59 protein-coding genes are annotated in these 54108 nt (G+C 57.4%); 41 read left to right on the forward strand and 18 right to left on the reverse strand.

Annotated features, from left to right (window positions below):
- The first annotated feature begins 51 nt into the window (after positions 1-51).
- The 11 genes from MDG893_RS14175 (at position 52) to MDG893_RS14225 (ending at position 11332) form a co-directional block, all read left to right on the forward strand.
- On the forward strand, positions 52-1659 hold the full coding sequence (locus MDG893_RS14175; RefSeq protein WP_007154496.1) for a carboxyl transferase domain-containing protein: 1608 nt from the start codon (positions 52-54) through the stop codon (positions 1657-1659).
- A gap of 14 nt (positions 1660-1673) precedes the next feature.
- The gene (locus MDG893_RS14180) at positions 1674-2480 is read left to right on the forward strand and encodes an enoyl-CoA hydratase-related protein (RefSeq protein ID WP_007154497.1); all 807 of its coding nucleotides are present in this window, start codon (positions 1674-1676) and stop codon (positions 2478-2480) included.
- A gap of 2 nt (positions 2481-2482) precedes the next feature.
- Positions 2483-4486: an acetyl/propionyl/methylcrotonyl-CoA carboxylase subunit alpha gene (locus tag MDG893_RS14185; RefSeq protein ID WP_007154498.1), complete on the forward strand. Its 2004-nt coding sequence runs from the start codon at positions 2483-2485 to the stop codon at positions 4484-4486.
- Positions 4486-5394 (forward strand): hydroxymethylglutaryl-CoA lyase, encoded by a 909-nt coding sequence (locus MDG893_RS14190; protein ID WP_007154499.1) that lies wholly within the window; start codon positions 4486-4488, stop codon positions 5392-5394. The genes MDG893_RS14185 and MDG893_RS14190 overlap by 1 nt, the downstream gene beginning before the upstream one ends.
- Positions 5391-5969, forward strand: coding sequence for a peroxidase-related enzyme (locus tag MDG893_RS14195; protein WP_007154500.1), 579 nt, complete (start codon positions 5391-5393; stop codon positions 5967-5969). The genes MDG893_RS14190 and MDG893_RS14195 overlap by 4 nt, the downstream gene beginning before the upstream one ends.
- Positions 5970-6033: 64 nt before the next feature.
- The gene (locus tag MDG893_RS14200; RefSeq protein WP_244264435.1) at positions 6034-7716 is read left to right on the forward strand and encodes an AMP-binding protein; all 1683 of its coding nucleotides are present in this window, start codon (positions 6034-6036) and stop codon (positions 7714-7716) included.
- Positions 7717-7899: 183 nt separating this feature from the next.
- Complete coding sequence (locus tag MDG893_RS14205) at positions 7900-8439, forward strand: hypothetical protein (protein ID WP_157132849.1); 540 nt, start codon at positions 7900-7902, stop codon at positions 8437-8439.
- Positions 8440-8510: 71 nt separating this feature from the next.
- A complete protein-coding gene (locus MDG893_RS20520; RefSeq protein ID WP_007154503.1) occupies positions 8511-9149 on the forward strand; it encodes an HNH endonuclease in 639 nt (212 codons plus the stop codon).
- A gap of 104 nt (positions 9150-9253) precedes the next feature.
- On the forward strand, positions 9254-10012 hold the full coding sequence (locus tag MDG893_RS14215) for a hypothetical protein (RefSeq protein ID WP_007154504.1): 759 nt from the start codon (positions 9254-9256) through the stop codon (positions 10010-10012).
- A gap of 98 nt (positions 10013-10110) precedes the next feature.
- Positions 10111-10956: a hypothetical protein gene (locus MDG893_RS14220; RefSeq protein ID WP_007154505.1), complete on the forward strand. Its 846-nt coding sequence runs from the start codon at positions 10111-10113 to the stop codon at positions 10954-10956.
- A 61-nt stretch (positions 10957-11017) separates the two neighbouring features.
- Positions 11018-11332 (forward strand): HigA family addiction module antitoxin, encoded by a 315-nt coding sequence (locus tag MDG893_RS14225; RefSeq protein ID WP_007154506.1) that lies wholly within the window; start codon positions 11018-11020, stop codon positions 11330-11332.
- Between the two features lie 66 nt (positions 11333-11398).
- Here MDG893_RS14225 and MDG893_RS14230 read toward each other — a convergent pair whose 3' ends face one another.
- Positions 11399-11653, reverse strand: coding sequence for a Txe/YoeB family addiction module toxin (locus tag MDG893_RS14230; RefSeq protein ID WP_007154507.1), 255 nt, complete (start codon positions 11651-11653; stop codon positions 11399-11401).
- Positions 11650-11901, reverse strand: a complete 252-nt coding sequence (locus MDG893_RS14235; protein ID WP_007154508.1) for a type II toxin-antitoxin system Phd/YefM family antitoxin — start codon at positions 11899-11901, stop codon at positions 11650-11652. The genes MDG893_RS14230 and MDG893_RS14235 overlap by 4 nt, the downstream gene beginning before the upstream one ends.
- 108 nt (positions 11902-12009) lie before the next feature.
- Here MDG893_RS14235 and MDG893_RS14240 point away from each other — a divergent pair, with 108 nt between their 5' ends.
- The 6 genes from MDG893_RS14240 (at position 12010) to MDG893_RS14265 (ending at position 14931) form a co-directional block, all read left to right on the forward strand.
- On the forward strand, positions 12010-12339 hold the full coding sequence (locus tag MDG893_RS14240; RefSeq protein ID WP_007154509.1) for a DHCW motif cupin fold protein: 330 nt from the start codon (positions 12010-12012) through the stop codon (positions 12337-12339).
- Between the two features lie 60 nt (positions 12340-12399).
- On the forward strand, positions 12400-12915 hold the full coding sequence (locus MDG893_RS14245; protein WP_007154510.1) for a GNAT family N-acetyltransferase: 516 nt from the start codon (positions 12400-12402) through the stop codon (positions 12913-12915).
- A gap of 55 nt (positions 12916-12970) precedes the next feature.
- Complete coding sequence (locus MDG893_RS14250; protein WP_007154511.1) at positions 12971-13339, forward strand: glyoxalase superfamily protein; 369 nt, start codon at positions 12971-12973, stop codon at positions 13337-13339.
- 147 nt (positions 13340-13486) lie between these two features.
- Positions 13487-13885 carry a YciI family protein gene (locus MDG893_RS14255; protein ID WP_050776510.1) on the forward strand — a complete coding sequence of 133 codons (399 nt, stop codon included), beginning with the start codon at positions 13487-13489 and terminating at the stop codon, positions 13883-13885.
- 254 nt (positions 13886-14139) lie between these two features.
- The gene (locus MDG893_RS14260; RefSeq protein WP_007154514.1) at positions 14140-14457 is read left to right on the forward strand and encodes an antibiotic biosynthesis monooxygenase family protein; all 318 of its coding nucleotides are present in this window, start codon (positions 14140-14142) and stop codon (positions 14455-14457) included.
- An 87-nt stretch (positions 14458-14544) separates the two neighbouring features.
- Positions 14545-14931: a VOC family protein gene (locus tag MDG893_RS14265; protein ID WP_007154515.1), complete on the forward strand. Its 387-nt coding sequence runs from the start codon at positions 14545-14547 to the stop codon at positions 14929-14931.
- A 44-nt stretch (positions 14932-14975) separates the two neighbouring features.
- Here the strand turns inward: MDG893_RS14265 and MDG893_RS14270 are convergent, their stop codons facing one another.
- The gene (locus MDG893_RS14270; RefSeq protein WP_007154516.1) at positions 14976-15908 is read right to left on the reverse strand and encodes an AraC family transcriptional regulator; all 933 of its coding nucleotides are present in this window, start codon (positions 15906-15908) and stop codon (positions 14976-14978) included.
- A gap of 196 nt (positions 15909-16104) precedes the next feature.
- Here MDG893_RS14270 and MDG893_RS14275 point away from each other — a divergent pair, with 196 nt between their 5' ends.
- The 6 genes from MDG893_RS14275 to MDG893_RS14300 all read left to right on the forward strand — a co-directional run bounded on the left by MDG893_RS14275 (position 16105) and on the right by MDG893_RS14300 (position 20302).
- Positions 16105-17190 (forward strand): aldo/keto reductase, encoded by a 1086-nt coding sequence (locus tag MDG893_RS14275; RefSeq protein WP_007154517.1) that lies wholly within the window; start codon positions 16105-16107, stop codon positions 17188-17190.
- A gap of 157 nt (positions 17191-17347) precedes the next feature.
- Positions 17348-17995: a DUF2959 domain-containing protein gene (locus tag MDG893_RS14280; RefSeq protein ID WP_007154518.1), complete on the forward strand. Its 648-nt coding sequence runs from the start codon at positions 17348-17350 to the stop codon at positions 17993-17995.
- A gap of 9 nt (positions 17996-18004) precedes the next feature.
- On the forward strand, positions 18005-18619 hold the full coding sequence (locus MDG893_RS14285) for a class I SAM-dependent methyltransferase (RefSeq protein ID WP_007154519.1): 615 nt from the start codon (positions 18005-18007) through the stop codon (positions 18617-18619).
- A gap of 42 nt (positions 18620-18661) precedes the next feature.
- On the forward strand, positions 18662-18874 hold the full coding sequence (locus tag MDG893_RS14290) for a hypothetical protein (RefSeq protein ID WP_007154520.1): 213 nt from the start codon (positions 18662-18664) through the stop codon (positions 18872-18874).
- A gap of 96 nt (positions 18875-18970) precedes the next feature.
- Positions 18971-19792, forward strand: coding sequence for a YciI family protein (locus MDG893_RS14295; RefSeq protein WP_007154521.1), 822 nt, complete (start codon positions 18971-18973; stop codon positions 19790-19792).
- A 24-nt stretch (positions 19793-19816) separates the two neighbouring features.
- Positions 19817-20302 carry a VOC family protein gene (locus tag MDG893_RS14300; RefSeq protein ID WP_007154522.1) on the forward strand — a complete coding sequence of 162 codons (486 nt, stop codon included), beginning with the start codon at positions 19817-19819 and terminating at the stop codon, positions 20300-20302.
- Between the two features lie 14 nt (positions 20303-20316).
- On the opposite strand, the gene MDG893_RS14305 is transcribed toward MDG893_RS14300, so the two are convergent.
- On the reverse strand, positions 20317-21207 hold the full coding sequence (locus tag MDG893_RS14305; protein ID WP_007154523.1) for a LysR family transcriptional regulator: 891 nt from the start codon (positions 21205-21207) through the stop codon (positions 20317-20319).
- 117 nt (positions 21208-21324) lie between these two features.
- Between MDG893_RS14305 and MDG893_RS14310 the strand changes: the two genes are divergently transcribed.
- The 6 genes from MDG893_RS14310 to MDG893_RS14335 all read left to right on the forward strand — a co-directional run bounded on the left by MDG893_RS14310 (position 21325) and on the right by MDG893_RS14335 (position 26855).
- Positions 21325-21762, forward strand: coding sequence for a DoxX family protein (locus MDG893_RS14310; RefSeq protein WP_007154524.1), 438 nt, complete (start codon positions 21325-21327; stop codon positions 21760-21762).
- A gap of 16 nt (positions 21763-21778) precedes the next feature.
- Positions 21779-22552 (forward strand): DODA-type extradiol aromatic ring-opening family dioxygenase, encoded by a 774-nt coding sequence (locus MDG893_RS14315; protein WP_007154525.1) that lies wholly within the window; start codon positions 21779-21781, stop codon positions 22550-22552.
- A 174-nt stretch (positions 22553-22726) separates the two neighbouring features.
- Entirely contained in the window at positions 22727-23101 is a 375-nt protein-coding gene (locus tag MDG893_RS14320; RefSeq protein ID WP_279625880.1) for a DUF2946 domain-containing protein, read from the forward strand.
- A gap of 39 nt (positions 23102-23140) precedes the next feature.
- Positions 23141-24538 carry a PepSY-associated TM helix domain-containing protein gene (locus tag MDG893_RS14325; RefSeq protein ID WP_007154526.1) on the forward strand — a complete coding sequence of 466 codons (1398 nt, stop codon included), beginning with the start codon at positions 23141-23143 and terminating at the stop codon, positions 24536-24538.
- 56 nt (positions 24539-24594) lie between these two features.
- Positions 24595-25233, forward strand: a complete 639-nt coding sequence (locus MDG893_RS14330) for a TetR/AcrR family transcriptional regulator (protein ID WP_007154527.1) — start codon at positions 24595-24597, stop codon at positions 25231-25233.
- Positions 25230-26855 carry a phytoene desaturase family protein gene (locus MDG893_RS14335; protein WP_007154528.1) on the forward strand — a complete coding sequence of 542 codons (1626 nt, stop codon included), beginning with the start codon at positions 25230-25232 and terminating at the stop codon, positions 26853-26855. Before MDG893_RS14330 ends, MDG893_RS14335 begins: the two co-directional genes overlap by 4 nt.
- A 4-nt stretch (positions 26856-26859) precedes the next feature.
- Here the strand turns inward: MDG893_RS14335 and MDG893_RS14340 are convergent, their stop codons facing one another.
- Complete coding sequence (locus MDG893_RS14340) at positions 26860-27816, reverse strand: helix-turn-helix transcriptional regulator (RefSeq protein WP_007154529.1); 957 nt, start codon at positions 27814-27816, stop codon at positions 26860-26862.
- Between the two features lie 150 nt (positions 27817-27966).
- Between MDG893_RS14340 and MDG893_RS14345 the strand changes: the two genes are divergently transcribed.
- Positions 27967-28602: a glutathione S-transferase family protein gene (locus MDG893_RS14345; protein ID WP_007154530.1), complete on the forward strand. Its 636-nt coding sequence runs from the start codon at positions 27967-27969 to the stop codon at positions 28600-28602.
- 3 nt (positions 28603-28605) lie between these two features.
- On the opposite strand, the gene MDG893_RS14350 is transcribed toward MDG893_RS14345, so the two are convergent.
- Positions 28606-29523 (reverse strand): LysR substrate-binding domain-containing protein, encoded by a 918-nt coding sequence (locus tag MDG893_RS14350; protein ID WP_007154531.1) that lies wholly within the window; start codon positions 29521-29523, stop codon positions 28606-28608.
- 122 nt (positions 29524-29645) lie between these two features.
- On the opposite strand from MDG893_RS14350, the gene MDG893_RS14355 reads away from it, so the two are divergent.
- Together MDG893_RS14355 and MDG893_RS14360 are read left to right on the forward strand one after the other, a co-directional pair.
- Positions 29646-30353 (forward strand): FMN-dependent NADH-azoreductase, encoded by a 708-nt coding sequence (locus MDG893_RS14355; protein ID WP_007154532.1) that lies wholly within the window; start codon positions 29646-29648, stop codon positions 30351-30353.
- Positions 30354-30538: 185 nt separating this feature from the next.
- Positions 30539-31264 carry a glycosyltransferase gene (locus MDG893_RS14360; protein WP_007154533.1) on the forward strand — a complete coding sequence of 242 codons (726 nt, stop codon included), beginning with the start codon at positions 30539-30541 and terminating at the stop codon, positions 31262-31264.
- A 42-nt stretch (positions 31265-31306) separates the two neighbouring features.
- Here the strand turns inward: MDG893_RS14360 and MDG893_RS14365 are convergent, their stop codons facing one another.
- From MDG893_RS14365 to MDG893_RS14380, 4 genes are all read right to left on the reverse strand, one after another.
- Complete coding sequence (locus MDG893_RS14365) at positions 31307-31642, reverse strand: hypothetical protein (protein ID WP_157132850.1); 336 nt, start codon at positions 31640-31642, stop codon at positions 31307-31309.
- Between the two features lie 18 nt (positions 31643-31660).
- Positions 31661-32371 (reverse strand): hypothetical protein, encoded by a 711-nt coding sequence (locus tag MDG893_RS14370; RefSeq protein ID WP_167319398.1) that lies wholly within the window; start codon positions 32369-32371, stop codon positions 31661-31663.
- A 65-nt stretch (positions 32372-32436) separates the two neighbouring features.
- Entirely contained in the window at positions 32437-33465 is a 1029-nt protein-coding gene (locus MDG893_RS21085) for a hypothetical protein (RefSeq protein WP_167319399.1), read from the reverse strand.
- On the reverse strand, positions 33431-34762 hold the full coding sequence (locus MDG893_RS14380; RefSeq protein WP_007154537.1) for a hypothetical protein: 1332 nt from the start codon (positions 34760-34762) through the stop codon (positions 33431-33433). Before MDG893_RS14380 ends, MDG893_RS21085 begins: the two co-directional genes overlap by 35 nt.
- 141 nt (positions 34763-34903) lie before the next feature.
- Here MDG893_RS14380 and MDG893_RS14385 point away from each other — a divergent pair, with 141 nt between their 5' ends.
- Complete coding sequence (locus tag MDG893_RS14385; protein WP_007154538.1) at positions 34904-35698, forward strand: type IV toxin-antitoxin system AbiEi family antitoxin domain-containing protein; 795 nt, start codon at positions 34904-34906, stop codon at positions 35696-35698.
- Positions 35691-36605, forward strand: coding sequence for a nucleotidyl transferase AbiEii/AbiGii toxin family protein (locus MDG893_RS14390; RefSeq protein ID WP_040474641.1), 915 nt, complete (start codon positions 35691-35693; stop codon positions 36603-36605). The genes MDG893_RS14385 and MDG893_RS14390 overlap by 8 nt, the downstream gene beginning before the upstream one ends.
- Before the next feature lie 285 nt (positions 36606-36890).
- On the opposite strand, the gene MDG893_RS14395 is transcribed toward MDG893_RS14390, so the two are convergent.
- Positions 36891-38174, reverse strand: coding sequence for an NAD(P)/FAD-dependent oxidoreductase (locus tag MDG893_RS14395; protein WP_007154541.1), 1284 nt, complete (start codon positions 38172-38174; stop codon positions 36891-36893).
- A gap of 260 nt (positions 38175-38434) precedes the next feature.
- On the opposite strand from MDG893_RS14395, the gene MDG893_RS14400 reads away from it, so the two are divergent.
- Positions 38435-39898, forward strand: a complete 1464-nt coding sequence (locus tag MDG893_RS14400) for an aldehyde dehydrogenase (RefSeq protein WP_007154542.1) — start codon at positions 38435-38437, stop codon at positions 39896-39898.
- A 52-nt stretch (positions 39899-39950) separates the two neighbouring features.
- Here the strand turns inward: MDG893_RS14400 and MDG893_RS14405 are convergent, their stop codons facing one another.
- Together MDG893_RS14405 and MDG893_RS14410 are read right to left on the reverse strand one after the other, a co-directional pair.
- On the reverse strand, positions 39951-41315 hold the full coding sequence (locus MDG893_RS14405) for a glutamine synthetase family protein (RefSeq protein WP_007154543.1): 1365 nt from the start codon (positions 41313-41315) through the stop codon (positions 39951-39953).
- A gap of 119 nt (positions 41316-41434) precedes the next feature.
- Positions 41435-42499 (reverse strand): endonuclease/exonuclease/phosphatase family protein, encoded by a 1065-nt coding sequence (locus MDG893_RS14410; protein ID WP_007154544.1) that lies wholly within the window; start codon positions 42497-42499, stop codon positions 41435-41437.
- 223 nt (positions 42500-42722) lie between these two features.
- Here MDG893_RS14410 and MDG893_RS14415 point away from each other — a divergent pair, with 223 nt between their 5' ends.
- From MDG893_RS14415 to MDG893_RS14440, 6 genes are read left to right on the forward strand one after another with little or no spacing between them, the layout of a single operon-like run.
- Complete coding sequence (locus tag MDG893_RS14415) at positions 42723-43829, forward strand: polyamine ABC transporter substrate-binding protein (protein WP_007154545.1); 1107 nt, start codon at positions 42723-42725, stop codon at positions 43827-43829.
- Between the two features lie 3 nt (positions 43830-43832).
- Positions 43833-44951, forward strand: coding sequence for a polyamine ABC transporter ATP-binding protein (gene potA, locus MDG893_RS14420; protein ID WP_007154546.1), 1119 nt, complete (start codon positions 43833-43835; stop codon positions 44949-44951).
- 34 nt (positions 44952-44985) lie between these two features.
- Positions 44986-45885 carry an ABC transporter permease subunit gene (locus MDG893_RS14425; protein ID WP_007154547.1) on the forward strand — a complete coding sequence of 300 codons (900 nt, stop codon included), beginning with the start codon at positions 44986-44988 and terminating at the stop codon, positions 45883-45885.
- On the forward strand, positions 45878-46696 hold the full coding sequence (locus MDG893_RS14430) for an ABC transporter permease subunit (RefSeq protein ID WP_007154548.1): 819 nt from the start codon (positions 45878-45880) through the stop codon (positions 46694-46696). Before MDG893_RS14425 ends, MDG893_RS14430 begins: the two co-directional genes overlap by 8 nt.
- Before the next feature lie 3 nt (positions 46697-46699).
- Positions 46700-48661: a hypothetical protein gene (locus MDG893_RS14435; RefSeq protein ID WP_007154549.1), complete on the forward strand. Its 1962-nt coding sequence runs from the start codon at positions 46700-46702 to the stop codon at positions 48659-48661.
- Complete coding sequence (locus MDG893_RS14440; RefSeq protein WP_007154550.1) at positions 48658-49173, forward strand: hypothetical protein; 516 nt, start codon at positions 48658-48660, stop codon at positions 49171-49173. The genes MDG893_RS14435 and MDG893_RS14440 overlap by 4 nt, the downstream gene beginning before the upstream one ends.
- Positions 49174-49240: 67 nt before the next feature.
- Here MDG893_RS14440 and MDG893_RS14445 read toward each other — a convergent pair whose 3' ends face one another.
- From MDG893_RS14445 to MDG893_RS14465, 5 genes are all read right to left on the reverse strand, one after another.
- On the reverse strand, positions 49241-50236 hold the full coding sequence (locus MDG893_RS14445) for a branched-chain amino acid ABC transporter permease (protein WP_007154551.1): 996 nt from the start codon (positions 50234-50236) through the stop codon (positions 49241-49243).
- Positions 50237-50238: 2 nt separating this feature from the next.
- The gene (locus MDG893_RS14450) at positions 50239-51126 is read right to left on the reverse strand and encodes a branched-chain amino acid ABC transporter permease (RefSeq protein WP_007154552.1); all 888 of its coding nucleotides are present in this window, start codon (positions 51124-51126) and stop codon (positions 50239-50241) included.
- A 112-nt stretch (positions 51127-51238) separates the two neighbouring features.
- Entirely contained in the window at positions 51239-52453 is a 1215-nt protein-coding gene (locus tag MDG893_RS14455; RefSeq protein ID WP_007154553.1) for an ABC transporter substrate-binding protein, read from the reverse strand.
- Between the two features lie 92 nt (positions 52454-52545).
- Positions 52546-53268 (reverse strand): ABC transporter ATP-binding protein, encoded by a 723-nt coding sequence (locus MDG893_RS14460; RefSeq protein ID WP_007154554.1) that lies wholly within the window; start codon positions 53266-53268, stop codon positions 52546-52548.
- Entirely contained in the window at positions 53265-54041 is a 777-nt protein-coding gene (locus tag MDG893_RS14465; RefSeq protein ID WP_007154555.1) for an ABC transporter ATP-binding protein, read from the reverse strand. The genes MDG893_RS14460 and MDG893_RS14465 overlap by 4 nt, the downstream gene beginning before the upstream one ends.
- Positions 54042-54108 lie beyond the last annotated feature (67 nt).

Here is a 54108-nt window from a genome sequence, read left to right on the forward strand (position 1 = left end):
GCCATGCCACCAGACCCGACGCACGGACTCAGACACACGGACTAAAATGCTATGACGGTACTCCAAAGCAAAGTTAACCCACGGTCCGAAGAATTCCAGGCCAACCAGGAATCTATGGCAAAGGCCGTGGCAGACCTGCGGGACAAAGTGACCACCATTCAGCAAGGCGGCGGTCCCTCCTATCAGGAACGCCACATTGCCCGCGGCAAACTGCTCCCTAGGGAGCGCATCAACCGCCTGCTGGACGACGGCAGCCCCTTCCTGGAAGTGGGCCAGTTCGCCGCCTATAACGTCTACGATGAAGAAGTCCCCGCTGCGGGCGTGGTCGCCGGCGTAGGCCGCGTCTCCGGCACCGAATGCATGATCATCGCCAACGACGCCACCGTTAAAGGCGGCAGCTACTACCCGCTGACCGTCAAAAAACATCTGCGTGCCCAGGAAATCGCCCTGCAGAACCGCCTGCCCTGCATCTATCTGGTGGACTCCGGCGGCGCCAACCTGCCCCGGCAGGACGACGTCTTCCCGGACCGCGACCACTTCGGTCGCATCTTCTATAACCAGGCCCGAATGTCCGCCGACGACATCCCCCAGATCGCCGTCGTCATGGGCCTGTGCACCGCCGGCGGTGCCTACGTACCCGCCATGGCTGATGAATCCATCATCGTGCGCAATCAGGGCACCATCTTCCTGGCCGGCCCGCCGCTGGTGAAAGCCGCCACCGGTGAAGTGGTCAGCGCCGAAGACCTCGGCGGCGCCGACGTGCACTGCAAAATCTCCGGCGTGGCCGACCACTACGCCGAGAACGACGCCCACGCCCTGGAAATCGCCCGCAGTTGCATCTCCAACCTTAACCGTCGCAAACCCGCCGACGTGGAGATCCGCAAACCCAAAGCGCCGCTGTTCAATGCCGAAGAAATCTACGGCATCGTCGGCACCGACCTGCGCAAACAGTTCGACGTGCGCGACGTCATCGCCCGCATCGTCGACGGCTCCGAATTCGACGAGTTCAAGCGCTACTACGGCCAGACCCTGGTGACCGGCTTTGCCCATATCCACGGTTACCCGGTGGGCATCATCGCCAACAACGGCATCCTGTTCAGCGAGTCCGCCCAGAAAGGCGCGCACTTCATTGAACTGTGCTGCCAGCGCAACATCCCACTGCTGTTCCTGCAGAACATCACCGGCTTCATGGTCGGGCAAAAACACGAATCCGAAGGCATCGCCAAGCACGGCGCCAAAATGGTCATGGCCGTGGCCTGTGCCGAAGTGCCCAAGATCACCGTACTGATTGGCGGCAGCTTTGGTGCTGGCAACTACGGCATGTGCGGCCGCGCCTACAGCCCCGACTTCCTGTGGATGTGGCCCAACGCCCGCATCTCCGTGATGGGCGGCGAACAGGCCGCCGGCGTGCTCGCCACCGTCAAACGCGAAGGCATGGAGCGCAAAGGCCAGGAGTGGAGTGCCGATGAAGAGGCCGAGTTCAAGAAGCCCATCGTCGACTCCTACGAACACCAGGGCCACCCCTACTACGCCAGTGCCCGCCTGTGGGACGACGGCGTGATCGACCCGGCCCAGACCCGGGAAGTGGTTGCCCTCAGCCTGTCCGCCACCCTTAACCGCCCGGCCAAGCCAACACGCTTCGGCGTGTTCCGGATGTAATCGGGGAGACCGACATGACAGACAACGAATCCGCAGTCCTGCTCAGACAACGGTCTGAAGGCATTGCCGAGGTGGTTCTCAACCGCCCGGACAAGCGCAACGCCTTCGACGACGTAATCATCCAGCAGCTGATCACCGCACTGGAGAGCGTCGACGCCGACGACAACACCAACATCGTCATCCTGCGCTCCGAGGGCAAACACTTCTCGGCCGGGGCCGATCTTGGCTGGATGCGCCGCATGGCGGACAACACCCGTCAGGAAAACCTCGACGACTCGCGGGAACTGGCGCGGCTGATGAACGTGCTTAACCACCTTTCCAAGCCGGTGATCGGCCTGGTTCAGGGTGCTGCTTTCGGCGGCGCCGTCGGCCTCGCGGCCTGCTGTGACATCGTCATCGCCACGGAAAAATCCAGTTTCTGCCTGAGCGAAGTCAAACTTGGCCTGATACCGGCCGTGATCAGCCCTTACGTGGTACGCGCCATCGGCGAGCGCCAGGCCCGCCGTTACTTCCTGTCCGCCGAAGTGTTTACCGCAACGCAGGCGCAGGAATACGGCCTGGTGCACATGGTCTGTGACGATGTTGAGGCCATGGACGCACGCTGCAACGAGATGCTGCAGCAACTGGCCATCAACGGCCCAGAAGCCATGAAAGCGGCGAAAGACCTGGTGTTTGCCGTCAGCCACAAGCCGATCAGCGCCGAGGTGATCGACGATACCGCACAACGCATTGCCGACATCCGGGTGGGTGCCGAAGGGCAGGAAGGGCTCAGCGCCTTCCTGAACAAACGCAAGGCCAACTGGGTTCCGGAGGAAGAATAACCATGTTCAGCAAAATCCTGATCGCCAACCGGGGCGAAATCGCCTGCCGGATCATACAGACCGCCCACCGCATGGGCATTCGCGTGGTCGCCGTCTACTCCGACGCCGACGCCGACGCGCGCCATGTCGCCATGGCGGACGAAGCCTTCAACATCGGCCCCGCCGCCAGTTCCGAGAGCTACCTGAAAGCCGACAAGATCATTGAAGTGGCGAAAGAAAGCGGCGCCCAGGCCGTTCATCCGGGTTACGGATTTCTCTCCGAGAACACCCAGTTCGCCGAAGCCTGCGAAGCCAACAACATCGTGTTCATTGGCCCGCCCTCCTCGGCTATTGCCGCGATGGGCTCCAAGTCCGCCGCCAAGGCCATCATGGAAACAGCCGGCGTGCCCCTGGTGCCGGGTTACCATGGTGACGACCAGTCCCCGGAGACCCTGCGCAAGGAAGCCGAGAAATGCGGTTTCCCACTGCTGCTGAAAGCCGTCGCCGGCGGCGGCGGTAAAGGCATGCGCGTGGTCGAGCGCATGGAAGACTTTGACGACGCCCTGGCCGCCGCCAAGCGGGAATCGAAGAACGCCTTCGGCAACCCGGACATGCTCATCGAACGCTACCTGACCCAGCCACGGCACGTGGAAATCCAGGTGTTCTGTGACAAGAGCGGCAAGGGCGTGTACCTGGCCGAGCGGGACTGCTCCGTGCAGCGCCGCCACCAGAAAGTACTGGAAGAAGCCCCGGCCCCGGGCCTGAGCGACGAAACCCGCAAATCCATGGGCGAAGCCGCGGTCAAAGCCGCCCAGGCCATTGATTACGTCGGTGCCGGCACCGTGGAATTCCTCTACGACGTGGACGGCTCCTTCTTCTTTATGGAGATGAACACCCGCCTGCAGGTGGAGCACCCGGTCACCGAAATGGTCACCGGCCAGGATCTGGTGGAATGGCAGTTGAAAGTCGCCTGGGGCGATGCACTGCCGCTGGAACAGGCCCAGGTAAAAACCCGTGGCCACGCCCTGGAAGCGCGCATCTACGCCGAAGACCCGGACCAGGACTTCCTGCCCGCCACCGGCAACCTGCGCTACCTGAGCACGCCCGATGAAAGCGCCCACGTACGGGTAGACACCGGCGTCACCGAAGGCGACGACATCAGCATCCACTACGACCCGATGATCGCCAAACTGATCGTCTGGGACGAAACCCGGGACCAGGCCATCAACCGCATGGTGCAGGCCCTGGAGCACTACCGCATCGCCGGCGTGAAAACCAACATCCGTTTCCTCCACGCCCTGGCCGACGCCCAGCCGTTCCGGGAAGCGGATCTGACCACCGGCTTTATCGAAGACCACCGCGAACTGCTGTTCCCGAAATCCCGGCTGGACACCCACAAGGCCCTGGTACTGGCTGCCGGCTTTGTGTTGGAACAGCGCAAGTCCCGGGAAGTCATCAGCACCGATCCCTGGTCGCCGTTCGGCCGCCAGAACAGCTGGCGCATGAACTCGGAATACGCCCAGCCCCTGCAACTGCAGGTGGGTGAGGATATCCACGAACTCAAAGTGCTGGAACGGGACGACCGCTATCAGGTATTCGTGGGCGACAGCGTCTACAACCTGACGGCGAAGCTGGACGACGACTACCTGCAGGCGGTCATCAACGGCCACCGCATCAGCGTTCACGGCAACCTGCACAACGATCAACTGGTGCTCTTCTACGAAGGCGACACCTTCCAGTGCATCCTCTACCGCGAAACCTACGGCTTCGAGGAAATGGCCGGTGAAGGCAGCCTGGCCGCGCCCATGAACGGCGCCATCGTGGCGGTACAGACCAAGGTGGGCGACACCGTGACCGCCGGCCAGAGCCTGGTGATCATGGAAGCCATGAAGATGGAGCACGCCATCAAGGCCCCGGCCGACGGCGTGGTGACCGATATCTTCTTCGCCGAAGGCGACCAGGTGTCCGAAGGCGCCGAACTGATCGCCATTGAGGTGAACGCGGACGCAGACGAGGAGGCAAGCTAATGGCCTTTCCCAACCACGTGCGGCTGGTGGAAATGAGCCCCCGGGACGGCCTTCAGAACGAACCCGGCCCGGTGATCGACACCGCCATCAAAACCGGCCTGATCGACCGGCTGGCCGACTGTGGCCTCAACCACATCGAATCCGCCAGCTTCGTGTCGCCGAAATGGGTGCCACAAATGGGCGACGCCGCCGAGGTGATGGCGGGCATCAAGCGTAAAGCCGGTGTGCGCTATTCCGTGCTCACCCCCAACCTCAGGGGCTTCGAAAACGCCCTGGCGGCCGGGGTGGACGAAGTCGCCGTGTTCGGGGCTGCGTCGGAATCCTTCAGCCAGAAAAACATCAACTGCTCCATCGCCGAAAGCCTCGAACGCTTCCTGCCGGTGATGGAAGCCGCCAAACAGCACCACATCCCGGTACGGGGCTACGTCTCCACCGTGCTCGGCTGCCCCTACGAGGGCGACATCGCCCCCGAACAGGTCGCCAAAGTCGCCAAGGCCCTGGCCGAACTCGGCTGCTACGAAATCTCCCTGGGCGACACCATCGGCGTGGGCACCCCGCTGAAAGCCAAACGCATGCTCGAAGCCGTTGCCGCCGAAGTGCCGATTGAGAAACTGGCCGCCCATTTCCATGACACCTACGGCCAGGCACTGGCCAATCTGTACGCGGTTCTGGAAGAAGGCATCTCGGTGATTGATGCTTCCGTCGCCGGCCTCGGTGGCTGTCCCTACGCCAAGGGCGCCTCCGGCAACGTCGCCACCGAAGACGTGCTATACCTTCTGAACGGATTGGGCATCGAGACCGGCGTCGATCTGGACAAATTAGTGGCAACCGGCGAATGGATCAGCGAACAGTTAAAACGCCACAACGGCTCAAAAGTCGGCCAGGCTCTCGGAGGAAATTGCGCATGAACCAGAACAACAACGTCGTCGCCCTGGATCTTCCGATCCCCGAGATCAAGGACATGCCGGAAGACACCCAGAAGTACTTCCAGATCTGCCAGGAAAAACTCGGCATGATCCCCAATGTGCTGACCGCGTACAGCCAGAACCTGAAGCAGCTCGAAGGCTTTACCCGCCTCTACAACGAGCTGATGCTCGGCGAAGGCGAACTCAGCAAACTGGAACGCGAGATGGTCGCTGTTGTCGTGTCCTCCGAGAACAAGTGCTTCTACTGCCTGGTGGCCCACGGTGCTGCCGTGCGGGTACTGAGTGGCGACCCAGTGCTGGGCGAACACATGGTGATGAACTACCGCAGCGCCAAACTCGACAAGCGCCAGCGCGCCATGCTCGATTTCGCCTCGCACCTGACCCGCTCCCCGGCCACCGTTACCGAAGAACACACCCAGGCCCTGCGGGACGCAGGCCTCAGCGACAGTGCCATCTGGGACCTGAGTAACCTGATCGGTTTCTACAACATGTCCAACCGGGTGGCCATCGCCAGCGATATGCAACCGAACCCTGAGTATCACAACCAGAGCCGCTAGCAGGCTGATTCAAACCTGCAGCTCGCCCTCGACGACAACAACAATGGAGGCAGACACCATGAGCATGACTCTTCCCAGCTACACCAGCGGTACCTCCGAAGTACCCCTGCTGGGCATGACCATCGGCGCAATGCTCGACCGCACCGCCGAGAAATACCCGGATACCGAAGCCCTGGTCGCCCTGCACCAGGACATCCGCTGGACCTACAAAGAGTTCGTGGAAAAGGTCAACGAAGCCGCCCGCGCCTTCATCGCCATCGGCGTCAAACGCGGCGACCGCGTGGGCATCTGGTCCCCCAACCGCTACGAGTGGACCGTCACCCAGTTCGCCACCGCCAAAGTGGGCGCCATTCTGGTCAACATCAACCCGGCCTACGGCGTGCATGAGCTGGACTACGCCATGAACCTGTCCGGTATCTCCGTACTGGTGACGGCAGACAGCTTCAAGGCCTCTGACTACCGTAAAATGGTCTACGACCTGGCCCCGGAGCTGAAAGCCGCCACCCCCGGCAAGCTAAAGGCCCAGAAAGTGCCCGAGCTGCGCGCCGTGGTGAACCTGGACAAAGACAAGCACGACGGCATGTGGACCTGGGCCGAGTTCATCGGCTTCGCCGGCGACGTCAGCCAGGAAGAACTGGACAAGGTACAGGACCAATTGCAATTCGATGACCCCATCAATATCCAGTTCACCTCCGGCACCACCGGCAACCCCAAGGGCGCCACCCTTACCCACCACAACATCCTCAACAACGGATACTTTGTGGCGGAGAGCCAGTTGCTCACCGAGAAAGACCGCCTGGTGATTCCCGTGCCCCTGTACCACTGCTTCGGCATGGTGATGGGCAACCTGGGCTGCATCACCCACGGTTCCACCATGATCTACCCGGGGGAAGGCTTCGAGCCCAAATCCGTACTGCAGGCCGTGCACCAGGAAAAAGCCACCGCCCTGTACGGCGTGCCCACCATGTTCATCGCCGAACTGGCCGAGCCGGAGTTTGAAACCTACGACCTCTCCACCCTGCGCACCGGCATCATGGCCGGCTCCATCTGCCCGGCGGAGGTGATGAAAAAGGTCAACGGCAAGATGAACATGAAGGAAGTGCAGATCGCCTACGGCATGACCGAAACCAGCCCGGTTTCCACCCAGACCAGCTCCCTCGACCCCTTCGAGAAACAGGTCACCACCGTGGGCCGCACCCAGCCCCACCTGGAAACCAAAATCGTCGACCCCGGCAACGGCAACGTCGTCCCACGCGGCGAAATCGGCGAACTGTGCACCCGTGGCTACAGCGTGATGCTGAAGTACTGGAACAACGAAGAGAAAACCAGTGAGGCCATCGACGGCGCCGGCTGGATGCACACCGGTGACCTGGCCACCATGGACGAAGACGGCTACATTCAGATCGTCGGCCGCATAAAAGACATGGTCATTCGCGGCGGCGAAAACATCTACCCGAAAGAAATCGAAGAATTCCTCTACACCCACCCCGCCATCGAGGAAGTGCAGGTGACCGGCATCCCCGATGACAAATACGGCGAAGAACTCATCGCCTGGGTGAAGCTGAACCCGGATGCGGACCCGGTGACCGGCGACGAGCTGCGGGAATTCTGCAAGGGCAAGATTGCCCACTTCAAAATCCCCAGGAACTACAAGTTTGTGGATGAATTCCCGATGACGGTTACCGGGAAGATCCAGAAGTTCAAGATGCGGGAGATTTCTATTGAGGAGATGGGGTTGAAGAAGTAACGCCCCTCCTCCAGTCCGTTCCTGCCTCAGACCCCAGCCATGTGCTGGGGTTTGTGCTTTGTGTACTCTGCGTATACGCTTTTAGAGAAATTGGAATCATGAAGCGGTCAAATATCCGCGACCACGGAGATGTCAGCCTAACTGCTGTTAACAGAACCAATAACTTTTGATAGGGAGTAATAGGTGAAAGCAAGGAAAGCAAAAAAGGAAATGCAGGCACTGTTTGAGCAAGGATTCAACAGAGAAGAAATTTTTGAGAGATTTATTGGCAGGGATTTGCCCGAAAAACGTGTGGCGTCATTGGTTGCTTCCTTAAAAGACGACACTCTGTGTCAACTTTACAGCGGCAGGAATAATTTCCTCATTTCAGTAATGTTCGTGCATTCAATTGCGGCTGCTTTTATTGGATACATTGCTGGTTCAGATATGGAAGGCCAGGCGCCGTTGTGGCTGGCTGGTATTGCAGCGTTGATACCTTTGCTGTTCATGTTTGGATTCTACAAATATAACTTAGGGGCATATCTCGCCTTCGTTTTTCTTTCATTGACTCAAATGCCGCGGAGCTTTGAGGGTTTCAATGATGCCCCGGTTGTCGTTGCCTCGGGGCTACTGATTACTATTGGTACTGTTGTACTCGTTTGGCACGTAAAGTCCAAGCTATACCCTTATTTTGGAGTATTTGGTGCCAAGCAACAGGGTGGAAGATTCGACTTTTCCAGCTGACAAGACACGGAAGGCAGGCGCGTGAGACGCGCCGCTTCGTTCAGCGCTATGTTTTTAAGTAGGGGTGATCTATGCCTGACCTCTGTGCTCTTTGTGGCGAAAATCCTGCGACAACACGAGACCATATTCCGCCTCAAGGAATCTACCCAAAACCTAGGGATAACGACATTAATTTCAACATCGTCCCTGCCTGTTCGTCATGCAACAACGGCGCGGCTGTTGAAGATGAGCAGTTTAAGGTTTTCATTGGCATTTCAACCGGGGAGTTTCATGATCAGCCCGAAACTGTCATTAACTCCATAGCCCGAACGATTGGCAACAACCAGAAAATTGCTAATCAAATTTTTGAGACCAAGCGGAACGTATATGCATACCGGCAAAATCAAGTTCTTGAACCTGCCGTTTCTGTCACATTTGATGGAGAGAAGTACTGCAAAGTTGTCAGCAGAATTGTTAGGGGGCTTTACTGGATAGAGCGTGGGAAGGCGCTTGGGTTGGGCTCTAATATAAATATTTTTCCAACTGATCAGATGAAGCCGGATTTTGCAAAGTCGATAAAAGAGTTAATGGATTGCCTTAATCCACACCTCCTTAACAAAAAAACTTTTGTATACAAGGTGTTATTTAATGATGATGGGTCTAGTATCTGGGGAATCCAGTTCTTCGGAAAGCACACCGTTTTTGCGTATGCCGAGCCTCCAAAAGCATAACCAGTGGAGGCACGGCGACGCCCATTGCATTGCGCCTGCGGCTCCATTCCATGGGCGCGCATGCTGCAAACGTTAAATCTACCCAACTTCGAGGTGGGAGCAACATGAACGAGCCGCTGTCATACACGACAACCGTAATGTCATGGAACTTTCTGCTTTCGTCTTTTAGGAATGCTGAAGCGGCTGGAAGTGAAAACGAAACAATAGATCTCAACTTAGAGACGCCGTCGTCCATAGTTCTTTGTGGAATTTCAATCGAGGCGTTCTGTAATGAACTATCGTCACTATCACGTGCGTTTGCTTTTGCTCATGAAAAGCAACATCGTCTCCTAATAGATGATGGCGCGGGTGTTGACCAGGAAACACTGAATCAACTTTGCTCACTTAGTCAGGATGGCTCCGGATCATTCTATGATCGCTATAAACGAGTCATAAAACTTTTCGGTGAAAAGAGTCCCGCGTTTTTAGAGGAGCTAGTTCACCTCAAAAATCTCAGAGATGCGTTGGTGCATTTTAGGTCCTGCGACGTTCCTATTGGAGAGGGAGAAGACGGTGTCATTCGATACTCACAAGAAGTTCCGACAGTCCTCCGTTCGTTAAAGAAAAAGAAAGTATCGGGCCGAGAGTTAGTCGCAGTGAGTGAGGATTCTGAATGGACGCTGAGGGTATCAACCAGCGCCATGGCCATCTGGGCGCTCAATCTGACATGCGACGCTATTTTGTTCCTTTTGGATTCTTTGCCTGACAAATCATTTAAGGAATTTGTACTTCAAGCATATAGACCCAGAGACACACATTATAGAGATCTATTCTCCAAGGGAAAAAGCCAAGTTTTGGATTGGCAGAATCAGATATTTGTGTGAAGTGCAGGTAGGATTTAACCAGTGAATCAAACTGACCGCTTTGTGCTGGCGCTCAAAAAGGCGGCTTAATCAGAGCGTTGGGCCTTATAGGAGGAACAATGACGTACCAAGCAACCATAGTTAATGTGATGATTGCTTCTCCGTCGGACGTAGCGCAGGAACGCCGCTTGGTTCGAGATGTGATCGGGGATTGGAATGCAGTTCATACCGAGGACAAGAAAGTCGTCTTGATGCCAGTTGGTTGGGAAAGCCATTCATCTCCGCATATGGGCCAACGCCCACAGGAAGTAATCAATAATCAAATTCTCGCCAAGTGCGATCTTTTAATCGCCGCTTTTTGGACGAGAATCGGTAGTCCTACCGGTGAGGCTCCAAGCGGAACTGTGGAAGAAATCGAAGAGCACATCAAAACCGGCAAACCAGCGATGCTCTATTTCTCTTCTGCCCCCGTTCATCCGGATAGCGTCGACAATGAGCAATATTCCGCACTCAAAAAGTTTAAGAATGAGTGTCGCCAAAAGGGGCTTGTTGAAGAATATGAATCGGTGACCGAGTTCAGAGAAAAGCTTACTCGGCAGCTGGCTCAAACCATAAATAGGAATTTTTCACCTATTCGTTCCGAAGAAAGTGAGGGCGCTGAATTATCCCATCTACCAGGATCGGAGGTCACTCTCACGGAAGGGGCGAAAGAGCTGTTGTTCGAAGCAGCACAAGACGAAACTGGGGTGATAATGCGACTCGGCACCATGGAAGGAACGCATGTTCAGACGAATAGTAGGGAGTTCAGTGATCTCGGTGATCCGAGGTCAGAGGCAAAATGGCGGGCTGCGGTAGATGAGCTACACGGGGGAAACCTTATTGAGGATAGAGGCGGAAAAGGTGAAGTGTTCTTCATGACTAATAAAGGCTATGAGGTTGTAGAGAAATTAGAATCAACTACCTGAAAGCCCAACAAGTCTGGCGCGGAAGATGTCGACATTGTTGATTACCATTAGGAGGTAACTCATGCGCAACATTGATGCTGTAAAACCAGGCGAGTTACTGAAAGAAGAGTTCCTTGGGCCGATGGGTATTTCTCAATACCGCCTGGCTAAAGAAATTGGGGTGCCTGCTCAGAGAATAGGCCAGATCATCGCGGGAAAGCGTTCGATTACCGCAGACACGGACCTGCGACTTTGTCGCTTCTTTGGTTTGTCCAATGGCTACTGGTTGCGAGCTCAGGCAGCCTACGACACTGAGATTGCCGAAGATGCCCTAGAGGATCAGTTGAAGAATATTCGTCCGTGGACTGCTGTATCCCAAATCGCTCACAGGGCATAACCTCGACTTACCCCGGTGCACCGCACCCGAAAAATCACACGATTGTCGAAAACCACGGCGCCTATTTCAGTAGTGGTATCGAAGCTGGGCAACGAGCAAAGCGTCATCCGTGACCTTGTAAACGATGCGGTGTTCTTCATTAATTCGGCGGGACCAGTAACCGGCGAGGCTGTGTTTGAGGGGTTCCGGTTTGCCGACCCCCTCAAACGGATCTCGTTTGGTTTCCTTGATAAGCTTGTTGATTCGATTCAGGATCTTTTTGTCGGTTTTCTGCCAGTACAGATAGTCTTCCCAGGCGTTCTCGGAGAAGATCAGTTTCATTCGAGAAGTTCCTTTTCTTGGCCACCGCCTTGCTCCAGCTCGGCAACGGATTCCAGCAAACGCCGGGCGTTTTTGGGTGCGCGCAGGAGGTAGGCAGTCTCTTGCAACGCCTCATAGTCCTCAAGGGAGATCATGACCACGGATTGCGCCTTGCTCCGGGTGATAATCACAGGAGAATGGTCTTCACAGACCTGCTCCATGGTTTTTGCCAGATTGGTTCTGGCGGCTGTGTAGCTAATGGCATCCATAAGGCCACTCCTGTACAGGATTTTAATCATGTACAGAATATCGTACCTATAGATATTTAACAATCGGCTGCATATGCTGCCAACGCTATTTGCTTAAGGAGAAGCAGTTTGAACATTACGGATTTACCCTTTGGGGTGACTGACTGGTCTGAAATTGAGAGAACGGAACATTCAGGGGAGAGGGGTATGGCTTACTGGCAGACCCGTACTTTCGGAGACATTCGCGTTCGTATGGTTGAGTACAGCCCTGGCTACATCGCCGACCATTGGTGTGCCAAAGGGCACATTCTTCTTTGCCTGGACGGAGAACTCGATACCGAACTCAAGGACGGGCGTTCCTTTACGCTCACCCCTGGAACAAGCTATCAGGTAGCAGACAACGCTGAACTCCATCGATCCTCAACGGAGCGCGGCGCCAGGCTATTCGTGGTGGATTAGAATCAGATATCCAGATCACACATAGGGCGTCAATACATGAAATGCATCAAGGACTGAGGCATGGTCATCGCTGAAACACCCAGATTGTTACTGCGTGAGTTTTCATCAGATGATGTTGGCGCACTTGCAGAAATTCTCCGTGATCCGAAGGTAATGGAGTTTTCGACCAATGGGCCATGCACCGAGGATGATACCCGGCAGTTTATCGACTGGTGCTTAGATTCATACCAGGATCATGGTTTTGGTCAGTGGGCTGTTGTTGATCGTCTTTCTGGGTCGATTATTGGTTTTTGCGGGTTGAGCCACGTAGAGCTTGATGGCGGTCAGGAAATAGAAATTGGTTACCGCCTTGCGCCGAGTTTATGGGGGCAAGGCCTGGCGTCTGAGGCTGCAGAGGCGGCGGTGGAGTATGGCTTCTCGCACTGTCACATTGACTCGATCGTAGCGATCATCGCAACCCGCCACGTCGTTTCCGCTGGTGTGGCGGAGAAGGTGGGGTTCAGGATTGATACCCGTACCAAATACCGTGGCTGGGACGTTCTTATCTACCGCAAACGCCCTACGGCGAGTGCCTAAGCCACATAGCCTTGGCAAACGCACCGGCCACATAACATGCTAACGGAGAGCAAGGATGCAATTTCAAACAATCCCGATTATCCGAATTTTTGATGAGGCAAAGGCCAGGGAATTCTATCTGGAGTTCCTCGGCATGTCGGTCGACTGGGAGCACCGCTTCGAGGAAGGCTTTCCCCTCTATATGCAGGTTTCCAGAGGTGACCTCGTTCTTCATCTCAGCGAGCACTCAGGGGACTGCACGCCCGGCTCCAAAACGTTCGTGAATACGGATGATCTTGAGGCCCTTTTCGATGAAGTAACCTCGCGTGGTTACCGCTACAGTCGCCCAGAGATTACGACAGCCTCATGGGGTGACAGGATATTCGAGGTGGTAGACCCGTTTTCAAACAGAATTCTGTTCAATGAGCGCACGTCTACCACATAACCATGACGCGCCTGAGAAAACCGGAACAGCTTTATTTCCTTACCGCATCAAAGAAAATCGCTCGATTGTCGAAAACCGCGATACCCAGTCGACTATCCGATGAGCCTGTCAAAGGTTTTTGATAAAACAACGATCGGGAGAAACGCCATGAAATACATGCTATTGGCCTACGGAAACGAAGAGAAATTCAACCAGATGAGCAAAGACGAGCTGGCCGAGGTTGGAGAGAAGTGCAAGGGCTTTGACGCCGAGATGCAGGCGGCGGGCGAGGTCACATGGGGTGGGAGCCTGAGCTGGAGCTCGAAGTCGATGCGCCTCAAGGAGGGCAAACTGGTAGTCACCGACGGGCCGTTCGCGGAAACCAAGGAGGTTGTGGGCGGCGTGGTGATCATCGAAGCGCCAGACTTCGACGCAGCGGTGAAGCTCGCCTCGCTACACCCGGCAGCGCGTATGGGCGAGGAGTTGGGCTGGGGCATCGAGCTCCGCCCGATGGACCACTGCCCCGCGATCCGCGAAGCAGCTTCTAACGCTCGTCTTCAGACGTAAGGCTGATCCAACTATGGCAGAATTAGTGGAATTTCAGACCGAACGACTACGCTTGCGCCAATGGCGCGACAGCGCTCGCACCGTGTCATGGAGCGCATCGGCATGACGTACAGCGGCGAGTTTGAGCATCCCAGCTTGCCCGAGAATAGCCCGTTGCGGCCACATGTGCTTTACCGGTTGCAACGAGAGCAGTGGGAAGTAGAAAAGCCTAACCATTAGCCCCAGTTTGTACTGGACTTACCCTGGAGCACGCCATGTCAGAAATCGCCAACACCCCCAAGCCCCCCTACTACGCTGTCATTTTCAGCAGTCACCGCACCGAGGGCGACAACGGCTACGGCGAAATGGCCGAGCGAATGGCTGAACTGGCGGCGCAACAACCCGGCTATCTGGGTATGGAATCCGCCCGGGAGGGGCTGGGCATTACGGTGTCCTACTGGGAAAGCCTTGAGGCTATTCGCAACTGGAAGCAGAACGCGGAGCATCAGGAGGCCCAGCGGCTTGGGCATCAACAATGGTATTCGAGTTTTCGGGTGCGGATTGCGAAGGTGGAGCGGGAATATGGTATTTAAGTCATCGTACCGCATCGAGCTCCGCCCGATGGACCACTGCCCTGCAATCCGCGAGGCGGAGGCTGATGGAGAACACGGGGAGCTGCTATGACCGTTGAACTTGACCACATGATCGTTCCAGCCCGGGATAGAAAGGCTGCAGCCGAATTGCTTGCCTTCATTCTGGGGGTGCCTTGGGCAGAGTCGGGAGTGGGCCCGTTTTGTCCAGTCTTTGTAAACGAGGGGTTAACCCTCGACTTCGATCAAGCCGATGGACACTTTCCCGTGCAGCACTACTGTTTTCGTGTGAGCGAGTCCGAGTTCGACGACATCTTGGCGAGAATCAGGGACAGAGGAATCGAGTACAGAAGTACCCCACACGGTCCAGTGGATATGCAGATCAACACACAACACGGCGGTCGTATCGTTTATTGGAACGAACCTGATGGCCACGTATGGGAGATCTTGACGGTCAGCTATGCGCGCCAACCATAGAACAAACCAACAAGTGCCTAACTAGGCGCATGTAGTCGGGCTGGTTATCCGCCACTCTCAATCGCCACGCTGGAACGCATCACGGCCTTGTCCCGCCCCGGTGGCGCCCCAAACAGTTTGCGGTAATCGCGGCTGAACTGGGACGGACTTTCATAGCCGACCCGGTAGCCAATACTCGCCACTTCCTGATCGCTTAACAGCAGCCGCCGGGCTTCCTGCAGGCGCACCAGCTTCTGGAACTGCACAGGCGTCAACCGGGTGATGCTCTTGAAATGCCGGTGGAAGGTCGCCGGGCTCATACTCGCCATCGCCGCCAGTTCGGCCACCCGGAAGGGCTGTTGGTAGTTTGCCTGCATCCAGGCAGTTACCCGGCCAATACGAGCAGTGTCGCTGTCCTTCAGGCCGACCTGCTGCAGGGCCGGCCCCAGCGGCGAACGCAATACCCGCCAACAGATTTCCCGACGGACAAGCGGCTCCAGCACTTCACGGTCATCCGGTTGATCAAGCAACCGGAGCAGGCGAATGACAGGATCGTACAGTTCATCCGGCATCCCGGCCGTGGACAGTGCCGGTTGTTTTGGGCACCGATACGCCATTTCCGGATGGGTCACCAGCAGCTCGGAAATCATCGCCGGATCAATCGACAGGCTCAGCGCCAGATACGGCTTGTCCGAGGTGGCCTGCACGATCCGGGAGTTCACTGGCACGTTGACGGACGCCAGTAGGCACTCGCCCTGGCGATAATGAAAGGCCGACTCCCCAACCGCCGTCACCTTGGCTCCCTGCAATACGATGCAGAACGAGGTCTGGTAAAGGGCCCGGATGGTGCCACTGGGTTCCAGGGCGCGGGTCACGCGCAAACCGTCGATCGCGCTCTCCGGGCCGTGGGCCTGCCATTGCTGCTCGACAAGATCACGGAGCTGGCTCAGGGATGGGTTGTCCGGCTGCATTGGAATCACGTTGGGCTGGGCGGTCATAGTAGCCTCCTGTTCTGATCGGATCATAGACTGTCCGGCGTCGCACTTCAGCAGGGGTACCCTCGGATTGAGATCAGGTTGCGAGGATTGTGCAATCCTCTGAGAGTTTCCGCCAACCCGCTTGGCCGTGCGTCGCCTAGTATGAACCCACTGCCCTGCTCCGGCAGGTTCCTCCATAACGAAAAGGTGATCGGCTATGACAACGCCCAACTTACCCCAATCCACCCATGACGCACCCCTGCGCCTGCGGACGCTGGGCAACTCGGGGCTGTTTGTATCGGAACTGTGCCTGGGCACCATGACCTTCGGCGGCGGGGACGATATGTGGGGGCTGATCGGCCAGTTGCAGCAGGAACAGGCCGATGAGCTGATGAAGACGGCTCTAGAGGCGGGCATCAACTTTATCGATACCGCCAATGTGTACGGTGGTGGTGCCAGTGAACGTATCGTGGGCCAGTCCCTGAAGAATCTGAGCGTCCACCGCGAAGATGTCGTACTGGCCACCAAGGTGCTCGGCCCGATGGGCGAAGGCCCCAACGCCCGTGGCGCTTCCCGTGGCCACATTATGAGCGAGTGCAAGGCAAGCCTGCAGCGACTGCAAACCGACTATATTGATCTGTACCAGATCCACGGCTTCGACCCGGCGACGCCGATAGAGGAGACCCTGGAGGCGCTGAACACCCTGGTGCAGCATGGCCACGTCCGTTACGTTGGCCTGTCGAACTGGGCCGCCTGGCAGGTGATGAAAGCCGTTGGCATTACCCGAGCCCGCCGCCTGTGCCCGATTCTGTCGCTGCAGGCTTACTACACCCTCGTGGGCCGGGACCTAGAACGGGAAGTGATCCCCATGCTGGAATCCGAAAACATCGGCCTGATGGTGTGGAGCCCACTTGCGGGCGGCTACCTCTCCGGCAAGTACGAAGGGCCGGACGCCTCCGAGGAGAACCGGCGCGCCAAGTTTGATTTCCCGCCCGTCAACCGGGAGCGTGGCAGCGCTGTCATCGCCGTGATGCGGGAGATTGCCACCGGCAAGAAGGTCGACGGCCAGCCCGTCAGTGTGGCTCAGATTGCGCTTGCCTGGCTGTTGCACCAGAACGCCGTGACCAGTGTGATTGTCGGGGCCAAGCGGGTAGACCAGTTGCGGGACAATCTCCTGGCGGCACAGATCCGGTTCTCAGCCGACGAACTGGCAGCCCTGGATGAGGTCAGCCGCCTGCCAGCGGAGTATCCGGGCTGGATGCTGGAGCGACAGGGGGCTTATCGGGCGCATATGAAGGCGTGATATTTGACTTGAGAGTGTTGGCGGTACCCACGGAACGTATCCGTGGCAGCTTGTCAGCAAGCCGCCATCATGCTTCACTTTCCGGGTTCGCACCTACACCCCAACCGGAGACGACCCTATGCCCACCCCAGTCACTGCCAGTTCAATAATACCACCCATGACCCGGCGGCTTTGGCTGGTGTTGCTAAGTGCCGTGCTGTTGGGAGGCTGTTCCTCGCTGTACTACAACACCATGGAAAAACTCGGGTATGAAAAGCGCGACATCCTGGTAGATCGAGTGGAAAACGCGCGGGATAGCCAGAACGACGCCCAGGAGACATTCCGCTCATCCCTGGAGCGCTTCCAGAGCGTGGTGGATACGCCGGATACCGAGCTCAAGGATCGCTACGCCGAGATCAGCGATGCCTACGAAGACAGCAATTCCAGCGCGGAAGATGTCCGCGACCGTATCGACAAGGTGGAAGACGTTGCAGAAGCTCTCTTCGATGAATGGGAAGACGAACTCGGTGAATACGAAAGCGACTCCCTGCGCCGCAGCAGCGAACAACAGCTTGATGAAACACGCACCCAGTACAGCCAGTTGATCAGCCGCATGCACGATGCCGAGGAGCGCATGGACCCGGTACTGGAGGCATTTCAGGACCAGGTGCTGTATCTCAAGCATAACCTGAACGCCCAGGCGATCGGCTCGCTGGAGAACGAGCTGGTGGGTATCCGCCAGGACGTGGATGCGCTGATTCGCAATATGGAGCAGTCGATTGAAGAGTCCGAAGCGTTTATCCGCCGTTTTCGTGAAGGTGGGTGACCGCGTCCAATGAAAAGCTCTAAGGAGTTCTGGGACAAGAGCGCACAGCGCTACGCTAAAAGTCAGGTACGGGATGAGGCAAGCTATCAGAAAAAACTGGCCATCACTCAGGGGTATTTCCAGCCCAACTGGTCGGTACTGGAATTTGGCTGCGGCACAGGCAGTACCGCCCTTGTACATGCGCCTCATGTAAAAGAGATTCTCGCGACCGACATTTCCGACAAGATGCTGGAGATCGCCGCACAGAAAGCCCGCGATGCCGGCGTTGAGAATGTGCGCTTTCAGCAGGGTACCCTGGAAAGCCTGGCGCTGGAGGCGGGAAGCTTTGATGCGGTTCTGGGGCTCAATATTCTTCATCTGCTGGAAAACCCCGAAACGGCGATTGCCCGGGTTCATGAACTGCTGAAACCCGGTGGCGTTTTTGTTTCCAGCACCGCCCTGGTGGGCGAACTGATGGTGCTCTGGCGGCTGTTGATTCCTGCCATGCAGGCGATGGGGTTGGCGCCGTTTGTGAACCGCTTTAGTCGGCAATCACTGGTGACGATGCTGACCAATGCAGGGTTCAGCATCGATTATGAATGGCAGCCGGGTAAGTCGTCAGTGTTTTTGGTGGCCCGGAAGTGACCCCGTCAACAGAGAACCCTGTTGGCTCAACGAGGATTTAGTATGGCAGAAGTCCCCCAAAAACAGTCCGGAACCAGCGGCTACTCATGGAAACTGTCCGCAGTGGCAGCCGTAGCGTCTGTCATCGGCGCGGTAGTCTCGTTCGGGGAGGTATCACCAATCATCACCGGATTGATTCTCCTTGCCGCCGTTGGCTGGGGCTTTACCGCACGGGACAACAAACGAGCGGCGGAACAGGCAAAAGACTCACAATAAACGACATTCCTGATAATTTTTCCGCCCCCTGTCGATTTCGTCCCGCCCCACGCGACTAACCAGTGAAACCACCAACAATCACTGGAGAACGACGACATGAAATACATGCTGATGCGTAAGGCCGATGCGGACACCGAGAATGGCGTAATGCCCTCCGATGACCTCCTGCAGGCAATGGCGGACTACAATGAGCGGATGACTCAGGCCGGGGTGTTTACCGGTGGCGACGGTTTGTGGCCAACCCGGGAAGGCTGCCGCATTCAATTCCGCAACGGTGAGCCCACCGTTATCAACGGGCCCTTCGAGCAGACCAGCGAGCTGCTGGCCGGCTATAGTGTGCTTGAGGTGGATTCCTTCGAGGACGCCATCGCCTGGGCAAAACAGTGGCCAAAAGAAGATGCCGACGGCAACGTCACCCTTGAGTTACGCCGTTACTTTGCGCTGGAGGATTTCGCGCCCAGCCCCGCACTTGAAAAGCATCGTTCGCAGGAAAAACTGCCACGAGAGATGAACGTGCACGTGGCGTTTGGCGGCAACTGCCGGGAAGCCATGGAATTTTATGCGGAGATTACCGCCGGCACTCTGGAAGCTGTGATTACCTATGGCGAAACTCCGGCGGCAGCGGATGTGCCGAAGGAAATGCACGACCGCGTTGTTCATTCCTCCCTTAACATCCGTGGCCGTCGGCTGATGGGAGCGGATATGGCGGGGGACTGTTATCAGGCGCCGCAGGGGACGCAGATTCACCTTGAATACGATGATACCGAGCAGGCGGAGCGGGTTTTCCGGGCACTCTCCGAAGGGGGCGCAGAGATCATGCCGTTCGAACAGACCTTCTGGGCGCATCGCTTCGGAATGACCAAGGATCGATTTGGGGTCCAGTGGATGATCAGCAGCGGGCTTGAACAGTGCCAATAAACGACAACAACCGGGAGCCATGCAATGACCAAGCGAGCGAAAAACACCATATGCCTCTGGTACAACGGCGATGCTGAGGAGGCCGCCAACTTCTACGCCAGCACCTTCCCCGACTCGTCGGTGGATGCCGTAAATCATGCACCGGCAGACTACCCATCCGGTTCAGAAGGGGATGTACTGACGGTGGAGTTCACCGTGTTGGGCATTCCCTGCCTCGGGCTCAATGGTGGCCCCATCTTCACGCACAGCGAAGCGTTTTCATTCCAGGTGGCCACAGTGGACCAGGAGGAAACCGATCGCTACTGGAACGCGATTGTGGGCAACGGCGGCGAGGAAAGTGCCTGCGGCTGGTGCCGGGACAAGTGGGGTATTTCCTGGCAGATTACGCCGCAGGTGCTGTCAGATGCCATTGCCGATCCAGACCGCGCAACGGCGAAACGGGTGTTCGAGGCCATGATGACGATGGGCAAGATTGATGTTGCGGCTATTGAGGCGACACGTCGAGGGTAGAAACACAGTCGCGCTTAAACGACGTCCGGAAACGCCGACACCAGGAAATCCACCAGCGCCCTCACCTTGGGCGTGACGAATTTGCGGGTGGGATAGACCGCGTACACACCCAGTTCGTCGGAGCGGTAATCCGGCATCAGCTCCACCAGCCTGCCTGCGTCCAGGTCATCCTGCACCAGGAAACTGGGCTGGTGGATCACCCCCTGACCGGCCACGGCGGCGGCACAGCAGGTTTCACCGTTGTTGGCATGCATCCAGGGGCGTATACGCGTGCTCAATGGTCCATCCGGACCGTCAAAATGCCAGTCGTTACCCGTGGCCAGGTTGCTGTAGGCGATGATCTTGTGATGGATCAGGTCCCCGGGATGTTCTGGCGTGCCGTGGGCGCTGAGGTATTCGGGAGAGGCGCAGACAACAAGCCGCGTGGTGGTGAGACGCCGGCTCACCAGGGTGGAATTTCTCAAGCTGGCAATTCGGATCGCCAGATCAAAGCCTTCCTCAACAATATCCACAATGCGGTCGGACAGGTCGATGTTGAGTTCCACATTCGGATATTCACTATGAAATTGCCCCCACAGGGGCGCCAGATGGCGAATGCCAAAGCTTACCGGGGCATTAATGCGCAACACACCCTTGGCGACGCCGCTGCGTGAAGTCAGTTCAGCTTCGGCCTCTTCCACCCCCGCCAGCAACTCTCGACAACGCACGTAGAACACTTCCCCTTCTGCCGTCAGGGACAGTCGCCGAGTAGTGCGATGAAGAAGTCGCACCCCAAGCCGGGATTCGAGTTCACCAACGTAGCGGGATACGGCGGCTTTCGACATTCCCATTGCCTCCGAGGCGGCCACAAAGCTGCTCTCATCCACAACGGTGCAGAAGGTCTGCATCTCCAGTAATCGATCCATTCAATTGTTCCGATTTTTGAGATAGTTAATCCATTAAAAGCATGTTTATCCCAAAATAAGATATTCGTAAAGTATCCCCATGCTCAACACACATCTCATACACAAGGAAATCGGATCATGAACAATACATTCCTCAACAAACTGCTCGACACCAACGCTGGCTGGGGAGCCCTCGCGCTGCGTATTCCCGTTGGCATCATCTTCGTGGCTCACGGCGCCCAGAAGCTGTTCGGCTGGTTCGGCGGCTACGGCCTGGAAGGCACCGGGCAGTGGATGGATTCCATCGGCCTGAGCCCGGGTTACCTCATGGCCCTTCTGGCTGGCGGCACCGAGTTTCTGGGCGGCCTGGCATTGATCATCGGCCTGCTGGTTCGTCCCGCGAGCGCAGCGCTGGCCTTCGCCATGTTGATTGCCATCTTTAGCGTGCATTTCCAGAATGGCCTGTTCATGAGCGACAACGGCTTTGAATTCGGGTTGGCATTACTGGCGGCTTCGGTGTCCCTGCTGTTTAGCGGCGCCGGGAGCGCTTCCGTAGACCGTTTGGTAACGAAATAAAAAGGAGTATCGCGCCATGACCAGTCTGTTCGTATCCCACGGCGCCCCCACCTTCGCACTGGAGCCGGGCCTGGCAGGCCCGGCCCTCTCGCAGCTTGGAACGGAACTGCCCCGACCAACTGCGGTGCTGGTGGTGTCGCCTCACTGGATGACACAAGAGGTGCGGGTGGGTTTGTCAGAGGTACCGGCTACCATCCATGACTTTCGAGGCTTTGAGCCCGCCATGTACGAACTGGAGTACCCGGCGCATGGTCATCCGTCGCTCGCAAAGAAGGCACTGTCTCTGCTGGATAACGCCGGCTGGCAACCGGTCGCAGATGCCCAACGCGGCCTGGACCATGGTGCCTGGGTGCCACTGACGTACCTGTACCCGGACGCTTCGGTGCCCGTGTTCCAGGTGTCTCTGCCAGCAAGCCTCGACAGCCAATCCGCCTATCAACTGGGCCAGGTGTTGGCACCGCTGCAAGAGGAAGGTGTGCTGATCGTCGGTTCGGGCAGTCTGACCCACAACCTCTACGAGGTACGCTGGAGGGATAACAACAGTGCGGAGTACGCAAAGGCCTTCAGCCAATGGGTTCGTGAAGCGGTTCTGGGAAACGACCAGGCACGCCTGATAAACACTCTGGCGCTCGCGCCCCATGCACAACGCGCGCACCCCACCACGGAGCATTTCCTGCCATTGCTGGTTGCACTGGGTGCCGCTGGCCCCGACGCACGCGGCTCAGTCATCGAGGGCGGCATTGAGCATGGTGTGCTGTCGATGGATTCCTTTATCTTTCGGAGCGCCTGAAACCCGGTACCTTTGCAAACGTATCTAATGTCGTTGCCCTGAACGGATCGATAACGGTAAAGTTCCTGCAGCAAAACGGACACGGGGATGACCAGCCCCATGTATACAGGTGAACGTATACGGGTGAATGGATACGGGTGAAATGTGACATTACAACGGCACAATCGATGGCCTGTGTGGATAGCTCTGCTATCCATGCTGCTTATCTATTTGGGGCCGTTGCTGACCAAAGCCCAGCTGCCCCAGCACGCCGAACCAACACATCACTCGGCCGAGCCTTCCCTCCACGCCAAGCACAAACACCACGGCCACTCACCAGAGCACGCTCCCGACAAACATTCGGACCCATTCGAGCATCTGGCTCATGGGGATTGCGGCTACTGTGTTCTGCTCACAAAACTGCCGGCCATGTCACCCCAGGGCGCCCAAGGTGCGCCTTCAGACAACCCTGGCACCTACCGACCGGCATCGCCCGACTTTATCTCTGCCCCACGGGGCATTCCCTGTTTTCCAAACGCGCCTGTTCGCGCCCCACCGCTCATCGTCTGACCTCCGCACTTTCCCTTTAAATCCGTAGTGAGGAAGACCATGAACGAATCACGCTCCACCGGCGCACCGCGCTGGGGATACACTCTGCTTTTGCGCCTGCATTTCTATGCAGGACTTCTTGTTGGTCCTTTTATCTTTGTGGCGGCACTATCGGGCGCCCTGTTCGCCCTGACGCCACAGATTGAAAGCTGGCTCTACCACACCGAACTGACCACCGAGCTCACCGGCGAGGCTCACCCCCTGGCCAACCAGATCGGGGCTGCACGGAATCACATTGGCAGCGACGCCACTCTTGCTGCAGTACGCCCTGCACCAGAAGCAGGCCAGACCACGCGCGTGATGTTTGCGGTGGATGGACTGCAGCCCTATGAACACCAGGCGGTGTTCGTCGACCCGGTTTCCCTGGCGATTCGCGGTGATCTGGTGGCGTACGGAACCAGCGGCACCCTGCCGTTCCGCATCTGGATCGACTACGTACACCGGCACTTGCACCTGGGGGAAGTGGGCCGCTACTACAGTGAACTGGCCGCCTCCTGGCTCTGGTTGGTGGCGCTGGGCGGCCTGTTCCTGTGGTGGCGACGCCGTTCAACCAGCCGAAGCGGCAAGGACACGGACCGAAGCACACTCCGCAAATGGCATAGTCGTACTGGAGTGGTGTTGTTGATGGCCTTCCTGTTCTTCTCAGTGACCGGACTGACCTGGTCCAAGTGGGCCGGTGCCAACATTGCCGAATTGCGCGCGCAACTGGATTGGGGCACACCGGGGCTAAATACTCAGATCGCCGATTCAGCAGCCGCTCAGGCTCACAGCCATGGCGCACACGCCGATCACGGTATAGCCACGACAATGGCTGCAAGCAAGGACAACGCGGCCACCTACGATGCCGTACTGGAGCGTGCCCGGACCGCTGGCATCGATGCTGGCAAGGTGGAAATAAAGCCGGCTGCGGATGCTACGCGCGCCTGGGTGGTTCGTGAAATCGACCGCAGCTGGCCGACACAGGTGGACATGGTGGCGGTTGATCCCAAGTCCATGGCTGTGACCGACAGGGTGGATTTCGAAACCTTCCCCATCGCCGCCAAACTCACCCGTTGGGGTATCGACGCCCATATGGGCATTCTGTTTGGCTTGGCCAACCAGCTCTTTGTGGCGGCCTGCGCCTTGGGGCTGTGCGTAATGATCGCACTGGGTTATCGCATGTGGTGGCTAAAGCGCCCGACGCGAGGGGTATCCAACCAGCGATCCGCCCAGCGGGTGTGGACGGAACTGCTCAAGGCTCCGCCCCTGGCACTGCTGTCCATGGCATTGGTCGCCGTCGGATTGGGATGGTTCGCGCCGGTGATGGGCGTCAGCCTTGGGGTGTTTCTTGTTGTGGATGGGTTGCTGGCCTTCCGGAGCTATAAACAGAGTGAATCGGCGGCCTCCGAATTCAGTTGACAATCGCCTTAACCTTATGATGTTATCACTGGTAACAATGTTACTGGTGATAACTTATGTCCGTTAGTTCCACCCCACTCAAAACAAATTACCACCATGGCGACCTGCCCCAACAGGCGCACCAGTTAGCCCTGGAAATTCTGCGTGAACATGGCGATGCAGCCATCAGTCTGCGAGCCCTGGCCAAGCAAATCGGGGTCAGTGCCCCTGCGCTGTACCGACATTTCATTGACCGGGACAGCCTGCTCGCAGAACTGGCCGTGACCGGCTTCGAGGCCCTGCGGGCACGACTGCTCGCCGTCGATCAAAGCGACCCCAGGCGGGCACTGATTGATATCGGCCTGGTTTACGTATCGTTCGCCCGGGACGAACCCAACCTGTACCGGCTGATGTTTGGCGGGCGGGTGCTGCCCAAAGGTATTCATCCGCGCCTGGACATAGCCGGAAAGGGAGCCTTCCAGGTCCTGGAAGACACCATTGCGCAAGCCCAGGCCGCCGGTTACGTCAAACCCATTTCGTTGTCACTGATGACAGCCGCCGCCTGGTCCCTGGTGCACGGCCTGTCCCAGCTGTCTATCGACGGGCACCTGCCCAGCACGAAGGCGGAACCTCACCTGACCCAAGGTGTTGTCACACTCCTGCTCGATGGCTCAATTGCCGAAAACAAACAACACAAAAAGGACACCACATCATGAGTAGCCCCAAACCCAGTACTATCCGTGTCGGTCGCCGTTATCGCGCCAATCGTCTTGACGGCCCTTACGACGCCATTGTCATCGGCTCTGGTATTGGCGGGCTGACCACCGCCGCCTGCATGAGCAAAATGGGTAAAAAAGTGGTGGTGTTCGAGCAGCATTACACCGCTGGGGGCTTTACCCACAGCTACGATCGCAACGGCTATGAGTGGGACGTGGGGGTACACTACATAGGCGATGTGGGCGCGGACCACACCCTGAGCAAACGCCTGTTCGACCACATCACCGACGGCCAGTTGAAGTGGGCGCCCATGGACAGCCACTTTGACCGCATCTTTATTGGTAATCGCCACGTGGATCTTGTCGCCGGCCCGGACGCGTTCAAGGCCGAGCTGAAGAAGGAATTTCCCGGCGAGGAACAGGCCATCGACACCTATCTGGGTTATCTGCGGCAAGTGGCCAAAGCCATGCCGGGGCTGGTGATCGGCAAAGTACTTCCGGACCTGGCCGCCGGGCCATTGCGCAAGCTGGTCGACCGCACAGCACCCGCATTCCTCAACAAGCCCACACGAGAAGTTCTGGAAGACCTGACCAACAATCAGGAACTGATCGCGGTGCTTACCGGCCAATGGGGCGACAACGGCCTGCCACCCGCAGAATCCAGTTTCATCATCCACGCCCTGATTGCCCGCCACTACCTGTACGGCGGCTACTACCCTATCGGCGGTGCCTCGGAAATGGCGAAGACCATTATTCCAGTCATCCAGCAGAGCGGCGGGGAAGTGTTCACCTACGCCGACGTGAAAGAAATCCTGATCGAAAAAGGCAAAGCCGTGGGTGTGCGCATGGCAGACGGGGAAGACGTTCGTGCCCCGCTGGTGATCAGCAATGCCGGCGTGTTCAACACCTTCGACAAACTGCTGCCGGAAACCGCGCCCCACCGGGACTATTACCAGGACAAGCTGAAAACCGTGGAACGTTCCATGGCCAGCAACTGCCTGTACATCGGCCTGGAAGATACCGCCGAGAACCTGAAATTGCCGAAAACCAACTACTGGATCTATCCGGGCACCAACTATGAGAAGCAGGTCAGCGACTTTGTGGCCTCGCCGGATGAACACGACATTCCGCTGACGTACATCTCGTTCCCGTCCGCCAAAGACCCAAGCTTTGCCGAGCGCTACCCCGGCCGCGCCACGATCGAGATCGTCGCCCCCGGGCCTTACGACTGGTACGAAGACTGGGCCGACGAGACCTGGGGCAAGCGTGGCGACGAGTACGAAGCCAAGAAGGAAGCTTACGCCCAGCGGCTACTGGCCAAGCTGTATGAGAAGTTCCCGCACCTGGAAGGCAAGGTGGATTACTACGAGCTGTCGACGCCGCTGTCCACCGACTATTTCTGCCGCTACAGCAAGGGCGAGATCTACGGCCTGAACCACACGCCAAGCCGCTTCGAGCAAGACTGGCTTAAGCCCAAAACCCGCATTCCCGGCCTGTACCTGACCGGCCAGGACGTGATGACCTGCGGCGTGGCCGGGGCGATGATCGGTGGATTACTGGCGACCGTGGCGGTCAGTGGCCTGAAGGGGTTGCCATTGGCTAAGAGGATGTTTGTAGGGTAAGTCCTCACTTACAACATTCCAGCAACCGCGTGGCATGTTCCCGTAACGCATCCTTGAGCCCATCCGGCTTGAGGATGGTGAACCGGAACGGGAGCTGTGCCAGCCACCAGGAAAACCACTCGAAGCTGTCAGTCTGAGTGGTCAGCAGCAGGCCATCTTCACGCTGTTCGAATCCCTCCGCACAGGAGGAATGAAAACCAAACACGGCTGAGGCCGACTCACGGTCCGTATGGAGCACCAGCGACACCTCGTGGGTGCGCCCCCAGGACAGGAAGCTCTCACTCAGGAAATCCGCCGCATCAAAATCCGGTGGCCGCTGAAAAGTGGCCGTTAACAGGTGGACATGGCTGATGCGGTCCAGCCGGAACGAGCGCATGGCCTGGCGGAGATGACAAAAGCCTGTGAGATACCAGCGCCCCTGACGGAACACCAGGCCGTAGGGATCCACGCTGCGGTCGATTCCGCCATGCTCCGGGGAGTGGTAGGTAAACCCCACCGAGCGCATCGCTTCCGTGGCAACGGTCAGGTTTTGCAGAGCACGGTCGTCCAGGCTGGGCTCGCCCCGCGGCAGGATCACCCGGGTGGTGTCGCTGACGCCGCGTACCCGTTTTTTCAGGTCGGCCGGCATCACCCGTTCCAGCTTCGCCTGTACGCTGGCAATGGCCGGCGCTGCATCCGCCAGCCCAAGCTGCCGGGCCGCCAGCAGCCCAAGGGAGACGGCCAGGGTTTCCTCGTCGGTGAACATCATCGGTGGCAACTTGAAGCCGGCCACCAGCCGGTAACCACCGTAGCGCCCCTGCTCGGTCATCACCGGAATGCCCAGTTCTTCAAGCACCGTGATGTAGCGTCGGATGGTTCGTCGATCCACACCCAGCCGCTCCGCCAGTTCGGCACCGCCGATCTGGCCGTGGGTCTGCAACAACTCCAGCACGGTTAACACACGCGTCGTGGGACCAGACATCGTAGCCTTCCTCCTGGCAGCTTTTCGGCTTTTCTACATTAAAAATGCATCTTCCCATTTATCTAGGACAGATATTCGCCTAATTCCACATTAATCTGATCTCGCAGTAACCCATACCCTTGAAAAAACAGGCTCGAAAAGGAGATCAGCATGTCAGAACTCACCTTTTACACCCACCCCATGTCACGTGGCCGCGTTGTACGCTGGATGTTGGAAGAAGTCGGTATTCCCTATACGGTAGAGACGATGGATTTCGGCCCGGACATGAAAACCCCGGAATACCTGGCCATCAACCCGATGGGCAAGGTGCCCGCCATCAAACACGGCAGCACCATCGTGACTGAAGTGGCGGCCATCTGCGCTTACCTGACGGACCAGTTCCCGGACAGGAAGCTTGCCCCGCCGTCAGGCTCTGCGGAACGTGGCGCCTATTACCGCTGGCTGTTCTTCATGGCAGGCCCCTTCGAGATGGCCACCAGCGCGCTGGCGTATGGGTGGAAGGTCGACAGCAGCAACGTGCAGGCCATCGGTTGCGGTCGGGTGGAAGACAGTATCAACACGCTGGAAAAAGTGCTGGGCAAGAGCCCCTACATTTGCGGAGATACGTTTACCGCAGCGGATGTGCTGGTCAGCAGCTACCTGTGGTGGGAAACCATGCAGAAGAACATTCCACCCAACAAGGTATTCCAGGAGTACATCCAGCGCACGGAGAGCCGGCCAGCGGCCAAACGTGCCAATGAACTGGATGATGCTTTGGCAGAAACGATGAAGGCGGTCGAAGCCTGAAAATCAGCCTGCAGTAGCCGGCGATACCGGGCACAATCCGCCAGGTACGTTCAGTACCCAATCGCGAATGGCCAGTATCGTCGGGTCCTGCCGGCGGCTTTCCGGGTACACCAGGTAGAACGGCTTACCTTCAAGCTCCGGGCCGAAGGGCTGCACCAGCCGTCCTTCGGCCAACTCATCCTCAATCAACGGCCGGCTCATCAGTGCTACGCCCTGGGCACCCACGGCAGCGGAAATGGTGTGGGTCTCATCCGAAAACACCAATCCGGCACTCACATCCAGCCCAGATAGCCCCGCCTGCTTTTGCCAGCCCGCCCAGTTTACCGGGCTCACCGATACTCCCTGCGGCCGGAAGTGGATCAGCGGATGATTCGGTAAATCCTCCATTCTCGTCAGCCCAAGAAGGGGGCTGCAGGCCGGAATAAAGGTGTTATCAAACAGCTTCTCAGCGACAAGGCCCGGCCAGTGCCCATCCCCATAGCGAATGGCAAGATCCGCCGTCACCCCGTCCAGGGCCACGGCTTCGTGTGATGCATGGATGCGCAGGTCAATATTCGGATGGCTGTCCCGCAACATGCACACCCAGGACAACAGCCAACGCACCGCGACCGCTGGCGTGGTGGACAAGGTCACCGCCTGGCGCGACGGTACGGTTTTCAAGCGCTCAATGGCGTTGCCGATGTTGTCGAAGGCGATTCCCAGCACCTCCTGTAAATCCCGTCCTTTAGGCGTCAGCACCAGTTGCCGGGGTTTGCGGACGAACAGCTCTACCCCGAGCGCATCCTCAAGCCCGCGAATCTGATGGCTGATAGCCGTGGCGGTCACCGAAAGTTCCTTGGCAGCCTGTTTGGCACTCTCATGGCGAGCAGCCGCCTCGAAGGCTCGTAAGGCAGATAGCGAAGGCAGGCGGCGGGGATTCATGGATGAGCACACCTCATCTATAGGCAAAAAAAATCATCGTTTGTGAGGCTTAAAGTATGGATTTAGGCTTAATTAGCTGTCAACCACAGATGAATTAATCTCACAACAGACTGGAGCCTGATATGACTCACATCCTGCAACTCGACGCCTCTGCCCGCCCTGGCCGCGCAGGTATCCATGAACACGGATCCCACAGCCGCAGCCTGACACACCGGTTCGTTTCCCGGTGGCAGGCCCAACGCCCCGGCGATACGGTGACCTACCGTGATATCGGTGGCACGCCACCATCCTTCATTGATCAGCAATGGATACAGGCGGCCTTCACTCCGCCCGAAAAGCACGAGCCCTGGATGAGCGACACACTGGCGGAAAGCGACCAACTGATCGATGAACTGGTCGCCGCGGACATCCTGCTCATTGGCGCGCCGCTCTACAATTTCGGCATGCCCGCGGCTCTGAAAGCCTGGGTGGACCAAATCGTTCGCATGGGCCGGACCGTGGAGTATGATCCATCCACCCCAGAAGCGCCTTTCACAGCACTGCTGGCAGACCGCCCCCGCCATGCGATTATCCTGTCTTCCCGCGGCGGGGTTGGATTCGAACCGGGCGGGGAGTTGGCACATATGAATCATTTGGAGCCAGGCCTGACCACCGTGCTTGAGTTTATCGGTATTACCAGTGTGCACAGCATTGCTGTTGAAAATCAGGAGGAAGGCGGTGAAGTGTTGGCGGAATCTGTTGCGGAGGCGGAACGGCGGGTGGATGAATTGGTGGTGCAGTTGCAGAAGACGACAACTGTAAGTACCAAGAAGGTCCCTGTTTTTCAGTGACTCTGACGCTCAGCTGATGCAGTCACCCGTGTGGCTGCCTCGGCCCCGCAAACCGCCTTTGACAAAAACCATGGCGGACATCCTTGCCCACCGTGGCTACGGAACCGTAGATGGCCTGACGTCTTTGATTCAGGCCTGGTCATCGCTTCTGGAGGTGACAGCACCAGATGTTGTCGTATGCGACTATGCGTCGCAACGAACAAAGAGTCATCGACAATATCAACGCGGCTGCAACACCTCTGGGCTTCCAACGCATTCGCCATTTCCCGGACATATTCAGTTATGACGCTGCCTATATAATCGAACTGCCAATGTTCGACCTCCATAGGCACCTTCGCACAGACGCACAGTATGTTGGCCCGTCACCAAACGAGGCTATTTTCGAAACTGCCAACTGGGGCAATCGACCAGGTAAGCGAATATTTGTCTACCTGAAGCCTGGCCGCCCCAACGTCGACATCGTGCTGAACTTACTGAAAAACAGCAATGCAATCGTGCGCGGCTTTTTTCAAGGGGAACTACCAGCGGATCTGAAGTTCGACACCGACGGCAATTTTCAACTATCAAATAAGCCAGTGAACGTCATGGAGTCGCTTAAAGACGCCGATGCTGCTGTTCTTCACGGTGGTATTGGTACGCTCTGCCAAGTGGTTCTCTCTGGCAAACCCGCTTTCACACTGCCCACCCAGATCGAACAGACCTTTAACTCTCGCCGCATCCGTGAAGTGGGCAATGGCGACTGGATTGCTCGAAAATCTGAAAACCTTGAAATACAGCAGCGCTTTCAGAATTTCATGACTAGCGACGCCATGGCACAACGAGCCAAGGCCTTGGCGGAGGAGAATGCCGAGTTCGGGGATGTGCCGTTTGTTGAAACCGTTTGTGATGGGATTGAGGGGATAAGTTTGTAGTTGAAAGGCCCCCACCTTACAGACTCTCTCACTTAACCGCGATCAATCGCCACTCAGATCAATGCCCCGGCACCTCAGATCGGTCACACCACAGGCTACAAACAACGCCCCCATCTCCTGGGCAAATTTCGCCGCATCCGGGCCTGCAACAAATTCAACCTGCATCGACTCTCCCTTCTGATCGTAGCTGCTCACCAGAAAGTACTCCCCGGGCCAGCGCTCAAGCACATCCTCCAACTGCTCCGCCACCGCCTCACCAAACACGTCCATGCGGTCCTGGAATAAGGCGCCGGTTTCGCCACGGCTCAGTCCCTCAAAGATCGCTTTCCAACGTTCGGCGACGGATGACTTGAAAGAGAACTCAATGGACATACTCACTTGATCGTCCTCTTAATATTAGATGCGCTTCGCCTCTGCATAAAGGGAACGTAGGTCTGCCAGATCATCCGCATAATCCATCAGGATCTCCGTTAGACGTCGTGCGGCTTCGAATCGCTCATTACCGGATTCTGTCTGAGGTTGTTCAATTGAAAATTTCAGAATCGTTCTCAATCCGGCACGGGTTATATCGGGTTTGGCACTGCCATCGGACGTTTCACGCGGGATATCACTTCCGGCAATAAACGGAGCTGTATCAATGACAGGAAGCAAAGACTCAAAGTACCGTTCATTAAAACGGGCTATGCCTTGCTCTTTGGAATCCTTTGCCTTCAACCATTTCGACATTCGGTTAACGAGTTGCAGGAAAATTGCATTCTCCGTAATCGCAATTGTCCGATACTGACTTTCTTGATTTATCCGCAACGGAAACTTCCGGTCCTTGTCATAAACATCGCCAAAAGTCGTCTTGAAATAGTAATCCTGATCTTCGATACAAAAAAAATAGTCAGCAAGCTGGCCACAGAACATATTGTTTAGGGTCTTGACGTTCTGGTCAGTTACCGTTTCCTCAACTTCTTCATCAAATAGTCTTTGCCAACCGTCAAAAGTGGGTTCTGGATAAAAAAGAAACTTATCCAGAAAACTGAAGTTGCCGCAGTCAACCTTATCAAAAAAATAACTTTTGCAGTTCCTCAGGTTTTTCCGTGTCGCGCCATGCTTAGTCATAAGGGCTTCCAACAACTGCCACTGCTCCTTTCGATTCGTTTTTAGTACCCGAGAGTCTCTCCCCATCACTCTACTCCCTCTATAATCACATCTTCCACAGCGTCTTCAATCATTTCAAAGCCCAGCCCTGGAAGAACCTCTTTCAGCGTCGCCGCAATACCTGAATCGAATACATGGTGCGACATACCCGTTATTTCACGACGCCCCATCGAGACCTCTACCAGTTCATTTTGGTCATTATTGTATTTGGGCAGCCTGGCTAACCGCTCCCGGATGGTTCCTTTTGAGCGCTCAGACCCAAGATCAGGACTGTACTGCTTCCGCTTAGTTCGGCGGTTGTCTACTGAAAACTTCTGAAATTTCCATTGAAAGTCTTTCACCTCGACAATGACATCAATTAGTTTTCTCTCCGACTGATTCATGGCCAACCAAGCCCCTCCCAGATGCTTCGCTGTTCGATCGATCACAAACTGCCGATGCAAACTTGGAAAATACCCCTTCTTGGGCTTTCGATCTGAGGTGCCCAGTCGCCAGTTGCCAATTTTTCCGATATCCAGCTCGGTGCGATTTGCTTTGCTCTTCGCAGCGTATGATTTCAATTCAACCCAAGTCTCCCGGCCAGAGTCGTCTTCCAGCACGATATCCACGTATCGCTCTCGACGAATTACATCATTCTCCAAAAGCTGTTCTCCGGCTCCTTGGGGTTTATCATCCTCATCATCAAAAAACGCCACATACCGAAACGCATCGCTGCCCTTCACCCGCTCCTTGGAATCCAGCCGGTATTTAGCCTGGTAATAGGCCAATTGCTCGAGGTGGAACAACGCACCGTGACCGCTACCAAATAGCACAAACCTGTCTCCCTTCCTCGGATCTTCTTCCTTGAGGTTGCGGTCCCCCCGATCGGCGAAGGCTGTCTGTATCTTCGAGTAAACCAGCCGGCGGATGTTTTTATCGAACCCTTTCCCATCACAGTTAAGGCGTTCACTTTCTTTTTCCACGGGGTCAACCGGTGGCTGACCGTCCGGGTCCGCCTCCTCTGCCTCTTCCTGTAGTGCCCTACCGCATGAGTTTTCGTATTCGAGGTATGCCATCATCGCCACCACGGCCGGAATGGAATAGCGGGTGTTCTTGGCACCCCTGGTCAGGTTGCGAATGGCCTGAATACCTGCTCGCCTCATCATGGCACCACCGGCAACGCTGATTAATTCCTCGCTGAAGCAACACATCCCCCAATACTTCCTTGGTAATCCGAGCAGCACTGGCTACCGGTGCAGCCTGCGCCTGCGGCACCAACCACCCCAACGGCAGGTTCTGACTCACCTGCGGATCATCCCCAAACGCCGGCACCGTGGGTGGATCGCCTTCACCTTCCCAACCGTTAGCTGGCAAGCCCAGGTAATTCACCCAGGCCAGCACATCATCGGCACTGTCTACCGTACTGAACAGGAACTCCAGCCCTTCGCGGGCGTCCGGGTCGCTGTATAGCTCTGCGGCCAGCACCAGGAAGGGCAACGTGTTCCAGAGGGTATCAAAATCGCCTTTCTTTGCCTTCTGGACCACTTTGCCGAGATACCCCGCAAAGTGCTTCGCAAACTTCGGGTTCACCTTGTCCATGGAGCGGAACAGGGCTCTCAAAGGTGTGGTAAAGAGCTTCAGTGGCTTGGCCGGTGGGAAGATGGTGACGGTGTTCACCAGGGCAATCGTGAATTCCATGCCGTCGAACTTCTCCGGGTCGCTGACCAGGTAGCCAAGCTGATCCAGCACAATACCGAAGTCTTCTATGGGAATGAACCAGTTGACCAAACTCCATAAAAAGCTGCTTTCTCCATCCGCGGCGTAGGCTTTCGAAATGAATGGCAGGGACACTGGCTGGTAATTCGGGTCCAATCCAGCGACGTTGATGGGTGGCGCCGAGTTATCCAGGGTATCGGCATACTGGCCGGCCAGGGTCGCGAAAGCCTCGCGAGAGACCAACGATGCATATTGGCGCACCTTGTCGGTATGAACGGCGATGCGCTGCGTCATCAGCTGGCTGCCACCCGCGCCCATGGCGCCGGTACTCTGGAGCGTCATTTCGGTGTAGCCATCCTGGCCGACGGTCACCGTTTTCTCAACGCTGCCATCGTCGAAGGTCATGACCGGTTGCGAGGTCCAGTCGAACCACTTCAGGCTGTTGAGTTGGCCATCAAATGCTTTACCGACCTCCAGTTGGCGAGTTGCAACGGTGTTGTGCACCAGGTTGCCGGAGGAGCCGATCACCGGTGTGTCGGTGTCGAAGATGTCGTCGCTGGTCTCGTCGCCGGTGTCCGGGTCTACCTGTACACGGTTGATTTCATCGATTTCCAGGCTGTAGCGGCTGAACTGGTACTCCGGCCGGTGGTTCCACACATGCCAAGCAGTTTATATTTTGCATTTTTCACGGCAATAAATGACGTAAAATTCTATTTAGTTAAACCTTGAGATCCTAACTGGTTTACGTACTATAAATAATACGGTAGTTATTGCCGTGTTATTAGAGATTTGAAAACCATGCTTAACAAAAAAGCACGTGAACAGCTAAGAGGGCTTCTGCCTATCTCCATGGTGGCCACCAAGCAGTGGCTGCTCGATCAGGGCTTGAACCTGCACTTTGTGGACAACGCCGTTCGTAGCCGGACACTAATCCCTATTACAACGGGTGTTTATACGCTTTACGAGCACCCCATTCGCTGGCCGGGCATCGTCGCCTCCCTACAAAGAATGTTAGACAAGCCCATCCACGTAGGCGGGTTAACGGCCTTACATCTCGCCGGATATAGCCACTTTTTGTCCTTTAGCGCGGACGAAAGGATTGAACTCTACTCTGAGTCTCCTTTGCCCGGATGGCTCCGCAGAGTCCCGATTGATGTGGTCTTTGATCGTTGCAGCACTACGCGCCTCTGGCCTGAGTCCGTGATGACAAATCCAAGATACCTTCGCGCATTTGACTGGCAAGAAGGGCTACCTCCCGTCTCGTATTCCTGTCCGGAGAAAGCCATGCTGGAAGTGCTGACAAAAGTGCCTTCAGCAGTTAGTTTCGAGCATGCAGACTCATTGATGCAGGGGTTATCCAACCTTTCTCCACGAAAATTGGATGCACTTATGGAAACTTGCCTCAGCATCAAGACGAAACGTTTATTTTTATGGCTGTCAGAGAGGCAGAACCACCCCTGGTGCAAATACCTTGAGCCCGAAAAATATGATCTTGGTGCAGGCAAGCGGGTTATAGCCGAGGAGGGCAGGCTAAACAAGAAATGGGCAATCACGGTGCCAAGGGAGATGCAGAGAGACAATGGGCATGGATAGGCGACACCAGTATCAAAACCAGGTCACACTTCTACTACAACTTGTACCCTTTGTAGCAAAACACCAATGTTTCGCGTTAAAGGGTGGAACCGCCATCAATCTATTCATCAGGAATTTCCCTCGCCTTTCGGTTGACATTGACTTGGTCTTTCTTCCGATGATGGAACGCCAGGATGCGCTAGATACAATCAGAAAAAACCTCTCTGAATTAGCTGAATCGATTCGTTCCGAGATTCGGGGTACAAGCGTTATCGAATCATTCCAAAACAAGGACGATGCTCTACGGCTTACCGTCGGCAAAGACGGAGCCCAGATCAAAATTGAGCTGTCACCAGTGCTACGGGGGACTGTTTACGCCCCTACCGTTATCCCCGTCAGCGAAGACGTCGAAGAGGAATTCGGGTACGCGGAAATCCAGGTAGTTGATTTCGCAGACCTCTACGCAGGGAAAATATGTGCGGCATTGGATCGTCAACACCCTCGGGACTTATTCGATGTGAAAATGCTGCTTGACAACGAAGGGCTTACTGAAAGCCTGCGAAAGGCACTGCTGGTCTATATAATCAGCCATAACAGGCCCATTTCAGAACTGTTGAGGCCGCGCTTCAAGGACATTGCGGGCCTGTATGAGGGCGAATTCCAAAGTATGGCGCATGTTGAGGTGCCGCTGTCAGAACTGGAAACAACTCGTGAGAACCTTGTTAATCTGGTTAACTCTTCAATAACGAAACAAGAACGGCAATTCTTGCTAACGTTCAAGCGATGCAATCCGGAGTGGGCTTTGTTAGGTCTGGAAGACATTGAACGCCTACCGGCGGTGCGATGGAAATTGCGAAATCTCAAGAAAATGAGCGCAGCTAACCACGCTCACGCCCTAAACAACCTTGAGCGTATCCTTCAGGCTTGAACCAAGTCTGGCTTAATACAACAGAAACCCTACCCAACCACCAGGCAACACCATGTTCTGCTTCACCTACGGCTCCAACATGTCACACCGAAGACTTAAGGCACGAGCGCCCTCTGCCAGGTTCGTGGCCGTGACAGAACTACCCGCTTATCGGCGCCCGGGAAAACGGCCTGCCGGCGGACTATATTGCGCAGATTGAAGCCGTGGAGTCCGTTGACGACCCCAAACCAGAGCGGCACGCCCGGGAGCTGTCGATTTACAGCAACCCATAGGTTGCCTGTTTCGTTACACCCCCAACCGATCCCGCAACGCGTAATACCAGGCCCCTATTGCCGTCAAAGGCACGCGGAACGCCCGCCCACCCGGAAACGGGTAATGTGGCAGGCTGGCGAAGGCGTCGAAACGCTCAGCCTGGCCCTGGATGGCCATTGCCAACGCCTTGCCGGCAACATGGGTAAAGGTCACGCCATGGCCGGAGCAGCCCTGGGAATAGAACACGTTGTTCTGCAGCCGGCCCATTTGCGGCAGGCGTGACAGGGTGAGCAGGAAGTTGCCGGTCCAGGCGTAGTCGATCTTCACATTCGCCAGTTGCGGGAAGGTTTTCAGCATATTGGGGCGAATCAGCCGCTCAATATTGGCCGGGTCGCGGGCGCCATAGACCACACCACCACCGTAGATCAGGCGCTTGTCGCCGGACAGGCGGAAGTAATCCAGCAGGTAGTTGCAGTCTTCCACGCAGTTATCCTGCGGCAGGAGTTGTCTGGCGAGGGCATCGTCCAACGGTTCGGTGGCGACGATCTGCGAGCCGCAGGGCATGGACTTGGCGCCCAGTTCCGGCACCAGTCCGCCGAGATAGGCGTTGCCCGCCAGCACTACAAAGGGTGCCCGTACTTCGCCTTGATCGGTTTTCACCGTGGCAGGTTGGCCATGAACAATGTCTGTAACGGCTGAATGTTCGTGGATCACGCCACCGAGAGATTCCAGCGCCGCCGCCTCGCCCAGGGCGAGGTTCAGGGGATGGATGTGGCCACTGGTGTGATCAATCGCACCGCCGACATAGCGCTCGGTGCCAACTCGGGCACGAATTCCCTCCCGGTCCAGCAGTTCCAGCCCCCCGTATCCAAACCGCCGCCAGAGTGCCTGTTGATCCTCCAGATGGACGAGCTGCCGTGCGTTCAGGGCCGCGAAAATGCCGCCCTCTTTCAGGTCGCACTGGATGCCGTAATCTCGTACCCGTTGACGGATGATCTGGCTGCCCTCAAATGCCATGGACGCCAGGTGGGTCAGGTGATCCGCTGTGGTCTGGCGTTCGATTGCGTCCAGGTCACGGCTGAAGCTGTTGACGATCTGGCCGCCATTGCGGCCGGAGGCACCCCATCCCACGGTAACAGCTTCGAGCACCACTACCCGGAAACCGGCTTCGGCCAGGAACAATGCGGTGGACAATCCGGTGTAACCAGCACCGACCACGCACACATCAGCCTCGCAAACGCCCTGAAGCGCCGGCCGTGCCGGGGCCGGGTTGGCCGACGCCGCGTAATAGGAAGGAACCGGGGAATACTGGGTCATGGAGTTGTGCCAAATGGGTTATCAAAAAGGGTTCTTTGGCAGGCAATGAAAAGGGCAATCCTGTCGCCCGCCGAGCCCAGTCTATGCCGGCTTTCAGCCCACGGGAAGACACGTTCTTGTACCTATATGGAAGGCCGTCGACGCGGCTCAAACACCTGCTATGATGAAGCCATTCCATTGCCTGCGAGCCCGCCATGTCCGACCCTGTTTCCACCAACGCCGTTTCCGCAACACCCACTAGTCAGCCCGAGTGGCAGGCAATGGCCGACACCCTCGCCATAGAGGGCCGCGCCTATGTAAAGGGCAGTTATCGCTGGGCGGTAAACGGTGAAACCTTTCCGTCGATCAGCCCGGTAAACGGCCGCGAACTGGCCCAGGTGGCCAGTTGCGACAAGGCCGATGCGGACAAAGCCGTAGCCATCGCTCGGAAAGTCTTTGAGCGCGGCGACTGGCGTGAGCTGGCCCCTATAAAACGCAAAGCCGTGCTGATTCGCTTTGCGGAATTGATCGAAGCCCACGGCGACGAACTGGCCCTGCTGGACACCCTGGATATGGGCAAACCCATCAGCCACGCCCGTACGGTGGACGTGCCAGCCACCGCCCGCGCCATACGCTGGACCGCCGAAGCCATCGACAAGGTTTATGGGGAACTCGCCCCCACGCCCCATAACCAGATTGGCATGATTTCCCGGGAACCCATGGGCGTGGTGGCCGCCATCGTGCCGTGGAACTTTCCCATGATCATGGCCGCCTGGAAAATTGCACCGGCACTGGCCACCGGGAATTCAGTGATCCTCAAACCCTCGGAAAAATCGCCGCTCACAGCCATTCGCCTGGCCGCACTGGCCACCGAAGCCGGTATCCCCGACGGCGTTTTCAACGTATTGCCCGGCTTTGGCCATACCGTGGGCAAGGCCCTGGCCCTGCACATGGACGTGGACTGCCTGGTGTTCACCGGTTCCACCAACGTGGCCAAGCAACTGATGGTTTACGCCGGCCAGTCCAACATGAAACGGGTGTGGCTGGAAGCCGGCGGCAAAAGCCCCAACATCGTGTTTGCGGATGCCCCGGACCTGAAAAAAGCCGCCGCCGAAGCCGCCAGTGCCATCGCCTTCAACCAGGGTGAAGTCTGCACCGCCGGTAGCCGTTTGCTGGTGGAGGAAAGTGTCCGCACCGAATTCGTTGGGCTGATCCGCGAGGCCCTTAAAACCTGGCGCCCCGGCCATCCGCTGGACCCGGCCACCACTTGCGGCGCCATTGTCGACCAGGCCCAGCTTGATCGCATCATCGATTACATCGGCATAGGCCAGTCAGAAGGGGCAAAACTGGTGGAAGGCGGTCAACGAGTGATGGCAGAGACCGGCGGCCTGTTCGTGCAGCCCACAGTGTTCGATGGCGTGAACAACCGCATGCGCATTGCCTCGGAGGAAATCTTCGGGCCGGTGCTCTCGGTGATCGGCTTCACCACCGCCGAGGAGGCCATCGAGATTGCCAACGATTCCATCTATGGGCTCGCAGCCGCCGTGTGGACCTCCAATATCAATACCGCCCACAAAGTGGCCAAGGCACTGCGGGCCGGCAGTGTGTGGATCAACCACTACGACGGCGGCGACATGACTGCACCGTTCGGCGGTTTCAAGCAGTCCGGCAACGGGCGCGACAAGTCCCTGCATGCATTCGACAAGTACACGGAACTGAAGGCCACGTGGCTGGTGCTTGAATAGTTCGCACGAAAAACGGCGCCCTAGGGCGCCGTTATCGGATGACGGGAAGCAACTAAACCGTGTGCAGGTACCAGAGATACTCGAGGTCCGAAATCGTCATTTCGAACTCATTCAGTTCATGCTCCTTGCAGGCTACGAACACATCCAGAAATTCCCTTCCCAGGTACTCCGCCATCACCGGCGACTGGCCGAGTTCCCGCAGCGCATCCCGCAGATTGTTCACCAGACTGGCTTCGTGCTGCTCATGGGCATTGCCCACGGTCACCGGTGGTGGCTCGATGCGATTGGAAATACCGTAGTGAATGCCCGCCAACACCGCCGCCATCAGCAGGTAGGGGTTGGCATCAGCACCGGCAACGCGGTGCTCAATCCTCAGCGCCTCGGGATCCCCACCCGGTAGGCGCAGGCTGGCCGTGCGGTTGTCCACGCCCCAGGTCGCCGCACTGGGCACGTAATACTCCGGGCTGAACCGGCGGTAGGAGTTGATGTTGGGGCAGAACAACGCCATGGCGTCGTTCATGGTGGCCACCAGCCCGCCAACAGCCCAGCGCAGCATGTCGTTGGGTTCCTCGGCATCGCCGGCGAATACATTGCGCCCTTGCCCATCAATCAGGCTGACATGCAGGTGCATGCCGCTGCCGGCCTGGTTGTGATAGGGCTTGGCCATGAAGGTGGTGTCCATTTCATGGTCGTAAGCCATGTTCTTGATCAGGCGCTTGAGCAGAGTGGCATGATCGCAGGCCTGCACGGCGTCATCCACGTAATGCAGGTTTACCTCAAACTGGCCAGGGGCGGATTCCGCCACCAGGGCGTCCGCCGGCAATTCCTGTTCATGCGCCGCATCCAGCACGTCCGCCAGGAATTCCGCGTATTCATCCAGGTCATCTATGGAGTAGGCCTGGGTGCCCGCCGGGCGCTTGCCGGAAATGGGTGATTTCGGCGGCTGGGGGCGGCCGGCCAGGTTCTCCTGGTCGATCAGGTAGAACTCCAACTCATAGGCGGCAACCGGAGTCAGCCCCAGTTCGTCGAACCGCTTGACGATGTTCTGCAGCACCACGCGCGGGTCCGCAAAAAACGGTGTCTCGCGATCCAGCTCAACCATGGTCAGCAGCAGTTGAGCGGTTGGCCGCTTCTGCCAGGGTTCCATGGTCAGCGTGCCGTCGATGGGCAGGCATATCCGATCCGCCTCGCCAATATCCAGGCCCAGGCCGGTCTCTTCCACGGTGGTGCCCTGGATATTCAGGGCAAAGATGGAGGCCGGCATCGCGATGCCCCGCTCAAACACCTTGGGAAGGGTTGACGGGTCCACGCGTTTACCGCGGACAATGCCGTTCATATCCGGGATCAGCAGGTCAATAAACTGCAGCTCGGGGTGTGCCTGAAGGAATGCGTCAGCGCTCGCAAAACCAGAACCCATAAGGTCAGCCTTTCAAAACTCAAACAGGCCTGTGGCGAGGGGCCGGCACAGGGACTCTCAAGGCTCCTTTATCCTGCTTTCCGGGGCAATTTGCAAGATAGGGACATACCACAGCGCGCCTAGTCATCCTGCTCCCGAATCTTGCCTTCGCGGATGTTCTCTCGGGCTTCCTGGTGCTCGTCCCGGTCCGCTTCCGGAACCTCGTGCTCATCCGCTCTTGAGGGGCGAAAGCACAGAGTGGTCAGTATCGGGAAGTGGTCGGAACCGAAGGGGGCGAGCCTTTCAATTCTGCCCAGCGTAAAGTGCTCTGTGGTGAAGACATGGTCCAGCGGCCAGCGCAGGTACCAGCGTTCGGCGTGAAAGCTGTTGAACATGCCCCGCCCTCGACGCGGGTCCAGCATGCCGCTGACACGGCAAAACAGCCGCGTGGTGCGAGACCAGGCCACGTCGTTCAGGTCACCCGCGACAATGGCGGGGTAATCGTCATTATGAATCTGTTGGCCGATCAGTAGCAGTTCGGCATCACGCCAAAGGGACTCCTCACTTTCACTGGGCGCCGGCGGGCGCGGGTGCACGGCGTGCAGCTTCACACGGTCACCCGAAGGCAGCCTCAGCCAGCCGTGGATCGACGGAATATCATCCTGAATCAGGTAGCTCACCTCGGCCTCTTCCAACGGCAGCCTCGAATACAGATGCATGCCATAGAGGTTGTCCAGCGGCACGCGGATAATGGTCGGCCAGTCGCCAAAAGCCGCATCCAGCTGATCGCCCCACCACTGATCCGATTCCAGAGTCAGCAACACATCCGGCCGGTGTTCTTGGACCTGACGAATCAGCCCCTCGCTGTTGCGGTTGGGTGTCAGTACGTTGGCAATCATCAATGTGACACAGCGGTCTTCCTGGCCGGGCTCAGCTGATTGCACCTGCAGGGGCCATAAGCGTGTCCACGGCAAAATACGATACAGCTGTAACGCAAGCACCACGGCCAAGATCGCAAACACCCACATTTGCAGGCCGTCGCTCTCCAGCCACAGTGCCGCAACAGCCACCACAACCGTCAGGCTGACTATCTGAACACGGGGGAACTCACAGGCACGTATCCACCAGTCATGAAGGCGCACTTTGCCGAGGACGGTCACCGCGAGCAAGGCGATGGCCAATGTCAGCAGGGTATAGTCGATCAATCAGACCTCCGTGACAGAGTCGTGTATCAGTACCGACACCATAAACGATTGACACAACTTCTGCTGCTCTGCAGCAAAATAGGCACAACACCGGATTCGTGGTTCGAAAATTTCTGTAGCGCACCCTGCGTTCTCGTGATAAATATCGCGCGAACGACCTGCACAAGAACGCGTGCGTCCTGCACGCTTTGTATCCATCCCTTTTCAGTGAGGGACACCACCGATGTTGAAGTTGCGTAAGTCTGCGGCCCTTGCCGCCGCTATTGCTGTGTCATTGGGTACATCTTCTGCCATGGCAGCGGAAGAAGTGCGTGTGTACAACTGGTCTGATTACATTGCCGAGGACACGCTGGAGAAGTTCACCGCGGAAACCGGCATCAAGGTGATCTACGACGTCTACGACAGCAACGAGATCCTGGAGGCAGCGTTGCTCTCCGGCCGTTCCGGCTACGACCTTGTGGTGCCTTCCAACCACTATGTGGCCAAGCAGATTTCCGCAGGTGCCTTCGTGGCACTGGACCACACCAAACTGCCGAACATGGCGAACCTGAACCCGGACCTGATGGACGATCTTGAAAAGGTCGACCCTGGCAGTCAGTTCTCCCTGCCGTATCTGTGGGGTACCAACGGCTATGGCTACAACGAGGGCCGAATCCAGGACATACTGGGCGACAGTGCCCCGACCGACTCCTGGGCTCTGGTGTTTGATCCGGAAGTCACCGGCAAACTCTCCGCCGGCGGCTGTGGCATTGCCATGCTGGATTCTGGCGAGGAAATGGTGCGCGCCGCCATGGCGTACATTGGCCTGAACCCGAACAGCAACAACGCCGAGGACATCAAAAAAGGCGGTGAGGTCATCAAGGCCACACGCCCGAATATCACTTACTTCCATTCGTCCCGTTACATCGCCGACCTGGCCAACGGTGACCTGTGCGTGGCCGCCGGCTATTCCGGCGACATCCTGCAGGCCGCTGCCCGCGCCGAAGAAGCCGGCAACGGTAACGTTATTCGCTATACCATTCCCAAAGAGGGCGCGGTGTTGTGGTTTGACATGATGACGATCCCGGCCGGTGCTCCCAACGTGGAGAACGCCCACAAGCTGATGAACTTCCTGATGCGCCCGGAGATCATCGCGGACGTGACCAACTACGTGTGGTACGCCAATCCCAACAAGCCGGCAAACGAGTTTGTTGAGCCCGAAATCCTCGGCGATACCAGCATCTACCCTACCGACGAAGTGATGAAAAAGCTGTACATCATGGAAGGCCGGCCTCAGGACACTCAGCGTCTGATGACCCGCACCTGGACCAACGTGAAGTCCGGTCGTTAAACGGTGGAAAATGGCAACAGCACCCCCGCGAAAGCGGAGGTGCTACTCAGCATACAGGGCCTTTCAAAGCGCTTTGACGACACGCTGGCCGTGGACAACGTGAGCCTGGACATCCACAAGGGCGAGATCTTTGCCCTGTTGGGTGGCTCCGGTTCCGGCAAGTCCACGCTGCTGCGCATGCTGGCAGGCTTTGAAGCCCCCAACGCCGGACGCGTGTTGCTGGATGGCGAGGATGTAACCGCCATGCCCCCCTATCTGCGGCCCACCAATATGATGTTCCAGTCCTATGCGCTGTTTCCTCATATGACGGTGGAGCAGAACATCGCCATGGGGCTAAAGCAGGACAAGCTACCCAAAAACGAGATCCGCAACCGGGTCGAAGCCATGCTGACGTTGGTAAAGATGGAGAGCTTTGCCAAGCGCAAACCCCAGCAACTGTCCGGCGGCCAGCAGCAACGCGTGGCACTGGCCCGCTCTTTGGCCAAGCAGCCGAAACTGCTGTTGCTCGACGAGCCCATGGGCGCGCTGGACAAGAAGCTGCGCACCGAGATGCAACTGGAATTGGTGGAGATCCTGGAACAAGTGGGCGCCACCTGCCTGATGGTGACTCACGATCAGGAAGAAGCCATGACCATGGCCAGCCGCATTGCCATTATGGCTCAGGGACGGATTGCCCAGGTGGGTTCCCCGGTTGATATCTACGAGAGCCCGAACAGCCGCATGACAGCGGAGTTCATCGGTTCTGTAAACATCTTCGAAGCCAGCATTCGAGAGGACGAGTCTGACAGCATCACGCTGGAGAGCGCGGCACTGGATGCCCCGGTCTTCATTGACCGGGGTGTCAGCACCCCGGCGGAGAGCACTGCCACACTGGTTGCGCTGCGCCCGGAGAAGGTCTACCTCTCAAGCGAGAAGCCGGCCGGTGACACCAACTGGAGCCGTGGCACCGTCGATAACATCGCCTATCTCGGAGATATCAGTTGCTACTATGTAAAACTGGCAAGCGGTCAGCGGGTTCAGGCCACCATGGCGAACGTGGAACGCCGTGGCGAGCGGCCCACCTGGGGCGACACGGTCTACGTGTCGTGGGAAGCCTCCAGCCCCATCCTGTTGTGGAACTGATATCGTGGCCCGGAAACCCACGCGCTCCCCGCTGATGGAGCGGGTACGCGCCGTGCTGTTCCACCGCCGGGTGGTATTCGGCATTCCCTTCCTGTGGTTGCTGCTGTTCTTCCTGCTGCCGTTCGCGCTGGTGCTGAAAATCAGCTTTTCCTCAGCGGTGATGGCCATTCCGCCCTACCAACCGGTGTTCTCTTTCGTCGACAACACCGTTTCGGTGGTGGTGAACTTCAGCAACTACCTGTTCCTGATGTCCGACAGCCTTTACATCGCCGCATACTGGGGCTCGGTCAAGATCGCATTCGTTTCAACCCTGGTGTGCCTGCTGATCGGCTACCCCATGGCCTATGCCATGGCACGAGCCTCGGCGCGGATACAACTGGTCCTGCTGTTGATGGTGATGCTGCCATCCTGGACCTCATTCCTGATCCGCGTTTACGCCTGGATGGGCATCCTGGGTAACCAGGGCCTGCTGAACAATCTGCTGCTGTGGCTGGGTATCATCAGCGAGCCGTTGAAAATGCTGAACACCAATGTTGCCGTGGTGCTGGGCATTGCTTATGCCTACCTGCCGTTCATGGTGCTGCCGATCTACACCAACCTGGTGAAACTGGATGTGCGGCTACTGGAAGCAGCGTCAGACCTTGGATGTCGCAGCCTGACAACCTTCTGGACCATTACCTTGCCACTGTCCAAAGCAGGCATCATTGCCGGGTCCATGCTGGTGTTCATTCCGGCGGTGGGTGAATTCGTGATTCCGGAACTGCTGGGCGGCCCAGACACACTGATGATCGGCAAAGTGCTGTGGGAAGAGTTCTTTAACAACCGCGACTGGCCCGTGGCCTCGTCGCTGGCTATTGTGATGCTGGCCCTGCTGCTGATTCCCATTGTGCTGTTCCATCGGCTCCAGACCCGGGAGATGGAAAAGGATGGTTAAATCGCCGCGGTTCAGTTTTTCGAAGGTGATGCTGGTACTGGGCCTGCTGTTCCTCTACCTGCCGATGGTGGTGCTGATTGTCTATTCCTTCAACGCTTCCCGGCTGGTGTCCGTATGGGCAGGGTTTTCCACCCACTGGTACGGTGAGCTGTTCAGAGACCAGCAGATTCTGTCAGCGGTGTGGATGAGCCTGAAAATCGCCTTTTACTCCGCCAGCATGGCGGTGTGCCTGGGCACCCTGTGCGCCTTTGTAATGACCCGGTTCAAGCGTTTGCGAGGGCGTACCTTGCTGTCCAGTATGATCAGCGCGCCGCTGGTGATGCCGGAAGTCATCACCGGCCTGTCACTGTTGCTGCTGTTCGTGCAGATGGCGCAAACCATCGGCTGGCCGGCGGACCGGGGCATGGCCACCATCTGGATTGCCCACACCACCTTCTGCAGCGCCTATGTGGCGGTTGTGGTGAGCGCCCGCCTGCGGGAAGTGGACCGTACCGTTGAGGAAGCCGCCATGGACCTGGGCTGTACGCCCCTGAAGACGTTCTTCGTGATCACCCTGCCGGTTATTGCGCCGGCACTGGTGTCCGGCTGGTTACTGGCGTTCACCCTGTCGCTGGATGACCTGGTCATCGCCAGCTTTGTCTCTGGCCCGGGGGCGACTACACTGCCAATGGTAGTGTTCTCATCCGTGCGGTTGGGAGTGTCACCGAAGATCAATGCACTGGCCACGCTCATCATCCTGACAGTGTCCCTCATTGCATTCATTGCCTGGTATTTGATGCGACGGGGCGAGGAAAAACGAAAAAGGAGTTAACTCTTGGATCTTGCCCAGGCTTCATTGCAATTCGATGCCGCCCTGGCAGACTTTGCCCGCGCTCGCAGCGCGTCACCGCAGGCGTCCAGCCTGGGGTTACTTGAACGTGCGCGACTACTGATGACCCTGCCCGGTGGTTTCGACGTGATTTACCGCCGGGTTCGCGCACTTGAGTCCGCGGGCATCTTCGGCACCAGCGACTGGGCCAAACCCGCCATCCTGCAGCCCGCATTGGCCAAACATTCACTGCGCGAAGCCGGCGCCGTTACCACCGTTGTTGAAGCCATCAGTGAAATCCGCCTGCTGGCTGTCGTTCGGGGTGACTACTTCCATCCCGGCATCTCTTCAGAGCAGGCCCGGCACTTCCTCACTCAGGTGATGGCCCTGAACCTGGACCTGCTGTCCGGCACTCTCACCGAAGCCGATCGCGAACGCCCCAAGCAACTCGGCACCCTGGTGCTGGGACTGTATCAATACCTGATCTCCCACCTGGGCTACGAAAACCTGCTGGACAGCCTGGTGGCTGAGGTGTGGCGGCTGCTGGAACAGGGCCCCGTGCAGGTGGACAGCATCTGCGACATGATCGGGCAAATCGCCAAATGTCTGTACGACCCGGAACTGAAGACCACCGGCACCGCCGACGCCACCCGGCTGGTACGGGCTCTGTTTGCCCCCACGCCCGGTAGCCGCGAAGACCCCGGACTGGACGTGTACCAGCTGCGCCTGGCCAAAATGGACGACGTTGAGCTGTCCGCGGAGGCCAGCGAGTTCGCCCGCAACATGCACGATACCGGGCTGGCATCGCCCTACCACGCAGTGTTCTTGAAATTCCTGCGCACCAGTGACGAGGAAGAACTTATCCCCACGGCCCTGGGGCTGACGATGACCGGGCTGGATGACTTCTACTGCTACAACCAGCTCGTGGATGCATTGATCGATGAAGCCATCCATCCGGAAACCTGTCAGGCGGTCTACGGGCTGACCATGATGCTGGAGCGGGGTTCGTTGTTCACCCCACCCGTCGCTCAGGCCCTGTGGCGACAGATCAAGCTCAAATTATCGGCGGAAACCGAGCAGGCGCTGTCAGAAGCGTTCGGCGATGAGGTTCCACCAAGAGTGTTCCTGTTGGCCGGCGTGCTAAACCTGCTGGGCCAGCCACTGGGCGTTGGGCAGGGCAACAACCCCAGTTGCCAGTCCGCCATCGGGCTGTCCATGTGGGCCGCCAACGAGGCGGACTACCTGCTCCAGGTACTGACCTGGGCCGCCCGAGACAACGAGGTATTGAGTCGATTCGAAGGCAGGGAGGTATCATCCAAGAACCTGGAGCCAGGCCTGGTCAAGGATACCCCGGTGGATGTGGACCCGGTTTCACTGATTCTGATCCCTCACCTGGACCGGATATACGGTGAGATGTGGCGCCGCTGCGAGGACCGGGACGACGACGCTCATCGCTGGATCAACCCGGAATTCTATGGCTGGTGGGTCAGCCACGGCTTCAAGGTAGTGGCCGATATCCACACTGGGGAAATCACGGACTACGATGATTTCATCCGGCACTTCTATGCCAGTTACCACCCCTACTACAACGGCAACATTCCGGTGATTCACCACCAGCCTGCCGGTATTGCCGTGACTGACAGCGCCGCCCGCTTCGTCGGTCGCCATGCGATCACCATTCTGCGGGTCGCATTGAGCCCAAGCAATGAAATGCGGGTGTATTTCTTCAACCCCAACAACGATAGCGGCCAGGACTGGGGCCAGGGCATCACCTGCTCAACAACCGGCAACGGTGAGATTCGCGGCGAAGCATCTCTGCCCGTGGCGGAATTCACTTCCCGCCTCTACGTGTTTCACTACGACACCCTTGAGTTGGGTGACCTGACAGCCATACCAGAGGCCGAGGTGGCGCGGGTGATGGAGCTGGGTTATGGTAGCTGGGCTGCGAGCGAGGAGCCGAAACAATGACAATCCGATTGACCCTTCCAATAACGTTACTGGCCTTTTCCCTGGGTGGCTGCGCGCTACCGGAAACCCTGCAGAGCGGCACGGACAATCCCTGCGCCACCCTGAAAGAGATCGTGGCGGACTACTCTTCGGAATTCGCTGCGTTTCGCAAAAGCGGATCGGATTACAGATCGGTGACGATCTATCGGGCGAAAGAGGAGCTGATCAGGGGCCATTGTGAAGTCTGGGCCTGGGGCAATGCAGATTCCGCCTACGTGTGTACAGCTGGTGCACCGGACCCCGAAGTCGCGAGTACACGATATACCCAGGCAGTGGCGCAGGTTTCAAGCTGTCTTGGGCCGGAATGGACCCTGAAGGAAGGCGCGCGGGAACGGGATGGGCAGACGGATGGTGTGGCCACCCGCTTCAGCCATCAGGGTGATGCGATGCCCGTGGTATCGATCCACAACATTGAAGACCGATGGCGCCGGTCGGTGTATCTCTATATCGGAAGCCCGGCACGGGCTTTTTGACACCGGCATTAAAGAAGCCGCCCAATTGGGCGGCTTCTTTGCACAAGGACCACAAATTGTTCGGGCACTAACTCATGTTCTTGCGCATGAAGTTCTGGATTTCCCCCACAATGCCCGAACGGAAGGCCATCACCGTCAGCACGAAGATACCGCCAAGAATGGGATCCACCCAGTCTCCCAACGGCCCCTGGGCCAGCTGATATTCCAGGTTCACCACGAAGGTGGCACCGACCACCGGGCCCAGCAACGTGCCAGTGCCACCCAGAAGCGTCATCAGGATGACTTCGCCGGACATGTGCCAGTGGGCGTCGTTGAGGGACGCGAGCTGGAATACCACGGTTTTCACCGAACCGGCCAGGCCGGCCAGGCTTGCCGAAATCACGAAGGCGAGCAGCTTGTAGCGATCCACGTTGTAGCCAAGGGACACCGCCCGTGGCTCGTTCTGTTTGATCGCCTTGAGCACCTGCCCGAAGGGCGAGCCAACAATCCGCTGCACCACCAGATAGCCCCCCAGGAAGACCGCCAGCACGAAGTAGTACATGGCGTAGTTGTTGCTGAGGTCAACGAGTCCGAACAGATGGCCGCGGGGTACGCCATGCATACCGTCCTCGCCACCGGTAAAGGGCGCCTGCACGAAGAAGAAGTAGACCAGTTGCGCCAGCGCCAGGGTGATCATCGCGAAATAGATACCCTGACGGCGTATGGCTACAACCCCGAAGCCCAGCCCCAACACCGTCGCTGCGGCTGTGCCCGCGATAATCCCCATTTCGGTTGTCAGACCGGAGAAATTCGAGAGCAGGTAACCGGTGGTGTAGGAACCCGCCGCCAGGAACGCTGCGTGCCCGAATGACAGCAGGCCGGTGTAACCCAGCAGGAGGTTGAACGCCACTGCGAACAGGGCGAAGCACAGGATTTTCATCAGAAACACGGGATACATCACCGCCGGTGCCAGCAGGAGCAGCACCAGCAACACAAGATTCAGTATCTGCTTCTTGCGTTGCTCGGATTTCTGCTGTTGAACAATACTTTGCTGGATATCCGCTTGCGTGGTTGTGTTCGCCATGACTATGCCTCCTTACCAAACAGGCCCGACGGGCGAATCAACAGAACAACCACCATCACCAGGAAGATCACGGCTGCCGACCCTTCCGGGTAGAACACTTTGGTGAACCCTTCCACGACCCCCATCATCAGGCCGGTAATCACCGCGCCGGCGATGGAACCCATGCCGCCGATGACCACCACGGCAAACACCACGATGAGTATGTTGGAGCCCATCACCGGCGACACCGAGTAAATGGGTGCAGCAAGGGCACCGGCGAACGCGGCGAGCATGACACCGAAACCGTAGGTGAGGCTGATCAGCAGTGGCACATTGATGCCGAACCCCTGCATCAACTGGGAATCTTCCGTGCCTGCCCGCAGGTAGGATCCAAGCCGGGTTTTCTCAATCATGAACCAGGTTGCGAAGCACACCAGCAAGGCTGCCACGATGACCCAGGCACGATAGTAGGGAAGGAACATGAACCCGAGGTTCATACCCCCTCTGAACATCTCCGGCATGGAATAGCGCAGGCCGGAAACGCCATAAATATTGGTCAGAACACCTTGAAGGATCAGTGCAATCCCGAAGGTCAACAACAGGCTGTAGATGTGATCCTGGCCCGCGATGCGGCGCAACAGGAAGTATTCCAGCAAAATGCCGAAACAGCCCACGATCACGGGCGCGACGAAGAGCGCTACCCAGTAGTTGACTCCAAAGGCATCAAAAATCAGTACGGTACACATGGCACCGAGCATGTACATGGCGCCGTGGGCGAAGTTAATGATTTTCAGCAGGCCGAAGATAACCGCCAGCCCCAGACTCAACAGGGCGTAAAAGGCACCATTGATCACCCCGAGCATTAGTTGGCCGGACAGCACGGCCACGGGGACTCCCAGAATCTCGGTCATGTTACAAACTCCAAAAGCAGCGCAACGGATCATTCGCAAGTTGCGTGTCTGCAGGTCAGTGGCCGCCCCGCCGAACCACAGGATGGATGGGGCGGCCCAGTCGGTCAGAACATCAGTTTTGGGTTACGAGCTTGCACTTGCTCTCAGACAGCGGGCGATAGGCTTCGTCCCCTGGGATGGTGCGTACGATGTCATACAGGTCCCACTCACTCTTGGACTCTTCGGGCGTTTTCACTTGCGCCAGGTACATGTCGTGAACCATGCGGCCGTCCTCACGAATGAAGCCGTTCTTGGCAAACATGTCGTTGATCGGCGTATCCATCATCTGCTTGCGTACCGTTTGGGCGGCATCCGATCCGGTCGCCTTGACGGCGTTCAGGTACTGCATGGTGCTGGAGTAGATACCGGCGTGAACCATGGTGGGACGAACCCCGGTTTTTTCCATGAAACGGTCAGACCAGGCACGGGTTTCGTCGTTCATGTCCCAGTACCAGCCGGTGGTGAGCTGAATGCCCTGGGCGGACTGAGCACCCAGTGCGTGAACGTCAGTCAGGAACAACAGCAGCGCCGCCAGGGTCTGGCCGGACTGGGTCAGGCCGAATTCACCGGCGGTGGTGATAGCATTGGTGGTGTCTGCACCGGCGTTTGCCAGGGCTACCACGTCAGCACCTGAGGACTGCGCCTGCAGGATAAAGGACGAGAAGTCAGAGGTCGGGAACGGGTGACGCACTGCCTGCATCACTTCGCCGCCATTTTCTTCCACCACGCGGGTTACGTCGCCTTCCAGAGCGTGGCCGAAGGCGTAGTCAGCGGTCAGGATAAACCAGCTCTTGCCACCTTCTTTAACCACCGCACTTGCCGTACCGTTGGCCAGCGGGTAGGTGTCGTACACGTAGTGGATGTGGTTCGGCGTGCAGTGCTCGTTGGTAATGCTGGACGCGGCAGAACCGGAGACAATGCCCAGCTTGTCGTTTTCTTCCAGGATGTTGCTGACGGCAATGGTGACCGAAGAGGCAACCAGGCCTGCAATCAAATCAACGTTCTCGTTCTCCACCCAGCGCCGGGCAGTACTGGAGGCGGAATCCGGGCTGTTTCGGTCATCGGCGCTGACCACTTCGATCTTGGCGCCATTGACCGTGCCACCGAAGTCCGCGATGGCCATTTCCAGGGCTGTCTGGCCATTGGGGCCGGCCAGGTCACGGTAGGTGCCGGACATGTCGGCCAGGTAACCGATCTTAACGGTGTTGTCGGATATCTCAGCCTGGGCAGCACCCACAAACATGGCTGATGCAATCGCTGATGTCAGAAGCTTTTTGGTGATTGTCATTGTTGTTTCTCCGCTACTGTCTTTGCGTTGGTTTTCGGGTTTCGTTCTTATTGCTCTTGTTGCACTCTTTATTTCACTTTCATCCCCGGGCCTTACACACCCAGGTACTTGTCCAGCATCGACTGCTTGGCCTCAAGCTCGTCGGCGCTGATCTCCTCCACAATCTGGCCGTGTTCCATCACGTAGTGACGGTCCGCCAGGGGTGCGGCGAAATGGAAATTCTGCTCGACCAGGACAATGGTCAGGCCTTTTTCTTTCAACTTGACCAACACTTCGCCAAGTTTCTCCACGATAACCGGGGCCAGGCCTTCGGTAATTTCATCCAGCAACAGCATGTTGGCCCCCGTTCTCAGAATCCGGGCCATGGCCAGCATCTGCTGCTCACCACCGGACAACTTGGTGCCGGGGCTGGTACGGCGCTCGTACAGGTTGGGGAACATGGAGAAAATTTCCTCCAACCCCATGCCGCCACTTCGAACGACCGGCGGAAGTGTCAGGTTTTCCATGACATTGAGCCCGGAAAAAATGCCCCGGTGTTCGGGGCAATACCCTACTCCCAACCTTGCAATGTGGTGAGGCGCGCATGTCATGGTCTCCTCACCGTTAATCATGATCGAGCCGGTACGCCGACCCACCATGTTCATAATCGCTTTCAGGGTTGTGCTGCGACCAGCCCCGTTGCGGCCCAGAAGGGTGACCAGTTCCCCACGCTGAACCTCCAGATCAATGCCATGCAGAATGTGGGACTCGCCATAGAACGCGTGAAGCCCGGAGATTCGTAGCTGTTCGTAATCTTTCGAGTGGGCCTGAGTCATTCCGCCGCCTCCTGCTTCTTGGTGGCAGTACCACCCATATACACTTCACGCACTCTGGGGTCGTCAGACACCTGTTGGTAGTCGCCTTCGGTCAACACCGAACCCTGGGCCAGCACGGTGACCTGATCGCACAGTTTGCTGACCACTCCAAGATTGTGTTCCACCATCAGCACCGTGCGGCCGTGAGCGGCCTTACGCACCAGTTCAACAACCCGCTCCACATCTTCACTGCCCATTCCCTGAGTGGGCTCATCCAGCAACAGCAGCTCCGGCTCCATAGCCAGGGTGGTGGCCAGTTCCAGGGCGCGCTTGCGACCATAGGCAAGTTCGACGGTGGTGGTGTTGGCAAATTCAGTCAGGCCCACACTGTCCAGCAGTTCCATGCATCGCTCATTGAGTTTGTTAAGGGATTCGCCGGATTTCCAGAAGCGAAAGGAGTTTCCTTCAAAGCTCTGCAGAGCGACGCGAATGTTCTCAAGCGCCGTCATATGGGGAAAAACCGCAGAAATCTGGAAGGAACGGACCACACCTTTGCGGGCAATAGCCGCCGATTTCATCGAGGTGATGTCCTCACCCTTGAACAGGATCTTGCCACGAGTAGGAATCAGGAATTTGGTGAGCAGGTTGAATACCGTGGTCTTACCCGCACCATTGGGGCCGATCAGGGCATGTATGTGGCCACGCTGCACCTTCAGATTAACGTCGTCGACTGCCACAAAGCCCTTGAACTCTTTGACGAGGCTTTGGGTTTCAAGAACGAACGGGTCACTCATGAGCCATTCTACCTTTGTTATTGTTGTGCGTTTATACTATGTACAGATTAGATTGACGTATACGTAA

This window comes from Marinobacter algicola DG893 (assembly GCF_000170835.1).
Classification (GTDB): Bacteria; Pseudomonadota; Gammaproteobacteria; order Pseudomonadales; family Oleiphilaceae; genus Marinobacter; species Marinobacter algicola.

What these genes read in the sequence shown, in the direction of transcription:
- MDG893_RS14175 (WP_007154496.1), top strand. Translation starts at nt 52, where the DNA reads ATGACGGTACTCCAAAGCAAAGTTAACCCACGGTCCGAAGAATTCCAG.
- MDG893_RS14180 (WP_007154497.1), top strand. Translation starts at nt 1,674, where the DNA reads ATGACAGACAACGAATCCGCAGTCCTGCTCAGACAACGGTCTGAAGGC.
- MDG893_RS14185 (WP_007154498.1), top strand. Translation starts at nt 2,483, where the DNA reads ATGTTCAGCAAAATCCTGATCGCCAACCGGGGCGAAATCGCCTGCCGG.
- MDG893_RS14190 (WP_007154499.1), top strand. Translation starts at nt 4,486, where the DNA reads ATGGCCTTTCCCAACCACGTGCGGCTGGTGGAAATGAGCCCCCGGGAC.
- MDG893_RS14195 (WP_007154500.1), top strand. Translation starts at nt 5,391, where the DNA reads ATGAACCAGAACAACAACGTCGTCGCCCTGGATCTTCCGATCCCCGAG.
- MDG893_RS14200 (WP_244264435.1), top strand. Translation starts at nt 6,034, where the DNA reads ATGACTCTTCCCAGCTACACCAGCGGTACCTCCGAAGTACCCCTGCTG.
- MDG893_RS20520 (WP_007154503.1), top strand. Translation starts at nt 8,511, where the DNA reads ATGCCTGACCTCTGTGCTCTTTGTGGCGAAAATCCTGCGACAACACGA.
- MDG893_RS14215 (WP_007154504.1), top strand. Translation starts at nt 9,254, where the DNA reads ATGAACGAGCCGCTGTCATACACGACAACCGTAATGTCATGGAACTTT.
- MDG893_RS14220 (WP_007154505.1), top strand. Translation starts at nt 10,111, where the DNA reads ATGACGTACCAAGCAACCATAGTTAATGTGATGATTGCTTCTCCGTCG.
- MDG893_RS14225 (WP_007154506.1), top strand. Translation starts at nt 11,018, where the DNA reads ATGCGCAACATTGATGCTGTAAAACCAGGCGAGTTACTGAAAGAAGAG.
- MDG893_RS14230 (WP_007154507.1), bottom strand. Translation starts at nt 11,653, where the DNA reads ATGAAACTGATCTTCTCCGAGAACGCCTGGGAAGACTATCTGTACTGG.
- MDG893_RS14235 (WP_007154508.1), bottom strand. Translation starts at nt 11,901, where the DNA reads ATGGATGCCATTAGCTACACAGCCGCCAGAACCAATCTGGCAAAAACC.
- MDG893_RS14245 (WP_007154510.1), top strand. Translation starts at nt 12,400, where the DNA reads ATGGTCATCGCTGAAACACCCAGATTGTTACTGCGTGAGTTTTCATCA.
- MDG893_RS14250 (WP_007154511.1), top strand. Translation starts at nt 12,971, where the DNA reads ATGCAATTTCAAACAATCCCGATTATCCGAATTTTTGATGAGGCAAAG.
- MDG893_RS14255 (WP_050776510.1), top strand. Translation starts at nt 13,487, where the DNA reads ATGAAATACATGCTATTGGCCTACGGAAACGAAGAGAAATTCAACCAG.
- MDG893_RS14260 (WP_007154514.1), top strand. Translation starts at nt 14,140, where the DNA reads ATGTCAGAAATCGCCAACACCCCCAAGCCCCCCTACTACGCTGTCATT.
- MDG893_RS14265 (WP_007154515.1), top strand. Translation starts at nt 14,545, where the DNA reads ATGACCGTTGAACTTGACCACATGATCGTTCCAGCCCGGGATAGAAAG.
- MDG893_RS14270 (WP_007154516.1), bottom strand. Translation starts at nt 15,908, where the DNA reads ATGACCGCCCAGCCCAACGTGATTCCAATGCAGCCGGACAACCCATCC.
- MDG893_RS14275 (WP_007154517.1), top strand. Translation starts at nt 16,105, where the DNA reads ATGACAACGCCCAACTTACCCCAATCCACCCATGACGCACCCCTGCGC.
- MDG893_RS14280 (WP_007154518.1), top strand. Translation starts at nt 17,348, where the DNA reads ATGACCCGGCGGCTTTGGCTGGTGTTGCTAAGTGCCGTGCTGTTGGGA.
- MDG893_RS14285 (WP_007154519.1), top strand. Translation starts at nt 18,005, where the DNA reads ATGAAAAGCTCTAAGGAGTTCTGGGACAAGAGCGCACAGCGCTACGCT.
- MDG893_RS14290 (WP_007154520.1), top strand. Translation starts at nt 18,662, where the DNA reads ATGGCAGAAGTCCCCCAAAAACAGTCCGGAACCAGCGGCTACTCATGG.
- MDG893_RS14295 (WP_007154521.1), top strand. Translation starts at nt 18,971, where the DNA reads ATGAAATACATGCTGATGCGTAAGGCCGATGCGGACACCGAGAATGGC.
- MDG893_RS14300 (WP_007154522.1), top strand. Translation starts at nt 19,817, where the DNA reads ATGACCAAGCGAGCGAAAAACACCATATGCCTCTGGTACAACGGCGAT.
- MDG893_RS14305 (WP_007154523.1), bottom strand. Translation starts at nt 21,207, where the DNA reads ATGGATCGATTACTGGAGATGCAGACCTTCTGCACCGTTGTGGATGAG.
- MDG893_RS14310 (WP_007154524.1), top strand. Translation starts at nt 21,325, where the DNA reads ATGAACAATACATTCCTCAACAAACTGCTCGACACCAACGCTGGCTGG.
- MDG893_RS14315 (WP_007154525.1), top strand. Translation starts at nt 21,779, where the DNA reads ATGACCAGTCTGTTCGTATCCCACGGCGCCCCCACCTTCGCACTGGAG.
- MDG893_RS14325 (WP_007154526.1), top strand. Translation starts at nt 23,141, where the DNA reads ATGAACGAATCACGCTCCACCGGCGCACCGCGCTGGGGATACACTCTG.
- MDG893_RS14330 (WP_007154527.1), top strand. Translation starts at nt 24,595, where the DNA reads ATGTCCGTTAGTTCCACCCCACTCAAAACAAATTACCACCATGGCGAC.
- MDG893_RS14335 (WP_007154528.1), top strand. Translation starts at nt 25,230, where the DNA reads ATGAGTAGCCCCAAACCCAGTACTATCCGTGTCGGTCGCCGTTATCGC.
- MDG893_RS14340 (WP_007154529.1), bottom strand. Translation starts at nt 27,816, where the DNA reads ATGTCTGGTCCCACGACGCGTGTGTTAACCGTGCTGGAGTTGTTGCAG.
- MDG893_RS14345 (WP_007154530.1), top strand. Translation starts at nt 27,967, where the DNA reads ATGTCAGAACTCACCTTTTACACCCACCCCATGTCACGTGGCCGCGTT.
- MDG893_RS14350 (WP_007154531.1), bottom strand. Translation starts at nt 29,523, where the DNA reads ATGAATCCCCGCCGCCTGCCTTCGCTATCTGCCTTACGAGCCTTCGAG.
- MDG893_RS14355 (WP_007154532.1), top strand. Translation starts at nt 29,646, where the DNA reads ATGACTCACATCCTGCAACTCGACGCCTCTGCCCGCCCTGGCCGCGCA.
- MDG893_RS14360 (WP_007154533.1), top strand. Translation starts at nt 30,539, where the DNA reads ATGCGTCGCAACGAACAAAGAGTCATCGACAATATCAACGCGGCTGCA.
- MDG893_RS14370 (WP_167319398.1), bottom strand. Translation starts at nt 32,371, where the DNA reads ATGACTAAGCATGGCGCGACACGGAAAAACCTGAGGAACTGCAAAAGT.
- MDG893_RS21085 (WP_167319399.1), bottom strand. Translation starts at nt 33,465, where the DNA reads ATGGCATACCTCGAATACGAAAACTCATGCGGTAGGGCACTACAGGAA.
- MDG893_RS14385 (WP_007154538.1), top strand. Translation starts at nt 34,904, where the DNA reads ATGCTTAACAAAAAAGCACGTGAACAGCTAAGAGGGCTTCTGCCTATC.
- MDG893_RS14390 (WP_040474641.1), top strand. Translation starts at nt 35,691, where the DNA reads ATGGATAGGCGACACCAGTATCAAAACCAGGTCACACTTCTACTACAA.
- MDG893_RS14395 (WP_007154541.1), bottom strand. Translation starts at nt 38,174, where the DNA reads ATGACCCAGTATTCCCCGGTTCCTTCCTATTACGCGGCGTCGGCCAAC.
- MDG893_RS14400 (WP_007154542.1), top strand. Translation starts at nt 38,435, where the DNA reads ATGGCCGACACCCTCGCCATAGAGGGCCGCGCCTATGTAAAGGGCAGT.
- MDG893_RS14405 (WP_007154543.1), bottom strand. Translation starts at nt 41,315, where the DNA reads ATGGGTTCTGGTTTTGCGAGCGCTGACGCATTCCTTCAGGCACACCCC.
- MDG893_RS14415 (WP_007154545.1), top strand. Translation starts at nt 42,723, where the DNA reads ATGTTGAAGTTGCGTAAGTCTGCGGCCCTTGCCGCCGCTATTGCTGTG.
- MDG893_RS14425 (WP_007154547.1), top strand. Translation starts at nt 44,986, where the DNA reads ATGGAGCGGGTACGCGCCGTGCTGTTCCACCGCCGGGTGGTATTCGGC.
- MDG893_RS14430 (WP_007154548.1), top strand. Translation starts at nt 45,878, where the DNA reads ATGGTTAAATCGCCGCGGTTCAGTTTTTCGAAGGTGATGCTGGTACTG.
- MDG893_RS14440 (WP_007154550.1), top strand. Translation starts at nt 48,658, where the DNA reads ATGACAATCCGATTGACCCTTCCAATAACGTTACTGGCCTTTTCCCTG.
- MDG893_RS14445 (WP_007154551.1), bottom strand. Translation starts at nt 50,236, where the DNA reads ATGGCGAACACAACCACGCAAGCGGATATCCAGCAAAGTATTGTTCAA.
- MDG893_RS14450 (WP_007154552.1), bottom strand. Translation starts at nt 51,126, where the DNA reads ATGACCGAGATTCTGGGAGTCCCCGTGGCCGTGCTGTCCGGCCAACTA.
- MDG893_RS14455 (WP_007154553.1), bottom strand. Translation starts at nt 52,453, where the DNA reads ATGACAATCACCAAAAAGCTTCTGACATCAGCGATTGCATCAGCCATG.
- MDG893_RS14460 (WP_007154554.1), bottom strand. Translation starts at nt 53,268, where the DNA reads ATGACTCAGGCCCACTCGAAAGATTACGAACAGCTACGAATCTCCGGG.
- MDG893_RS14465 (WP_007154555.1), bottom strand. Translation starts at nt 54,041, where the DNA reads ATGAGTGACCCGTTCGTTCTTGAAACCCAAAGCCTCGTCAAAGAGTTC.